This window comes from Mangrovibacter plantisponsor (assembly GCF_003182475.1).
Taxonomy (GTDB): Bacteria; Pseudomonadota; Gammaproteobacteria; order Enterobacterales; family Enterobacteriaceae; genus Mangrovibacter; species Mangrovibacter plantisponsor.
Genome location: NZ_QGTS01000023.1, coordinates 1 through 53,351, shown reverse-complemented (window position 1 = coordinate 53,351; position 53,351 = coordinate 1). Strand labels below are relative to the sequence as shown.

The window sequence follows — 53,351 nt, the reverse complement described above, 5'->3', positions numbered from 1 at the left end:
GCAGCCTGGATATCGGGGCGAATGCGTTCCACTGGCGTGAAGACGGCGCACAGGACAAAGGCTTCCTGTTAAACCTGACGCACCATTTCTGATAACTTCTGAAAACCACAGGTAAACCACGGGAAGTGCCGGCATAACCGCACTTCCCATTTTTTAACCCGTCATGACAAAAAAATGTACCAATAAAAAAGCACTGCCGCAGGACAGTGCTTGAGTCTGCTGACAAACCTCATGTTCGCACAGAACGAGAGGATGTCGCCCAATAACAAACTAGGAAAATCAATTTATTGATTTTCGGCTGCTAACTAAAAAGAAGGAAAAACCACGTTTTTTCCTTCTTTTTCATCAATATTAAGCACTGCCTGAGGCAGTGCTTAATGATTTATGCGCTGACTGGTGCAGTGAGCACCCTGCCACCGGCATCGTGCCGCGTGGCTGTATCAGGCATTATTTTTTGGCAGCGCGTTCGAAAGAGGCAACGATTTCAGCTTTAGCGGCTTCTGCGTTGTCCCAACCGTCAACTTTCACCCATTTGCCAGCTTCCAGATCTTTGTAGTGTTCAAAGAAGTGGGTGATCTGTGCTTTCAGCAGTGCAGGCAGGTCGTTCACATCTTTAATGTGGTCGTATTCTTTGCTCAGTTTGGTGTGCGGTACCGCAACCAGTTTGGCATCTTCGCCAGACTCGTCGGTCATTTTCAGCACGCCAACCGGACGGCAACGAATAACAGCACCCGGCTGCAGCGGGTACGGAGTTGGCACCAGTACGTCAACCGGGTCACCGTCCAGAGACAGGGTATGGTTGATGTAGCCGTAGTTGCACGGGTAGAACATAGCAGTAGACATAAAACGGTCTACAAACAGTGCGCCGCTTTCTTTGTCGACTTCGTATTTGATAGGGTCTGCGTTAGCCGGGATTTCGATAACAACGTAGATGTCTTCCGGCAGATCTTTGCCTGCTGGTACGTTCAGTAAGCTCATGTCTGTTTCCTTTAAATGTGTGGCAAACAAGTGCCGGGTATTATAGCCAACTGTGCCCGAATGTCTTCGCCTGTTTTTCTTAATCCGGAAAAGTTCGGGGCAAGCGGTAGCGTACTTTCCAGCATAAAAATCCATAAAGCCAGCTGCATTATTTATAAATTCTTGTAACCGGTTACAAAAGGGAAATTCCAGCGAATTCATTGATGAAAAAAACAGCACTCACCTTTTGTGGTGGGGAGCCTCACCCAGCCCGATCCTTGACCAAAACTGAATGTTAACAATTATGCTACTTTTTTGAATTGTGATGTAACGCATTCAGTTACATCCCGAATTGTCTATAGTTTCCCCTGCAGATGTACTTCTTACCAATAATAACCCTACGAGAGGACGCGCTTATGTGGAAGCGGTTACTTTTAGTCTCTGCAGTTTCAGTGGCTATGTCATCAACAGCGATGGCAGCCCCCCTGGTGGTTGGATTTTCTCAGGTTGGTTCTGAGTCTGGCTGGCGTGCGGCAGAAACCAATGTTGCCAAAACGGAAGCAAAAGAACGTGGAATTACCCTGAAAATTGCCGATGCACAGCAAAAACAAGAGAACCAGATTAAAGCGGTACGCTCTTTTGTTGCCCAGGGCGTGGACGCAATCTTCATTGCTCCTGTGGTAGCGACCGGCTGGGAGCCGGTGCTGGAAGAAGCCAAAGATGCGAAGATCCCGGTATTCCTGCTGGACCGTTCTATTGATGTGAAAGACAAATCCCTGTACATGACCACGGTAACAGCCAACAACGTACTGGAAGGCCAGTTAATTGGCGACTGGCTGGTAAAAACTGTCGCAGGTAAGCCGTGTAATGTTGTTGAGTTGCAGGGGACTGTGGGTGCCAGCGTGGCGATTGACCGCAAGAAAGGCTTTGCTGAAGCCATTGCCAAAGCGCCCAATATCAAAATCATTCGTTCCCAGTCTGGCGACTTTACCCGTAGTAAAGGTAAAGAAGTCATGGAAAGCTTCATCAAAGCGGAGAACAACGGCAAAAATATTTGCATGGTTTACGCCCATAACGACGATATGGTCATCGGGGCAATCCAGGCTATTAAAGAAGCCGGGTTAAAACCGGGTAAAGATATTCTCACCGGCTCTATTGATGGCGTACCGGATATCTACAAAGCCATGATGGCAGGCGATGCAAATGCCAGCGTTGAACTGACGCCAGATATGGCAGGCCCGGCCTTCGATGCGCTGGAAAAATACAAAAAAGACGGCACTGTTCCACCGAAAACAATTATCACCAAATCAACGCTCTACCTGCCAGATACAGCGAAACAGGAATACGAGCGCAAACTCCATATGGGTTATTAACCAACCAGGCTCAGGCTGCTTTCGTGGCCTGAGCCGTTTCCCTGACCGGAGACTCCGCGATGAACACCCGTGATAATCAGGAAATTTTGCGTACGGAAGGCCTGAGTAAATTTTTCCCCGGCGTAAAAGCGCTGGATCATGTCGATTTTCAACTACGCCGGGGCGAGATAATGGCCTTGCTGGGTGAAAATGGTGCTGGTAAATCAACATTGATCAAATGCCTGACTGGTGTTTATCAGCGTGATACCGGGGCTATTTACCTGGAAGGGCAGTCTGTCTCACCGAAAAATACGGCAGACGCACAGCGCCTGGGGATCGGTACGGTCTACCAGGAAGTTAACCTGCTCCCGAATATGTCCGTGGCCGACAACCTGTTTATTGGCCGCGAACCTCGCCGTTTTGGCTTACTGCAGCGCAAAGAAATGATCCGCCGTGCCAGTAAGTTGATGGCTTCTTACGGTTTTGAACTGGATGTACGTGAACCCCTGAATCGTTATTCGGTGGCCATGCAGCAAATTGTCGCTATCTGCCGGGCTGTGGATCTGTCGGCCAAAGTCCTGATCCTGGACGAACCCACCGCAAGCCTCGACACCAAAGAAGTTGAAATGCTGTTCACTCTGATGCGCCAACTGCGCGATCAGGGCACCAGCCTTATCTTCGTCACCCACTTTCTCGACCAGGTTTATGAAGTGACGGACAGAATTACCGTACTGCGTAATGGAGCGTTTGTTGGCACGGAAAACACAGCCGATCTGCCACAAATTGAACTGGTTAAGATGATGCTGGGGCGTGAGCTTGAACAAAATGCGCTGCAACGTGCCGGGCGAACACTACTGAGCGACAAACCCGTGGTGGAATTTACCGGCTACGGCAAAAAAGGTGTGATCAAACCGTTCGACCTGGCAGTGCGCCCGGGCGAAATTGTTGGTCTGGCTGGCCTGCTGGGTTCCGGGCGTACTGAAACCGCAGAAGTCATTTTTGGCATTCGCCCTTCCGATGCAGGTAGTGTGGCGGTAAAAGGCAAAACGATGGCGCTGCGCACGCCGCATCAGGCTTCCTGCGCCGGGATTGGTTTTTGCCCCGAAGACCGAAAAACCGACGGGATCATCGCCGCCGCTTCTGTACGGGAAAATATCATTCTGGCGCTCCAGGCCCAGCGTGGCTGGCTACGGCCAATTCCGCGTAAAGAACAGCAGCAAATAGCCGAGCGGTTTATCCGCCAGTTGGGGATCCGCACACCGGGCATGGAACAACCCATTGAGTTTTTATCTGGTGGGAATCAACAAAAAGTCTTGTTATCCCGCTGGCTGCTCACCAAACCTCAATTCCTGATCCTTGATGAACCGACCCGCGGTATTGATGTGGGCGCACATGCTGAAATTATCCGCCTGATAGAAACACTTTGCGCAGATGGCCTGGCGCTGTTGGTTATCTCTTCAGAACTGGAAGAACTGGTGGGCTATGCCGACCGGGTGGTGATCATGCGTGATCGCCAGCAAATTGCCGAGATCCCCCTCGAAGATCTCTCTGTCGCCGCCATTATGAATGCCATTGCGGCATAAGGAGGAGATTGTGATGCCGCATTCGTTATCAGGCCCCGGGCAGCGCCGCCGCACCTTCCGCTGGCCGCAGGGCACCCCACAATTTATTGCGCTGTTGCTGGTCTTACTGGTGGACAGCCTGGTTGCCCCCCACTTTTTCCAGGTAATTTTGCAGGATGGCCGCCTGTTTGGCAGCCCCATTGATATCCTCAACCGTGCCGCACCGGTGGCATTACTGGCGATTGGTATGACGCTGGTCATTGCCACTGGCGGTATTGATTTGTCTGTTGGCGCAACCATGGCAATTGCCGGGGCCACTGCCGCGGCACTGACGGTGCAGGGGCATTCGCTGGCAGTGGTGATTCTGGCTTCACTGGGTGTCGGCATGCTGGCCGGGTTATGGAATGGTATTCTGGTCGCGATACTTAAGATCCAGCCGTTCGTTGCCACCCTGATCCTGATGGTTGCCGGGCGCGGTGTGGCGCAGCTTATCACCTCCGGGCAAATCGTCACCTTTAACTCACCTCACCTTTCCTGGCTGGGTAGCGGTTCGCTGTTGTTCTTCCCAACGCCAGTGGTTATTACGCTGATAACCCTGGTCGCTTTTTGGGTTCTGGTGCGCAAAACAGCACTGGGGCTGTTTATTGAAGCGGCAGGGATCAACATTCGTGCGGCAAAAAACGCCGGGGTGAATACCCGTATTGTCGTCATGCTCACCTATGTGCTGAGCGGGTTGTGCGCAGCCATTGCCGGGGTAATTGTTGCTGCGGATATTCGCGGTGCCGATGCCAATAATGCCGGGTTGTGGCTCGAACTGGACGCGATCCTTGCTGTGGTTATCGGCGGCGGTTCGCTGATGGGCGGGCGTTTCAACATGGTGCTGTCAGTGGTGGGCGCACTGATTATTCAGGGCATGAACACCGGGATTCTGCTGTCAGGCTTTCCGCCGGAAATGAACCAGGTGGTGAAAGCCATCGTCGTGCTGTGTGTGCTGGTTGTTCAGTCTCAGCGTTTTATTTCATTGATTAAAAGGTGGCGCCGCCATGATGAAGCGTAATTTGCCGCTGGTGATCACCCTGCTGGTGTTTATTCTCGGCTATCTGTTCTGCCTGGCTCAGTTTCCAGGCTTCGCCTCAACCCGGGTCATTTGTAATATTCTGACAGATAACGCCTTTCTGGGGATCATCGCCGTTGGCATGACCTTTGTGATTATCTCCGGCGGGATTGATCTTTCAGTTGGGTCGGTAATCGCTTTTACCGGGGTATTTCTGGCAAAAGCGCTGGGCGACTGGGGGATGTCTCCGGCTGTGGCATTCCCGTTGGTCATGCTGATGGGATGCGGGTTCGGTGCATTTATGGGGTTGCTGATAGATGGCCTGAAGATCCCCGCTTTTATCATCACTCTGGCCGGAATGTTCTTCTTGCGGGGAGCCAGTTACTTGCTGTCTGAGGAATCTATTCCTATCAATCACCCTGTCTACCAAACCTTGTCCACTCTGGCCTGGCGAATTCCTGGCGGTGGCCGCCTGAGTTTCCTGGGCGTGGTAATGTTAGTGGTGGTGGTGTTTGGCATTCTGGTGGCAAGCCGCACGCAGTTTGGTAACCGGGTGTACGCCATTGGCGGCAGTGCCACCTCTGCCAACCTGATGGGGATTTCAACCCGCAGCACCACTATTGGTATTTATATGCTCTCTACCGGCCTGGCAACCCTGGCGGGGATTGTCTTTTCCATTTATACCTCAGCAGGTTATGCCCTGGCTGGTGTTGGGGTTGAGCTGGATGCTATCGCTTCGGTAGTTATTGGCGGCACGTTACTCAGTGGTGGCGTGGGAACGGTGCTGGGTACCCTGTTTGGTGTGGCAATTCAGGGGTTAATTCAGACTTACATTAACTTCGACGGCACGCTGAGCTCGTGGTGGACCAAAATTGCTATTGGCATTCTGTTATTTATTTTTATTGCGATGCAACGTGGACTGATGGCGTTCTGGGAAGGTCGCCAGAGTGTTCCTGTTAACAGAGTTAACATAGAGCCAACAAAGACGTAACCTTATGAAAAATCATTAAACTTACCCCGGTAGTGGACGATAACCGTACTGTTATATTTTTAATCATTCTTGCCACTACCGGGGCTATTTTATGTTACGACATCTTTCTCTACGTACCGCATTGCTCTCCCTGTTAGCCATAATGACATTCCTCATGCTGATGGTCAGCGCAATCGGTATTTATGCGCTCCAGAACAGCGCCTCTTCGCTACAACGTATTAATGATCTGCACAGCCAGCAACTGGCGGGTATAGACCAGAGCTATATCGCTTTGCTGCGTGCGCGCAATGATGCCGGGCAGGCAGTTCGTTTAATGGAAATCGGCATGCTGGATGATGCCGCTGCTCTGGTGAAAAAGGTGAACAGCAATATTGCCAGTGCACGTAAAACCATCATGGCACAGGTCACCACTGGTATTGATGACACCAAAGGCGCGTCATTATTGCAGGCACTGGGCAAAAGCTTCGTCACTTACGATGCACAGGGCATTGTTCCTATGCAGGACGCTCTGAATAAGCAAAGTGCCGATGACTATTATGACTTGCTGGAAAACAAGCTGATGCCTCTGGCAAACCAGTTTGATGACCGGATGCAGGCATTTCAGTCATGGTCAGATGAATATGGCAGTCAACAGGTACAGTCTGTGCAGGCAAGAAAGAGCCGGGTACTGGGCCTGATTGTTGTTGCGCTACTGGCAACCGCAGGGTTAATGGTCATCGCCTGGCTGATGTTGCGCCACCGTTTTCTGCACCCACTGGATAACGCCATTGTGCTGCTCGAAAAAGTCGCTCAGGGCGACCTGACTCAGGCAAGCAGTTACCATAACCGCAATGAGCTGGGGCGGCTGAGCCAGGCTATTGATGCCATGCGCACAGCTTTGATGGATTCAATGAGCCAGGTGAAAAGCGTGGCACATGGGATTGACCAGGGAAGCCAGATGCTGCTTAACGGTAATGTGGAACTGGCTCAGCGTACCGAAAGCACCGCCAGTTCATTAGAACAAACGGCAGCCAGTATGGAGCAGATTACCGCGACAGCAAAACAGAATGCCGATAATGCCCACCAGGCACATGATATGACACTGCATGTGTCCGACACGGCAGACCAGGGAAGTGAGAAAGTCTGTTATGTAATCGAAAAAATGCAGGATATCGCCACCAGTTCCAACAAAATCGGCAATATTCTTGGTGTTATCGATGGTATTGCCTTTCAGACCAATATTCTGGCGCTTAACGCATCTGTAGAAGCGGCTCGTGCTGGTGAGCAGGGGCGCGGGTTTGCCGTGGTTGCCAGTGAGGTGCGCAATCTGGCCCAGCGTAGCGCGGATGCGGCAAAAGAAATTCGCTCTTTAATCATGGCCTCCCGTGAGCATGTCGGTGAAGGCCAGCAACTGGCTCTGGAAGCAGGTGAAACGATTGATGAGATAGCAACGGAAGTGTTGCGCATGACCAAACTGGTTCGTGAAATAGCCACCGCTTCTGAAGAACAACGCCATGGAATTGAGCAAATCAATATCGCAGTGAATCAAATGGACGATGCAGCACAACAAAACGCCAGCCTGGTACAGGTTTCTGCTTCATCGATGCAGGCGATGGAAAATCAGTCACGGCAGTTAATGGCTGTGGTTGGGGAATTTAAACTGGCTCAGGATGACACCGTAGTTGAAGTTGGCAGGGAAGAGGCTGAACTGCCGCTGGCACTTCCTGCCTGATATGCAATAAATACAGGGCGCTTATGCGCCCTGTATGACCTGATGAAAGGCTGATTACCTGGCTTACAGTGAATCCGGGTATTCGCGCATAAAGCGTTCCAGGTCATCAACCATTTGTTCTGTACCCACAAAGAACGGGCGGCGCTGGTGCAGGCTGTCTGGCTGAATATCCAGAATACGCTGTTTACCATCACTCGCTTTCCCGCCCGCCTGTTCGGCCAGGAACGCCATAGGGTTGCATTCGTATAACAGACGAAGTTTGCCTTCCGGGTAGCTTGCTGTGCTGGGGTACAGGTACAGGCCACCTTTCAGCAGGTTACGGTGGAAGTCAGCAACCAGGGAACCGATATAGCGGGAAGTGTATGGGCGGTTGGTGGCCTTGTCTTCTTCCTGGCAGTACTTAATGTACTTTTTCACACCTTGCGGGAATTTAATGTAGTTCCCTTCGTTAATGGAGTAGGTGTTGCCTTTTGGTGGGAAATTCATGCGCTCCTGAGACAGGCAGAAAACCCCCAGAGACGGATCGTAAGTAAAGGCGTGAACACCGCAACCAGTAGTGTAAACCAGCATGGTGGATGAACCATAAACTACGTAACCTGCTGCCACTTGCTGGCTGCCGGGTTGCAGAAAGTCTTCCAGAGTAACAGGCGTACCAACCGGTGTAACGCGGCGGTAAATAGAGAAGATAGTACCAACAGAAACGTTAACGTCGATATTGGTAGAGCCATCCAGTGGGTCCATCAGCACAACATATTTTGCATGCTCGCACCCTTCGAAAACAACAATTTCGTCTTCTTCTTCAGAAGCGATGCCGGCAACGATATCGCGGGCTTTCAGTGCTGCTTTCAGTTTTTCATTGGCAAACAAATCCAGCTTCTGCTGTTGTTCACCCTGAACATTCTCGGCGCCGCTGGCACCCAGGATATCAACCAGACCTGCTTTGTTGATATCGCGGTGAATGATTTTGGCACCCAGCTTTATCGCCGATAATAACGCAGTCAGTTCCCCGGTGGCGTGAGAAAACTCGTGCTGCTTTTCGACAATAAATTCACCTAACGTTTTCATAACACTTTCCCTGCATTCAGTGGAGTAAAGCGGTTGAGTAGAGCGAATACAACAATACTAACAAAGTTTAAAATAAACGCGCACTGGTGAATCGCGCCAGCAAGGATGGGATTTCGCTGAAAAGTCATTTATTCATCATAGAACATACGGGTAGAATGTGCGCCAGAAAGGAAAAGGACAGAGCTATGCGTATTCATATTCTGGGAATTTGTGGCACGTTTATGGGCGGCCTTGCCATGCTGGCACGGGCTTTGGGGCATGAAGTAACCGGGTCCGATGACAACGTGTACCCGCCAATGAGCACGTTGTTGGAAAAACAGGGTATAGACCTGATTCAGGGCTATGATGCCAGCCAACTGGAACCGCAACCCGATTTAGTCATCATCGGTAACGCAATGACGCGTGGTAATCCCTGCGTGGAAGCGGTGCTGGAAAAAAGTATTCCGTACATGTCCGGGCCACAATGGTTGCATGATTTCGTTCTGCGCGACCGTTGGGTGATTGCTGTTGCGGGTACGCATGGCAAAACGACAACGGCTGGAATGGTTAACTGGATCCTGGAAGACTGTGGCTACCAGCCAGGTTTTGTAATTGGTGGCGTTCCCGGTAATTTTGACGTTTCTGCCCGCCTGGGTGACAGCTCGTTCTTTGTTATTGAAGCCGATGAATATGATTGCGCCTTCTTTGATAAACGTTCTAAGTTTGTGCATTACTGCCCGCGGACGCTGATTCTCAATAACCTTGAGTTCGACCACGCCGATATTTTCGACGACCTGAAAGCCATTCAGAAACAGTTCCACCACCTGGTGCGTATTGTGCCAGGCCTGGGGCGTATTATTCTGCCGGAGCACGACACTAACCTGAAACAGGTTATGGCAATGGGCTGCTGGAGTGAGCAGGAGCTGGTTGGCGAACAAGGTCACTGGCAGGCGAAAAAAGCAAACCAGGATGCTTCTCAGTGGGAAGTGTGGCTGGATGGTGAACAGGTTGCAGCAGTAGACTGGGCGCTGGTTGGCGAGCACAACATGCATAACGGCCTGATGGCAATTGCAGCTGCGCGCCATGTTGGTGTGGCACCCGCAGATGCCGCTAAAGCGCTGGGTTCATTTATTAATGCCCGCCGCCGTCTGGAATTGCGCGGTGAAGCAAATGGGGTCACGGTGTATGACGATTTCGCGCATCACCCAACCGCCATTCTGGCAACACTTGCGGCCTTACGTGGCAAAGTGGGGGGCACCAAACGCATTCTCGCTGTGCTGGAGCCGCGTTCCAACACCATGAAAATGGGGATCAGTAAAGATGACCTCGCCCCCTCTTTGGGCCGGGCAGATGAAGTCTTTTTGTTCCAGCCTCAGCATATTCCCTGGCAGGTTGCCGAAGTGGCTGAAGCCTGTGTGCAGCCAGCACACTGGAGCGCAGACCTCGACACGCTGGTGGATATGATAAGTAAATCGGCGCAACCAGGTGATGTGATCCTGGTGATGAGTAATGGTGGTTTTGGTGGGATTCATCAGAAGTTGCTGGATGCGTTGGAAGTGAAGGCGCAGCGTTCAGTGGAGTAAGCGGGGGCAATTTGTTCTCCACTTTCAGTGGTGTAGTTGTTTCCGTTCACTTCCTGTGGGGTCAGTGCAGCGGGTTCCGTTCACCGGAAGTGATGTGGTTAATGTGGCTTCACAGCCTGTGAACGGGCTAAAGGGGGCTCGCCCCCTTTGCAATCCCCGTTTTCGCGGGCGACCGGTGCTGCGCACTGCGTTCACCTCCGGGCAGTCAGCCTGCGGCCGGCTCGACTCGGCATCCATGCCTCGGTTCGCCTTATTCCGCCATCCGGGCGGAATAACCTTGTCTTCCTTTCTCCGGTTCACCGGTCTTACGCGAACAGGCCTCGCTGCAAGTAGCGGGGTTTTTTGTGTTGTCAGGTGTGGCTGGGGGATTTGTGCATTGTCTGTTTTTTTTGATTTTTGCTGAGATATTACAGGCGGGTGTGGGGTGTGGCCTCTAAATCGTTGAGGCGTGCCTGGCGGGCCGGGGCTGCCTGCAGGACGCAGGCAGAGCGACGGGAGGCAGGAAGCCGACTCGGAGCGGTACCCGAACAGGCCGCCGGGGTAAGCCGAATGTCCGCGAAGCGGCGATTTTGCCAGCCACTAAAGGGGGTGCAGGGGGCCAGTGCCCCCTGCGGGCGCCGGGCGCAGTGGGTGAGTAAAAGCAGAGTGGCTGGCACGGCGCGCAATTTGCTCTGTGCTGGCAGATTATTGTTACAGTGGTGAAAGTTCCGTTCACCTGAAGTGATGTGGTTAATGTGGCTTCACAGCCTGTGAACGGGCTAAGGGGGCTCGCCCCCTTTGCAATCCCCGTTTTCGCGGGCGACCGGTGCTGCGCACTGCGTTCACCTCCGTGCAGTCAGCCTGCGGCCGGCTCGACTCGGCATCCCTGCCTCGGTTCGCCTTATTCCGCCATCCGGGCGGAATAACCTTGTCTTTCTTTCTCCGGTTCACCGGTCTTACGCGACACAACCCTCGCTGCGAGTAGCGGGTTTTTTTGTGTTGTGCCGAGTGGCTGTAAGTCCTGTGCCCGGTATATCTTTCTAATGTTTTTTGCTGTGAGCATGCAGGGGCAGTACCCCCTGCGGGCGCAGTTGGTGAGAGAAAGCAGAGCGATGGACACGGCGCGCAACTGGCTCAGTACTGGCAGATCATTGTGCTGTGACTGGGTATTCTCCTTGCATGACCATACTCAGTGCGGCAGGTAATACTGTCAGAGTGACCAGTGTCGCGACCAGCAAACCGCCAATGATGGCATAGGCCATCGGCCCCCAGAATACTTGTTCAGAAATTGGCAACATACCCAGGATTGCAGCGCAGGCAGTTAGCAGAATAGGCCGGGCCCGGTGTTCTGCTGCCGTAATAATCGCAGTATCAAACTCCATACCTTTTTGCAGGTTACTGTCTGCCTCACTGATCAGAATAACCGCATTGCGGATTATCATCCCTGCCAAAGCGATAACGCCCAGTAGTGCAACAAACCCCATTGGTATACCGGCTGGCAGCATTGCCAGAACAATACCAATAAGGCCGAAAGGTGCCATCAACAGCGCCAGAAGCATCCGGGAAAAACGCTGGAGCTGTATCATCAGCAAAATCAGCATCACAACTAAAGTCACTGGCAACACAGCATAAACGGAACGATTGCCTTTATCCGATTCGGCCACCACTCCGCCTTCTTCAATCTGGTAGCCATCTGGCAATGTGGCCCGCAAATGGTCAACTTGTGCCTTCAGCCGTTGTGACACAGTTTCTGCTCGCATGCCCGGGGCCAGGTCAGTCTGAACGGTGATAAAAGGCAATTGCTGGCGTCGCCAGATAACCGGGTCTTCCACTCCCCATGCCAGTGTCGCAACCTGGCTGAGCGGAATCTTCTCCCCTTGCTCATTTGTCAGCAACAGGCCAGACAATGTCGCAATATCCTGGCGTTCAGCATCACTGGCTCTTAGCACTACGCCTTGCAACCTGTTGCCAGAACGTAAGGTTGTCACTTCACTACCAGACCAAATGGTCTGCAGTGTTTGGGCAATACTCTGCGAGGAAACACCTGCGGCCCGGGCGGCAGTTTGATTAATTTGTACGGTAATGACCCGTTCCGGTTCACCCGCAGTAAGGTTAACTTCACGCGTGTAAGGGCTGTTGCCCAGAACAGAAGCCAGTTGATGGGCAATCACCTCAACTTTGGCGTATTCCGGGCCGGTTATTCGGTATTTCACCGGCCAGCCAACCGGAGGGCCTAATTCCAGTGGGGAAACACGGGTAGTGATATCGCTGAACGACTGGGATAGTAGCGTTTGCAGGTATTTTCGTAACCGGTCCCGGGCCTTGAGATCTTTCGCCACAATAACCAACTGAGCGGTATTTTCGTTATCCAACAAAACATCCATCGGCAGATAAAACCGCACAGCACCAGAACCGACATAACTGGAGAAATGATCCACATTCGGATTATGTATTAACACTTTTTCCAGCCGTTCAGTCTGCCGGGCGGTTTCCGTTTGTGATGCATTTGCCGGTAACGTCAGGCTGACCAGTAACTCTGGCCGGTCGGAAGCTGGAAAGAATTCACCCTGCATAAAAGTGGCACCATAAGCAGCCAGACCCAGCAGCATAAGGGCTGCGCCGATAGTGATTACCCGGTGTCGCAATACACAGCACAATAGTTGGTGGTAGCCACGCCGGAGCCTTCCACCGGAATGGGATGAATGCTGTGAACTGATTTTTGCCGGTAAGATCCTCACGCCAATCAGCGGTGAGAACACAATGGCGACAACCCAGGAGCACAACAAAGCGATTAGCATCACCGCGAATAGCGTAAAGCAGTACTCCCCTGCACTCGATGCAGCAAAACCGACAGGAATAAACCCGGCTATCATCACCAGTGTTCCAGTCAGCATCGGGAATGCGGTGGTTTTAAACGCACAGGAAGCGGCTTCCTTGCGAGTGTCTCCCATCTCCAGGCGAGTGACCATTGTTTCAACGGTTATCATGGCGTCATCAACCAGTAGCCCAAGAGCAATGATGAGCGCACCAAGTGAGATGCGCTGTAAGCCAATACCCGCCAGCATCATCCCGGTAAATGTTAGTGCCAGTACCAGTGGTATTGCGGTGGCAACAACCAGCCCGGCGCGCAGTCCAAGTGATACAAATGAAACTGCAAGTACGATAATAATCGCTTCAACAAGAACTCTGACAAACCCATGAATAGCCTGGGTAACCACTGCAGACTGGTCGGCAACTTTGACCATTTCAATGCCCCGGGGCAATTGTTCGCTGAGCCGGGTCATGCGTGTATTCAGCGCATTGCCGAATGCCAGGAGATTACCGCCTGAAACCATAGAAATTGCCAGCCCAATAGCGGGCTTACCATTGACCCGGAAGGTGGGTTCAGGTGGTTCGGTATTTTCCAGGTGAATAGTGGCAATGTCTGTCAGTGGAATATAACGATCATTTATGTGTAGCGTGATGGCCCGCAGGCTATCTGCTGTAGTTAGCGCCCCACTGACGTGCAGGGCGATGTTTTCGTGGTCTGTGCGCAAAACCCCCGCAGGCTGGACGGCATTCTGTGCACTCAGGGCATCACTGACTTGCTGCAGTCCAATTCCCATTCCCGCCAGTTTTTTGGGGGAAAAGGCAATAACCCACTGTTCGTCTTGTTCGCCAATAAGGTGAATTTTACCGATATCCGGCACGGAGATTAGCCGGCGGCGAATTGCCTCCACCCGGTCACGCAGTTCACGGGGGGTAAAACCCTCAGCAATAAAGCCATAAATGGTGCCCCAGGTATCGTCAAATTCATCATCCACCACTGGGCCCTGAACGCCTTCTGGCAAAGAAGACGCAATATCCTGCATCTTTTTACGTACCTGGTACCATATTCCGGCTACCTGACTCGGCGGCGTATCATCCCGCAGGTTGACAAATATCACTGATTTTCCTGCATGAGTGTCGCTTTCAACGTAATCCAGATGTGGGATCTCCTGTAACTTTTCCTCCAGCGTATTAGTCACCAGATTCACTGTGTCCTCGACATTTGCTCCCGGCCATGTTGCCGAGACGACCGCGGTTTTAATGGTGAACGCCGGGTCTTCATTGCGAGGTAAATGCTCATAGCTCAGGATGCCGCACACCATGACCAGCAGCATGAAAAATGCCACGAGTTGCTGGTTATTCAGTGCCCATGCAGACAAATTGAAGGTTAATTTTTCCGGGGGCCTGCTCATTCAATTCCCTCCCCGGGAGCAACCTTTTCTCCTTGCCGTAGTTTACTGACACCCGCAGTGACAACGGCATCTCCTGGGGTAACACCGCCGGATACCAAAATTGTGTTTGCGGTATATCCTCCCAGTTTTATTGGTCTGAGCACCAACTGGTGGGTTGCCTGGTCCACCACGAATACAGCTGGTTCACCGTTAATTCTTGCCAGCGAAGATGCCGGGAGTGAAATCAGTGCAGGCCCGGAGTCAGGCAGGCGGACCTGTACACTCGCCCCCAGCGCCATTCCCTGCGGCGGGTTTATCAGTTGGATGCGAACCCGCCAGGTCCGGGTTTGTGGATCTGCTTGTGGGCTGATATCTCGCAAAATACCGCGGGCGTGAACTGAAGGATCACTCACCAGTGCAACACTAAAATCACCATGGCGCTGTTCAAACAATTGTGGATTGGCCACATTGATAATGGCATCAAGGGTGTCTCCTGCCGCGAGTGTCAGCACGGTTTGCCCGGCACTAAGTACTTGCCCTGGTTGTGCATCAACCTGAGTGATAATACCGGCTGCAGGTGCTCTGAGTTGTGCCCAGCCAAGGTATTCCTGCGCTGTTTTCAGCTCCGCTTCACTGCTTTTGCGGCGTGAAACGGCCGATAACCACTCTGACTGTGCAGTATCAAACTGAACACGCGCAATGGCGCCAGAGGGCATGAGTTGTTTCATGCGTTGTAAATTCAGTGCAGCCAGGTGCTCCGCAGCAAGCGAACTCTCCAGGCTGGAACGCGCGCTGTTGAGTTGGTTTTGTTGCACGGAGCTTTCCTGTGTTGCCAGCAATTGCCCGGCTTTCACCCGGTCGCCCACATCCACCAGTCGAGCCAAAAGGCGGCCATCCTGGCGAAACCCGAGTGGCAGTTCATCGTGAGGGTGGATTTCCCCGGTCTGCATAAATTCGCCGGGCCAGGATGCAGCAGGAGCCGTGATGGTGCGCACCGGGCGCGGTACCACCACCGGCTTCTCGGGTTTTCCGCCACAGGCTGTGAGCAGTAACGCAAGCGGGAGCAATACCAGAAGACTGTCTCCCAGCAGGGACAACCGGTTTGGTGCAAACAGGTGGTAAAAAACCTGCCGAACATAGTCGGGCAGGTCAGGAATATTATCCGTCATGGCGGGGCTCCTGAATGATATTCCGGCCATTACACCGAAACACTGTCAGGATTTACCCCCGCAATCTGTCAGGAACGTGTCAAGATAACTGAATTATTGGCAGGAAGCGTGATGGTGATAACCAGACCTTTATCGGCACCTTGCGCAGCATGGATAGCGCCGCCATGAGCCAAACAGATAGCGCGTGCAATCGACAGGCCAAGGCCACTACCGCCGGAGTGCCGCGCCCGTGATGACTCGCCGCGTGTAAAACGGTCAAACATCACTGGCAAAAATTCGGCTGCCACACCCGGGCCTTGATCACTAAACGCCATTGCATACCCGTCTGGTGTTTTCCGCACTGACGCAGTCAGTGAACCGCCCTCAGAGGCGTACCGCAGCGCGTTTTCCATTACGATAGTCACAACCTGGCCGAGGCGGATGGCATCAACTTCACAAGGGCAGGGAGTATCAGCGATAACATGCAGCGCCATTCCGGCACTCTGCGCCTGTGGCGCCAGCCATGCCGCTTTTTCATGCAGTAACCCGGCGAGGTCTGTTACCGATTTATGCAGACTGAGCTGGCCCGCATCCGCCAGTGATAACAAGTGTAATTCATCAGTCAGGCGGCTAAGCAACTGGAGTTGCTTCATCACCATTTCCAGTTGTCTGGGCTCAGGAGTAAATACGCCGTCGATCATTCCCTGCAATCGCCCAATAGCGGCAGTAAGCGGTGAACGCAGTTCATGAGCCATTGCAACATGCGAAGCCCTTAGTTCGCGTTCATAGCGTGCCAGTTGCTGCATCATCGCGTTGAAGTTTTGGGTAAATCGGGACATTTCCAACGGAGCCCCGTCAACCTGTGCTGCCCGTGTGCTGAAATTACCTGCAGAGACTGAACCCGCCGCCGCTGCCAGGTGGCTGAACTGCACGGAGAGTGGCCGGGCGGAACGTAGCCCAAAAAACACGATGAAAGGAATGATGACTACGACCAGCAGCCCGACAGTCAGCCAGTCGGCTGAGGCTATCGACGGGTCGGAATAGCTTATTCCCCACCATGCATCAATAATCTCATGGAAACGGGCAGGGTTGGCTTCCGGGTGCGAGCGTAACTGCACAAACTCATTACGCAAATCCGCGGGCATATGGTGCAGTATCCAGATATTTTCAATGGCGAAACGTAACCACATGCATAAGGCAATAACCACAACGGAACCCACAGCCAGTGCCAGTACCCGCACGCAGATCCAGCGCCATAATGTCTGTTGCTGTAAAGTTTTCATGGCTGACGGAACCGGTAACCAATACCACGCACATTGACCAGTACGTCAGAAATGCCGACAGCTTCCAGTTTTTTACGCAGGTTATAAATGTGCGTATCCACCGCCCGTTCCAGAGCATCGCTCTCTGGCAGGCAACGCTCCAGTAAATCCTGGCGTGAAAAAGGGCGAACGGGTGCCCCCATCAATACCGTCAGTAAGCTGAATTCTGTTGGTGTCAAATCGATCAACCCCAGCTTTCCGTCGTTGCCACGCACTCCTGCTGTCATCATCGAGGTGTCAACTTCCAGTGTCTGCCAGCGCAATAGCTGTATTTCCGGCTCCCGGAATACCCGCCGCAAAACTGCCTGCACGCGTGCAACCACTTCTCCTGGGTTATAAGGCTTGACCACGTAGTCATCTGCCCCGTATCGCAATGCACCAATTTTATCTGGCGCATCGCCCATAGCGGTCACCATAATGACGGGCGTGGTACTTTTGCGCCGTATTGCTGCCAGCACTTCTGTGCCATTCAGGCCTGGCAGCATCACATCAAGCAATATAAGGTCAGGGCGCAACTGTTGGCTCATGTCCAGGCCAGACAACCCATCACCCGCAACACTCACTTCGTAGTTTTCTCGCCGTAAATATGCACTTAACACATCTGCCGCATCTGTATCATCTTCAATAATCAGTATTCGTTTTCCGGACATTCAGACCGCCTTGACCGTTTCTTAATAAACCCCTGACAGTTTACTGACACTGCCTCCGTATATTCACTGGCACACCCGGCCACCCTGACAATGGCCCGTTAACAATACAGGTACGGAGAAGCCACAATGATAGCCAGAAAACTGAAGTTGTATATGGCCTGTTTCGCTCTCACTGGCACAGCAACGGCAGTACGTGCCGACGACACCAGCCCTGCACAGCGCAGCCTTTCAATTGGCATCGCCGGGCAAAATACCCCCCGTTACAGTGGCTCAGACAAACGTAACTGGCTGATGGTTCCTGTTGTACAGGCCCGTGATGGCGCATTCTTTCTGGATTCAGAGAAAGGCGTGGGATACGACCTGCAAAGTGACAATGGGCTCTGGCTGGAGCATACACTGGGGTACAACCTGGGGCGTTCAGAACGTAATTCCCTCTGGCGGGATGGTAGTGACAAACTGAAAGGGATGGGGAACATCAACCCGACAGTGAATACAGCCATTGCGGTTGGCTGGTCAGCCACTTCCTGGTTGACTCTGGAAGGCAAGGCTACTCTGCCTCTGAGCGAAAGCCAGGGCGTGAGTTACCAGACTTCTGTCACGCTACTTCCCTGGCAGACAAGCACGGACACGGTTGCATTAAGCTCAGCGGCCTTATTTGGCGATAGCCGTTACATGAATACGAACTATGGGGTCAACATCAGGCAGAGCCGTCGTTCAGGTTACTCATTCTATTCAGCGCCCGGCGGGTTTTACGGTGTGGATACCAGCCTGACATGGGAGCACCAGCTAACTGAGCAGTGGGGCGTTCTGGTCAGTGTCGATTACCAGTGGCTGGGCTCCCATGCTGCAGACAGCCAAATTGTATCCCGCCGCAATGAAGTGGGAACTACATTGGGTGTGCTGTATTCCTTCTGAGAAATGCGCGCGACCAGTTCTTTGAACCAGGGCCGGTTAAATCTGAGTCCCGGCGATACGTAGTTTTTGCTTAAGACCTGTCTTATCAATGCCTGTTCAGTAGCCATATGGCGTGGAACAGGGGGTGAATCTTGCCGGGATAAAGCAAATCAATTGCTTTCATTTTTTTTTGAAAAAGCTAACCATAGGCGAATTGCTTATATCTTATTGCGCTATTTCTATTTGAGGACGTTATGAACTTCAGGCATCAATTGCTGAATATTTTGCACAGTTCACCCGAATCACGCATTTCACTTGCTCAACAGCTTGAAGTGACACGCCCTTATATTACCAAGCTTACCAATGTGCTGCTTAATGAAGGCATTATTGAACAGACCGAACAGCAGAGCTCAGGCGGTGGCCGCCCCAGGACTTTGCTGACGGTAAAAAAGCGCCACTATTACAGCCTCAATATTATGGTCAGGGCTCTGAGTCTTGAAGCCACACTGGATGATTATAATACCGGGGAGAAAAGCGTTTCTGCCACACAATATCTGTTTAGTGAACCTGTTTCCTCAGAAGTATTTGCCAGTAAAGTCAACGAACTGGTGTCATCGGTTTGTTTGTCTGCGGGGATAAACTCTGGGCAACTTAAACATATCAGCATCGCATTGCAGGGAGGCATTGAGCAGGATACCGGCGTCGTCCGGTGGAGCCCTACATTTACACAGGATAATATCTCACTGCGCGACCAGGTAATGGCTGTTACCGGGCTAAGTGTTTCAGTGGTCAATATTGCCTGGTGTTCCAGCTATTTGTTGGGTAAGCAGGAAGGGCTCAAAGGTTCGTGGATTGCCTTAATGCCGGGTTTTGGCAGCCTTGGGTTTGGTTACTGGATTGATGGGAAGCCCGTATTTGGTGACAACGGTTTTTATCCTGAAATAGTACACCTGCCTTATCCGGGGGGACTCGAAACTGCCTTTGCAGAGGCTCCTGATGACCAACAAATTACCGCCAGCATTGATGCCTTACTGTTTGCCATTTACTGTACGGCCACAGTTCACAATATTAAACATGTGATTTTGACTGGTGAGTTTTTTGACGATGTTCCTGCAAATTTTATTTCCCAAATTGAACAACAGTTAGCCAGCCACCCTGATCCTCATATCAAGAATATCCAGTTGCGCTACATTAAAACTCAGCGCTATTACAGTATGAAAGGGTTAATTCGGCTGAGTTCCGATGCCATTACCACACTGATAACATAAGTGTTTATGTGATCCCAATACCATTTCAGAAGCATTTTTTTTTACTTTGTTTCCTGTGTTAACTAAGTTGAATCATCATCAACAGAGGTAACAAGGATAAAAATGAAACGCCAGTATATAGCCGCAGCGCTAACGCTTGCTGCAACCTTCGCCTTCCCCTTCGATGCTATTTCTGCGGAATCTGTTCACTCAATGGCTGCCAAAGTCACCCCCTGGCAGGATAAACCGCGTGTATTTGTGTTATCCGATATCGGTAATGAACCTGACGACCAGATGTCTCTGACTCGCTTTTTGCTATACAGCAATGAAATGAATATTGAAGGGCTGGTGGCCACTACATCCACCTGGCAGCGTAGTAAAGTGAGCCCGGAAAAAATGGAACTGGTTCTCAGCCACTACGCTGAAGTGCAACCTAATTTACTTAAACATAAACCGGATTATCCCAGTGCTGCGCAACTTAAATCACTTATCGCGTCAGGCCAGAGCGGTTATGGAATGGCTGATGTAGGGCCAGGGAAATCCTCAGCAGGTTCTGAATTGCTGGCGAAAGCCATTGAACGCTCAACGGATAGCAAGAAACCGTTGTATATCACGTTGTGGGGTGGCGCCAACACGCTGGCACAGGCACTGACGGATCTGTCTGCCCGGCATCCGGCAGGTAACGTTGTTACGCTAACGAAAAACCTTATTGTTTACTCGATTTCCGACCAGGATGACGCCGGGCATTGGGTGCGGGTACATTACCCGAATATCACCTGGATTGTGGATCCTTCAAACCAACAAGGGGAGGATTACTCACGTGCAACCTGGACCGGCATCAGTGGAGACCGTTACTACCGGAATGGGGCGGGAGCCGACTTTACAACGGTTTCGCAGTCATGGCTGGATAAGAATATCCGCAGCAAAGGACCAATGGGAAAAGGTTATCTCCAGTATGCCTTCATAATGGAAGGAGATACACCTTCATTCCTTGGGTTAATTCGCAATGGACTTGGTAGTGAAATGAATCCCGGTTGGGGGGGGTGGGGTGGGCGGTACATTGTGCGCACTCCTCAAAATGAACCGCATCCTGTCTGGACCAGCGGCGGAGATTTTTTCCCGGGTAACCCCAATGGCGCGGATACAGTAAAGGGTACGGATGGGCACCAATATACCTCTAATCAGGCAACTATCTGGCGCTGGCGTGAAGCCTTTCAGCATGACTTTGCTGCCCGTATGGACTGGACCATTAAGGATTTCAAGCACGCTAACCATAATCCAGTGGTGGTAGTGAACGGTGTATCGGGGCAGCAGCCATTATTTATTACCGGGAAAGTTGGCTCCACAGTACAACTTACGGCTGAAGGCACTCACGACCCAGATGGCGATTCACTAAGCTATAAGTGGTTTACCTATCCGGAAGCGACTTCCGCTGTTTCAAAACAGATAGACAGTAAACTGGTTCAGGGCGTGCGTGGAGAGGACTACCTCAGTGCACCTGCAGTGCTACAGATAACTCAGCAAAGTGGCCGTGAAGCGAGTGTGAAAATTCATCGCCCTGGAACAGAACACATTATTTTGGCTGTGACAGACACGGGGACGCCTTCGCTCACGTCATACCGCCGAATCATTGTGAGTGGGGAATAATTGCGTAAGACATGCAGCTTTCGGGGGGCCTGTTATTGCACCGGGTGCCCGGGTTTTGAATCCGGGAATGACCACATTGTTGCTTTGCCCGGCGACACTTGCCTGTAATCATAGCTAAATAATCTGACTCAGTCGGAGAGCCCGCATCCCTGCGGGCAAGGCAGTCTTACTCCTTAGCCATCGGTGTGCTGACTTCCTCTACTTTCTGGTCACCCTGAATCGTGGCGATATCCTGTTTAATCTGGTTTACGTCGTTTGCGGAGTGCAGCAGTTGGTAGGTTAAATCAAAGTGTGCGCTCTGGCCTGGTGCCAGTTGTTTCACACGTTTCTGTTCACGTTCAATGGTTACCGGGTAGGCATAGCTGGTACCAGGCTCAATGCCGGTCACATAACCTTGTTTCAGCGTATCGGTATTTTTCCACAGTGTCAGAACCGGAAGTTGTGTGGTGTTAAAGTGAATGGCGGCACCTTTGTTGCCCGCTTTATTCACCACTGCAGCCAGTGTCTGGTGGTTGGCTCCAGACAGAGGGGCAATATTAAACACCATCTCGTCAAAGCCTTTGGTTGGGCCGGCATAGGTTTGCCAGGTGCTCAGGCCTTTTTTCGCATAGTCATTAAACGGGCTGATTTGCGCGATGGGTGCGAGGAACTGTGCGCCTTCTTCCAGAATCGGCTGACCAAAGTTACTGTGATAGATTATCTGGTAATCATGGTCGTAATCACCTTTATTGGTCAGCACGTCATGAATGCTGAACTGGCTGCTGCCCGGGACATATTGCAATTCTGTTTGGGTCTGCAAATCGGCTTTTTTAAAGGTGCTCTCTTTCAGTAAGCCGCGTACAGTAATGGTATAAGGTGCGCTGTCGCTTACGCTCACTTCCACTTTAGACGCCGGTGTATTCCCCGCTTTGCCGTGCAGGGTGTACAACTGGCCATCAGCTGTGCCGGGATGCCCGGTCCATTCATAACCGCAACGCACCATCATTTCATTAAACCCTTCCAGCCAGCCCAGCCCGTTACGGCTTTCCAGATTCATGTACGCCGGGTTGACCACCTCTTTAACCGGGGAATCCCAGCCCATCCGCACGCCAAACCCTTCCACATGCAGAATATCCATGCCCCGGGTGGGGATCAGGGTAATAGTCAGGCCATTTTGGCTTTTGATAACCAGCAGTTTACTGCCTTCCTGCTTGCCGCCATGCAGCACGGTTTGCTCAATGCTGAACGGCGAGGATTTTATGTTCAGCTGATGGCTGGAAATATGCCAGTTCCCTTGTTCTGTATTGCTTTCAGTGTCTGTCAGCACCCAGGTTTTGGCTGCCACTTGTCCTGAAATCAGTAACGCGAGGGTAGAGAGGATCAGAGCTTTTTTCATCGGAATATCCTTTTTGCTGAATCGATTATGTTTGTTTCAGCAAAGACTAATTTCTCGGGTAACAAGAAAATGTGATCCTCTTCAATTCACAGTATTAAGTGTTATTTTATGTAAATAAATGGGATGTGGATCTGAATTTACGATGTAACAACTGATCTGTTGCTTTAATTTTGCGTTGTTTAATCTGTTTTGTTGTAACGATTCAGCTTTTGGAGTCGGAAATATAATTCAGCACCTGAAGGCGGGTCAGAAAAACATGCTGGTACAGGGGAGTACCCGGGGCATAAGTGGCAGGGCTGCAATATGAGTAGAGTGAGAAATACTGGCAGCTGGCATAGCAAAAAGCAGCAACAAACAGACCGCCATTGGGATAGTGAATAAAACTGGCTGCCATTCAGAATGGCAGCCGGTAGATTAATCCTGGTTTTCGGCCAGATCGCGCAAGTATTGAAAGATCAGGCGGCTGGATTTGGGCGGTTTATTGCCAGCAACTTCTTTCTTCGCATTACGCGCCAGGGAACGTAATTGCTGACGGTCAGCATCCGGATACAGGCGCAGTACTTCCTCAATAGCTTCGTCGCCACCAGTAATCAACTGGTCGCGCAGGCTTTCCAGCTTGTGAAACACAACAACCTGTTGGTTGTGGCGGTTTTTCAGCTTATCAAGCGCCTGGCGAATCGGGTCCACATCACGCTGGCGCAGCATTTTCCCAATCAACTGGATTTGGCGGCGACGGCCTTCTTTCTTGATCCGTTGTGCCAGTTCCACTGCAGCACGCAGGTCCTGGTCCAGTGGGATTTTATCCAGCGCGTTTTTGCCAAGTTCAGTTAACTCAACGCCGAGACGTTTCAGCTCTTCTGCGTCGCGCTTAATTTCACTCTTGCTGACCCAGATAATTTCATCATCTTCGTCCTCTTCGTTTTGGCTATCGGGGACGTCATCGAGCCAGTCTTCAGGCTGTTTTGTCATATCAGGCTCCTTAAAAAGAGGCTAATACTACCAGTTAAGGTGCGCACTGCGAAATGGTTCTCTGTTAGACTGTCAATTAACTTACCTTACATTATGGCATTGGCGATGAAAGTAATCACTCAAGTTGCACAACAACGTAAAGCACTGGAAGAAGCGGTAGCCCATGCGCTGGAACTGGCCTCCGGTAAGGCGGATGGCGCAGAAGTCGCAGTCAGTAAAACGACGGGTATCAGCGTAAGCACCCGTTACGGCGAAGTCGAAAACGTAGAGTTTAACAGCGATGGCGCGCTGGGAATCACGGTGTATTCGCAAAACCGTAAAGGTAGCGCTTCCTCTACGGATTTGAGCAAAGAGGCGATTGCCCGCACAGTGCAGGCGGCGGTGGATATCGCACGGTATACCTCGCCAGACCCGTGCGCTGGTGTGGCGGAAAAAGAGTTGCTGGCATTTGAAGCCCCGGATCTGGACTTATTCCACCCGGCGGAAATTTCTCCGGAGCAGGCTATCAGCCTGGCTGCCCGCGCAGAACAGTCTGCGCTACAGGCCGACAAACGTATAACCAACACCGAAGGCGGCAGCTTTAACAGCCACTACGGCATCAAAGTATTTGGTAACAGCCACGGCATGCTGCAGAGCTATTGCTCCAGCCGCCACTCTTTATCCAGCTGCGTAATTGGCGAGGCCAACGGCAGTATGGAGCGGGATTATGCCTATTCTATTGGCCGCGAAATGAGCGACCTGGAATCACCCGAGTGGGTGGGTGAAGAGTGTGCAAAACGCACTTTATCACGCTTATCTCCGCGAAAATTATCTACCATGAAAGCGCCTGTTATTTTTGCCGCAGAAGCGGCAACTGGCCTGTTTGGTCACCTGGTAGGGGCAATCAGTGGCGGTGCGGTGTACCGGAAATCCACTTTCTTGCTGGACTCTCTGGGCCAGCAAATCCTGCCAGAATGGCTGACTATTGAAGAGCACCCGCACCTGTTAAAAGGGCTGGCGTCTTCCCCTTATGATGGTGAAGGGGTGCGTACCACCCGGCGCGATATTGTAAAAGATGGCGTGTTGCAACAGTGGCTTCTGACCAGCTACGCAGCCCGGAAACTGGGCCTGCACAGCACAGGCCATGCGGGCGGGATTCATAACTGGCGCATTGCCGGTCGTGGCCTGAGCTTTGAGCAGTTACTCAAAGAGATGGGCACCGGCCTGGTGGTAACGGAACTGATGGGCCAGGGTGTCAGCGGTATTACCGGTGATTATTCCCGTGGCGCTTCCGGTTTCTGGGTAGAAAATGGTGAAATTCAGTACCCGGTGAGTGAAATCACTATTGCCGGTAATTTAAAAGATATGTGGCGCAATATGGTCACCATCGGTGACGATATTGAGACCCGAAGTAATATTCAATGCGGTTCGGTATTACTGCCGGAAATGAAAATCGCCGGTCAGTAATGTTTTCGGGTGCGACCTGCCGCACCCTTTATAAAAAAGGTGAGCCAATGCGTAAAACACTGTTAGCCCTGTTAGCGGCCTGTTCATTCTCTTTGGTAAGTACTTCGGTACTGGCGGAAGACCTTGGCGTAGATATGGACACGCTGGCCCAAAACTATAAAACCGTGATGAGCACCAAAGATGCCGGTGAACTTAAAACGGCACTGACCAATATGCGCCAGGCAGCAGAAGACGCGAAAAAGTCCACACCGGAAAAACTGGATGGTAAAGCCAGCGACAGCCCGGAAATGAAAGATTACCGCCATGGGCTGGATATGCTGGTTGGTCAGATTGACGGCGCGCTGAAACTGGCGGATGAAGGCAAAGTAAAAGAAGCGCAGGCTGCCGCGGAAAACTTCAAACAAACCCGCAATACTTACCATAAGAAATACCGCTAATCCTTTGTTGGTTAGCCAGCCTCAATGAGCTGAAAGATAAGCCCGTCTTATTATAGTGCCCCGGTTTACCGGGGCATTTTGTTTGCCTCTTCTCTGTTTTTCCTGCTTTCCCCCATGTTTCATGCCTGCCAGAGGCTGGCTGCCAGTGTTTTTGTTTATCGTTATGGCGTAATGCGAAACAGATCACTCCCTGCCGCTGTTTTTCCACTTTGAAGTGGAAAACAACTTGCTACAAACCCCCGCGCGCGCGCGATAGCTTAATAGCATCTCAACGAATCAAGGTAAGTCGCGTGGATAACAAAATGGCCCTGAATACGGGGGCTTCTCAGGAAGAACATGCTGCGGCGCTGGCCGGGCAGGTACTACGCCAGGTAGAGCAGTTGCTGGCAGAAAAAGGAATTTTTCCGACGCCAGTGCAGCAACAAATGCTGGTGTCGCATCTTCGGGCCATGGCGTGGCGCTCAGTAAGTGGCGAACCGTTGCCCGAAGTGGACGCCAGTTTGTTTGATGAGATCCCGCAACCGGCAATGCAACTGGCTAAAACAGTGGTCGATATCTTCGGCAACTTACCCCAGGAAGAAGTCTGGTTGTTATCTGTCCATTTCGCCGTAGCAAAAGAAAACGGTGTCAGTTAAGGAGCGCACAGTGGAACAAATTACAGTGGTTATTGGCGACCGCCTGGGAAAAGGGCAGAAGGTTGCAGTTGGTGTGGAAAAAGCGGGTGGGCGCGCGGTTGTGGTACCGGGTGTCGCAGCCGATATGAAACTGGGTGATGTCATGAAAGCTGAACAGGCAACCTTTGGCATCTCGTTTTGTGGCAGTGGCGGTGCCGGGGCAATTACAGCCCAGAATAAACATGGTTACAAAGCCAAATACGGCATGCGCTCAGTGGATGAAGGCGTTACTGCAATTAAAGAAGGCTGCAATGTCCTCGGGTTTGGTTTTATGGACATCGAAGAACTGGGTATTCGCCTGGTTGAAGCCTGGCAGAAAAAATACGGCAACGGCTGATGAAACAATTATCAACAACCACCGTTAGCGTGCAGGGAAAGGGCATCTCGAAAGCGGCTGCTTTTTCCGATGCGTTTTCCCATATCCAGCGTGAGGTGTTGAAAGGCTCTTCACAGGTATTACTGCGCATTGAACCACAGGATGTGAAAGTCATTGCCGCCCGCCAGTTTGTGCGGAAAGAGGCGTTTCTGTTTTTCTTTCTGCGCCGTGAACGACGGACATTCAGCGTTGAGCTGGAAGTCACCGTCAATGTGACGGCGATAGATCCAGAACAGGTGGATTTTATCGCTCAGTAAATAACGTGATACCCGAGGGTATTCGGGGTGCAGGCAGCGGGTTACGCAGTACCCGCGCGGACAATTGCCAGTACTCAGGCGAGTATGGGTTGCCCATACGCCAGCAATCTGGAGCTCAAACGGTACCTATGCACGGCATCCTTCAGGTGTTTTTCTTGTTGGCTGCACCTGCGCAGCGGTATTTCTGTGCCGTTACGCATCCTGAAAGGTCTTGTGTATAAAAACAAAAAGGGCAGGACGTATGTTTTTCATCATATTAATAAAATCGCTCATTATTGGCGGGCTGGTCGGTGTGGGCGTTGGGGCCGGCGCCGCACGTATGTTCCATGCACCGGTGACACAAGGTATGGGTGCATTCCGTACGCTGGGTGAACTGAATGCCTGCGAAGGCGACCCGGCATCACACTTTTCCTTTGGGCTGGGGTTTTTCTTTAACGCATGGGCTTCTTCGGTTGCCGCCGGGTCATTCACCCAGGATGTTGACCACCGCATTATCCCCAACTGGGGTGTTGCTGCTCTCATGATAAAAAACCGGGATATCACCCAAACCCTGCATAACCCTAAAAAAATGGCGATTGCCTGTGGCCTGGTTGGCATGGTGGTGGTGGCCTTCCTGAACTCTACGGCATCTGCCGTACCCGCTGCTTTGCAGGTAACGGCAGTCAAAGTGTTGGTGCCTGCGGCTAACCTGCTGGTCAATACCGTTATGCCCGTTATTTTCTGGCTGGCTGCGATTGATGCCGGAAAACGCTCGGGCTTATGGGCCACCATTTTTGGCGGCCTGGCACAAATGATTATGGGGAATGCGGTTCCAGGCCTGGTGTTGGGCATCCTTGTCGGGAAAGGTGTGGAAGAAAGCGGATGGAACAAAGTCACCAAAATCATGATGACAGCGATTATCACACTGTTTGTATTAAGTGCCTTCTTCCGCGGATTTGATCTGAAATTCCTTGAGTCGTTCCGCCTTGGCGCACCGAACTGGCTTGAACTGCTGCATAACTCGCTGAGCGGTAAATAAGGGGAAAACAAATGGAAGATAACAAAGGTTTTTGGTACGCAGACTGGTCATTCCCTATTTTTGTTGGCCTGTTATCTGCAGGGGTATTCGCCGGAACGCACATGTATTACCTGTATGGTATTGGCGCATTCAATGAAGTGGCGTTTGTATCGATGTTGCGCTCAGGTATGGATACCGGGGTTTACGGAGCGGTAGCCGCATTTGGTGCCAGTTTTCTGTTTGCCCGTATTATTGAAGGCTCGCTGGTGGGGATTCTGGATATCGGCGGAGCAATTCAAACCGGCGTTGGCTTAGGTGTCCCGGCTTTATTGCTTGGTGCAGGTATTGTGTTTCCGGTAGCAAACTTTGCCGCATCACTGGCTACAGGGTTAGTACTTGGCCTGGCGATTGGCTACATCATTATCCTGGCGCGTAAATTCACCATTAACCAGAGCGATTCCACCTACGGGGCCGATGTCATGATGGGGGCCGGGAATGCCTCTGGCCGTTTTCTTGGCCCGCTCATCATTCTGAGTGCCATTAGCGCCTCTATTCCTATTGGCCTGGGTGCTCTGGCAGGCGCACTGGTGTTCTACCTGTGGCAGAAGCCGATTACCGGTGGCGCTATTTTGGGTGCCATGGTGCTTGGCGCCATTTTCCCTATCGCAATCAGCTAAATACCACGCCAGTGGGCGCATTGCCTGCTGGCGTAAGGAGTAGTTATGTTCGATATGATCCTGCGCAGGGCTCGCCTGGTCGACGGTAGCATTACTGATATCGCCATTCACCAGGGGGTGATTGCACAAGTCGGTAATATTAATACCTCGGCCCGGCAAGAAGTAACCCTGGGCGGGCGCTTTTTCCTCAGTGCCGGGTGGATAGACAGCCATGTGCACTGTTACCCCAAATCCCCCATTTACCACGATGAACCCGACAGCGTGGGAGTTGCCACGGGCGTAACAACGGTGGTGGATGCCGGCAGTACCGGAGCCGATGACATCGATGACTTTTGGCAACTGACCCGTGAGGCAGTCACCGAGGTTTATGCTCTGCTTAATATCGCGCGCCAGGGGCTGGTTACCCAGAATGAACTGGCGGATATGGCAAAAATTGATGCCAGTGCGGTCAGCCTGGCGGTAGCACGCCACCCGGATTTTATCGTCGGGCTGAAAGCCCGCATGAGCAGCAGTGTGGTGGGGGAAAATGGCATTGCACCTTTGCAGCGGGCAAAAGTGATTCAGCAGGAAAATGGCAACCTGCCTCTGATGGTGCATGTAGGCAATACGCCGCCAGACCTGGATGAAATCGCCGCGCTGTTGTCTGCGGGCGATATCCTGACCCACTGTTTTAACGGCAAGCCAAATCGCATTTTTTCCCCTTCCGGCGAACTGCGCGGCGCAGTACGGCAGGCGTTACAACGGGGTGTCCGCTTTGATGTCGGGCACGGCACTGCGAGCTTCAGTTTTGCCGTGGCTGAAAAAGCAATCAGCATGGGGTTGTTGCCGCACACCATCAGTTCCGACATCTATTGCCGTAACCGTATCGACGGGCCAGTCAAAAGCCTGGCGTTGGTGATGGCGAAGTTCCTTGCGCTTGGCATGACGCTGGAACAAGTGGTGGCCTGCGTCACGCAGCATGCAGCCGAAGGGCTGCGCCTGGTGCGCAAAGGCCGTATAGCACCAGGGCTGGATGCCGATTTCACTCTGTTCGATGTGCGCCCATACCAGGGGGGACTTACCGACAGTGAGCAAAGTGTGCTGGCGGCATCAGAATGCATCGTTCCGCTGGCTGCAATGCGGGCTGGAACATGGTTTTTGACAGAACAAGGGAAGGCCGAACATGTCTTCAGTGTATGAGAAATATCAGGTTAAACCGGTCATTAATGCATCTGGCCGCATGACTATTTTGGGCGTGTCCACACCATCCAGAGCGGTTGTGGATGCAGTTACGCAGGGGATGCAGCACTATTTTGAAATGCATGACCTGGTTGAAAAGACCGGGCAGTACATTGCCCGGCTGCTTGATACCGAAGCGGCAACCATTGTGTCCTGTGCCTCGGCAGGGATTGCACAAAGTGTGGCGGCAGTACTGGTCAAAGATGACGACTGGTTGTTAACTCACCTGCATGAAACGCCACTGACCCATAACGAAATCGTGCTACCAAAAGGCCACAACGTGAACTTTGGCGCACCGGTTGGCGCGATGGTTGCCCTGGGGGGCGGCAGGCTGGTAGAAGCAGGCTACGCCAACGAATGCAGCGCCCGGCAACTTGCTGCTGCCATCACACCGCAAACCGCCGCGGTGCTGTACATCAAGTCGCACCACTGTGTGCAGAAAAGCATGCTGACGGTTAGCGAAGCCGCGCAGGTAGCCCGGGAGCATCAGTTGCCACTGATAGTGGACGCCGCAGCAGAGGAAGATCTGCGCTGCTACTACCAGGCCGGAGCAGATCTGGTGATTTACAGTGGGGCTAAAGCCCTGGAAGGGCCAACCAGTGGCCTGGTGGTTGGCCGGCAACCCTGGGTGGGCTGGGTACAGCGCCAGTCTGCGGGGATTGGCCGGGCAATGAAAGTGGGCAAAGAAGGTATTTTGGGGCTCGCCTGCGCTATTGAACAATATCTGCATGCACAGCACGAAACCGGGCAGCAAATGGTGGCGAAGATGTCCCCTTTCATTGAGGCGCTTAACCAACTGGATGGCGTGCAGGCGCGAGTGGTGTGGGATGCGGCTGGCCGGGATATCGCCCGGGCGGAAATGACCTTCAATGAAGCGGTAACCGGCCTGCCCACAGGCCAGTTGCTGGAGCAACTCAAACAAGGCGAACACGCTATTTATTTCCGGGGTTATAAAGCCAACAGCGGCATTGTCGAAGCCGATGTCCGCAGTGTTGATGCCCAACAATTAATGACGATTTTCCACAGCATTCGCGCTGTACTGAACAAGGAGACAACAGCATGAGCCTCAGCCCTCGTTTTTACCAGGACCGCGTGTGCCTGAATGTTCTGGCGGGTTCCCACCAGAATGCGGTGGATATCTATGAAGCCGCAGAAGGTTATGTGCTGGTTGGCATGTTATCCAAAAATTACCCGGATACAGAACACGCAGTGGCAGACATGCGCGAATATGCATCACTCATCAACAACGCGGTTTCGGTGGGGCTGGGTGCAGGCTCACCTGGGCAGTCGGCCATGGTGAGCGAAATCTCTCGCCAGATACAGCCACAGCACGTTAACCAGGTGTTCACCGGGGTTGCCGTCAGCAGAGCATTATTAGGGCAAAACGACACTGTAGTGAATGGCCTGATTTCCCCCACAGGCACACCCGGGTTAGTAAAAATCTCAACCGGGCCACTCAGCAGCCAGGCACCGGATGGCATTGTGCCCATTGATACCGCTATTGCATTGTTGAAAGATATGGGCGGCAGTTCAGTGAAATATTTCCCTATGGGCGGGTTAGCCTGCCGTGATGAATATATTGCGGTTGCAGAGGCCTGCGCACGCCAGGATTTCTGGCTGGAGCCCACCGGGGGGATTGACCTGGACAATTTTGAGGCCATCCTCGGCATAGCACTGCAAGCGGGTGTTAAACGCATTATTCCGCACGTGTACAGTTCCATTATTGAGAAAAACACCGGGCAAACCCGGCCAGGGGATGTGCGTACCCTGCTCAACAGTGTTAAAAAATATCTGGGGTAACCCTTATTCAGACTCACGGGCGCACTGGGGCGCCCGTGCCACCAGAGGACACAGACGTGCGATTTCCCAACCAACGGCTGGCGCAGTTGTTTTGTTTACTGGAAAACGAAGCACTGCCTCAGGATGAACTGGCTCGCCGCCTGGCTGTCTCCACCCGCACAGTCAGGGCAGATATTACGGCACTGAATACATTGCTGGCCTGCCATGGCGCGCAATTTATTTTGAGCCGGGGAACCGGCTACCAGTTGCGGGTTAACGACCCGGGCCGTTTTGGTGAGTTACAAAGCCAACACCAGGCACCATTACGCGTTCCCCGCACCAGTGCCGACCGGGTTAACTACTTACTGGTGCGGTTTTTAACTTCGGCGTTTTCCCTCAAACTTGAAGACCTTGCCGATGAATGGTTTATCAGCCGGGCAACGTTGCAGGGCGATATGGCGGAAGTGCGCGATGTGCTGGCTCGCTATAATTTGTCGATTGAAGCAAGGCCCCGGCATGGCATGAAACTGTTCGGCGATGAAACCGCTGTGCGGGCATGCCTGACGGACTTACTGTGGCAAATCAGCCAGCAGGACAGTGACAGCCCATTAATACAAGAAGAAGCGCTGAATTCCGGTGTGCTGGCGGCACTGGAACCCACTTTGCAAAACTGCCTTGAGCAGTTTGCCATCCGCATGACAGACGAGAGCGTTGATTTTCTCAGGTTTTATTGCGCAGTGGCCGTGCGGCGTATTAGTGAAGGTTACCCCATTGCCAGTTTCCACGCCGACAACGTAGATGAACCTGTGCGCCAGGCCGCCAGTACCATGAGCCACCTGTTACAGCACCTGAGCGGCAAAGCGCTGTCAGATGCAGAAGAAAACTGGTTACAGGTGCATTTTGCCGCACGCCGTATTCTGGATGCCGACCCTTGTGCTATTAGCGCCGATGACGACGAAGCGCTGGTCAGCTACATTCTGCGTTATATCAACAGCCACTATAATTACGATTTGACCCGCGACCAGCAACTGCACGCCGATTTGCTGACCCACATTAAAACCATGATTACGCGGGTTCGCTACCAAATCCATATTCCCAACCCATTGCTGCAAAATATTAAACAGCATTACCCGCTGGCGTGGGATATGACACTTGCGGCAGTTGCCAGTTGGGGAAAACATACGCCATACACCATTAGTGAAAATGAAGTGGGTTTTCTGGTGTTGCATATCGGTGTCGGGCTGGAACGCCACTACGACATAGGTTGGCAACGTAACCCACAGGTGCTGCTGGTGTGCGATACCGGTAATTCCACCGTGCGCATGATTCAGGCCCAACTGGTGCGTAAATACCCGCAAATTGAAGTCACACGTATTATCTCCCTGCGGGATTACGAACAACTGAACACCGTTGCCGAAGACTTTGTTATCAGCACTGCGCGGCTGGCGGAAAAAGACAAACCGGTTGCCACCATGTCGCCGTTTCCTTCCGATTACCAGGTAGAGCAAATAGGCAAGCTGGTGCTGGTGGACCGCACCCGCCCCTGGATGCTGGAGCGGTTTTTTGATGCGCGCTATTTTCGCATTATCGATAAGCCCGTCAGCCAACAGGCCCTGTTCACCAGCCTGTGCCAGCAACTGGAGAGCGAAGGCGTTGTCGGGCCAGATTTCCTGCCTTCAGTGACTGAGCGTGAAGCTATTGTCAGTACCATGCTGGGCGACGGCATTGCGTTACCACACTCGCTGGGTTTGCTGGCACATAAAACCGTGGTGTACACCGTACTGGCCCCACAAGGTATTCCCTGGGGAGACGAAACAGCAAAAGTGATTTTCCTGCTGGCTATCAGTAAAGAAGAATATGAAGAAGCGATGGCGATTTACGACCTGTTTGTGACGTTTTTGCGCGAGCAGCGTATGCCATTACTGAAAGACTGCCGGGATTTTGCTGAATTTAAAGCCGTGGCGGTATCCTGCCTGAATACTGCTCAGAGCTAGCCTGTTCAGCACAACAACAAGACGGGCACTGGGAAAAATTTTGCTGTAAGGCACACCGAAAGCCCACCGAAAATACAGGCGGAGACCATCACAAAAAAATACAGCACCGCGCCATATCATATATGGTAGGTGCTGTATTTTTTATTACTTCAACTGGCTTTCACCGGCTTTAACGCAGGTGGTGGATAACCTGGTTGCTGCTACCGCGCCAGATCAACGCCGGGTCGCGTAAATCCTGCATGTACTTGCCATCAACCAGCGCATTAATCAGCGCAACAACTTCTTGCTGTGCATCATTCAGCTCGCTCAGCAGGTAACCGGTCCAGACCCAGATGTCTTTGCCCGGGCACTCGCGGCATATGCGCTGCACCAGCCGTAACACAGCAGGCACATTGGCCGGGTGAAGAGGGTCGCCACCAGACAGCGACAGCCCCTGGCGTTTCACCCGGGTGTCTTGCAGGTCGGCGATTATCCTGTCTTCCATTTCCTGGGTGAACGGCACCCCGGAGTTCACCCGCCAGGTGCTTTTGTTGTAGCAACCGGGGCATTCATGAACGCAACCGGCGACAAACAACGTGCACCGGGTGCCGGGGCCATTCACCACATCCACCGGGTAATACTGGTGGTAATTCATAATTAACCCAACTGGCCGTTATTGAGGTGTTTCACCCGGCGCTTCACTTCTTCCTGCTTACCGGCATTGAACGGGCGTGCATCCGGGCTGCCCAGGTAACCACAAACACGGCGGATAACAGACACCCGTGAAGAATCATGGTTGCCGCATTTCGGGCAGGTGAAGCCTTTGCTGGTGCACTCAAACTCACCAGTAAAACCACACTCATAGCATTCATCAATAGGCGTGTTAGTGCCGTAATACGGAACATGCTGGTAGCTGTAATCCCACACATCTTCCAGTGCGCGCAGGTTGTGTTGCAGATTCGGGTATTCTCCGTAGCAAATAAAGCCCCCATTGCTCAACGGCGGGTACGGTGCTTCAAAATCGATTTTGTCGTAAGGGTTAACCTTTTTCTCCACATCCAGGTGGAAGCTGTTGGTGTAATAGCCTTTGTCTGTTACGCCAGGCACTACGCCAAATTCGGCGGTATCCAGGCGGCAGAAACGGTCGCACAGGTTTTCACTCGGGGTACTGTACAGGCTGAAACCGTAGCCGGTTTCTTCTTTCCATTCGTCCACTGCTTTACGCAGGCGGGCGACAATGGCAACGCCAATTGCGCGCAGTTTTTCATCGTCATAAATATGGCGGTTACCGGACAACGCGTTAATGGTTTCATGAATGCCGATATACCCAAGCGAAATTGACGCACGGCCGTCTTTAAAAATTTGCGCGACATCATCATCGGCTTTCAGGCGCACACCACATGCCCCTTCCATATACAGAATCGGTGCAACACGGGCTTTTACACCTTCCAGGCGGGCGATACGTGTCATCAGGGCTTTCTTCGACAGCTCAAGGCGGCTGTCCAGCAGTTTCCAGAATTCGGTTTCATCGCCTTTGGCTTCCAGCGCAATACGCGGCAGGTTCAGGCTGATAACCCCAAGGTTATTACGCCCGTCGTGAATCTGTTCGCCGTTTTCTTCATAAACACCCAGGAAGCTGCGGCAGCCCATTGGTGTTTTAAAGGAACCGGTCACCTTCACGACCTGATCGTAATTCAGGATATCCGGGTACATACGCTTACTGGCACATTCCAGAGCCAGTTGCTTGATATCGTAGTTCGGGTCACCGTCACGGTGGTTCAGGCCATCACGGATCGCGAAGACCAGTTTGGGGAACACCGCAGTTTTGCGGTTTTTGCCCAGCCCGGCAATGCGGTTACGCAGAATAGATGTCTGAATCAGGCGGGATTCCCAGCCGGTACCCAGCCCAAAACCGAAGGTGACGAAAGGTGTCTGGCCATTCGCGGTATGCAGCGTGTTAACTTCATATTCCAGAGACTGGAAGGCATCGTAACACTCTTTTTCAGTGCGTGAGCGGGCATAACCTTCGGCATCAGGGATCTGCCATTCATCTGCGGTTTTACGGTGTTTTTGGAAACTGGCAGTAACGAATGGCGCCAGAATTTCATCAATACGGTTAATAGTGGTGCCACCGTAAATATGGCTGGCAACCTGCGCGATAATTTGTGCAGTAACCGCCGTGGCAGTAGAAATGGATTTCGGCGGTTCAATTTCCGCGTTACCCATTTTAAAGCCCTGAGTCAGCATGCCTTTTAAATCAATCAGCATGCAGTTAAACATGGGGAAGAAGGGCGAGTAATCCAGATCGTGATAGTGGATTTCACCACGTTCATGAGCCAGTACGACATCACGGGGCAGCAGATACTGTTTGGCGTAATGTTTAGCCACAATCCCGGCCAGCAAATCACGCTGAGTGGGGATGACTTTGCTGTCTTTGTTGGCATTTTCATTGAGGATAGCCGTGTTGGTTTGCTCTACCAGACCACGTATTTCCTGGTTGAGCTTGCCGCGTTTTTCGCGGGCGACATCACGGTCATGGCGATATTCAATGTAAGCGCGCGCCAGTTGCTTATGGTTTCCGGCCATTAACTGGTTTTCAACAGCGGTCTGGATTTCATGGATATCGACCTGGCTACGGCCTTCCATTTGTGCACGGACGACTTCTGCGACGGTGGCGCAATAGTCTGCGTCATCGACACCTGCAGCTTTAGCGGCACGAAGAATGGCTTCTTTAATGCGCTCTGAATTGAAAGGTACTTTGCACCCATCTCTTTTCAACACGTGCGGTGTCATGATCTCTCCATTTTTAAAAACAGGTTTTCCACAGAAACAAAGGTTCAGAAATAAGGCGCTATGTATCAGGAATACGCCAGAAAGCCCTTCTCTTTGCCTCGATTTATCCACAAATACTTCCCTTGCGGAAATGTGGCCTTAGTAAGGTATAACAGATGATTACTACAATATGTAGTTGAGGAATGCATTTTAGTGTCTACATGTAGTGATTTGCATCAAACATGTTTGCGTTTTTTTTGATGCAGGACAAAGTAATCTGGCGGAGAAGCTATGGCGCGGCTTGCTGGCTGAACGTGAAATAGGCAGTCAAACTTTTTTCTTAATCGCGTTCAAAAAACAACCAAAATATGCTGATTATGCAAACATTTCAGGCCAGCTTTTTCAGCCTGGCCTGAGTCCCTGGGAATAACCAGGATTAATCGGAGGATGCCTGCCACCAGACAGCTTCAAAGGGCCGCAATGTGATGCCTTCTGGTTGTAATGGTGGATGAGGGTAGTTGGCCGCCAGAACTTGTGCTGTACCTGGCAAAGCACAACCGGCCCAGGTTTGTGGCTGCGGGCTGAGGTTGATGGCGACCACCAGTTGCCGGCCCTGCCAGGTGCGGCGGTAGCACCACAATGTTGGTGCATCGGGCTGCAGGTCTTCATAGTCGCCCCAGGTTATTACCGGGTGTGTTTTACGCAGGCGAATCAGGTGCTGGTAGGTGTAAAACACTGAATCCGGGTTATCCAGTGCGGCACGGGCATTAATTTCCGGGTAATTCTCACACACGCCTATCCAGGGTGTTCCCTTAGTAAAGCCAGAATGTGGGCTGCTATCCCACTGCATTGGTGTGCGGCTGTTATCGCGGGATTTACTGGCCAGCACTGCCAGCAGTGTTGCCTCATTTTCACCACGCTGCTGCCCTGCGGCAAACATGTTCAGGCTCTCTACGTCGCGGTATTCCTCAATGGTGCGGAAATGCGGGTTGGTCATGCCCAACTCTTCACCCTGGTAGATATACGGCGTGCCCTGTAACCCATGCAGCGCCAGCGCCAGAGCTTTTGCCGCCACTTCCCGCAACGGGCCTTCACTCCCAAAACGGGACACAATGCGCGGCTGGTCGTGGTTACACCAAAACAGCGCATTCCACGCCTGGTTGTGCATGCCCTGCTGCCACCAGGTAAAAATCTTTTTCAGTTCGATAAAGTCCGGTTCGGCCAGGGCCCATTTTTGCCCGTTCGGGTAATCCACTTTCAGGTGATGGAAGTTGAATGTCATAGATAATTCGCGGCCATCGAGCGCGGCATACTGGCGGCAGTGCTCCAGCGATGTCGACGACATTTCACCGACAGTCATTAACTGGCGCGGAGCAAACACTTCACGGCTGAATTCCTGCAAAAAATCATGAATGCGCGGGCCATCGGTATAAAAACGGCGGCCATCACCACCGGGGATATCTTCCGGCCAGCCGGGGTGTTTGGACACCAGGTTCACGACATCCAGCCGCAGGCCATCAACGCCTCTGTCTGCCCAAAAATGGCATATCTGCTGGAGCGCCTGGCGCACTGCCGGGTTTTCCCAGTTTAAGTCTGCCTGTTCAGGCGCGAACAAATGGAGGTAATGCTGCCCGCTTGCGGCATGCCATTGCCAGGCACTGCCGCCGAATTTCGCCTGCCAGCCGTTAGGCGGTGTATTGGGTGTGCCATCGCGCCAGATATAGAAATCACGGTGTGGGTCTTGCGGGTTTTCTGCTGCACGGAACCACGCATGTTCAGTGGATGTGTGGTTAAACACCATGTCCAGAACGATGCGAATACCGCGCTGGTGGGCTGCTGCAACCAGGTTATCAAAATCGCCCATGGTGCCGTACGCCGGGTCAATGGCCTGGTAATCGGCAACGTCGTACCCGTTATCAACCTGAGGAGAAACATAAAACGGCGTCAGCCAGATGGCGTCCACACCCAACGTTTGCAGGTAGTCCAACCGCTGGATAACACCGGCCAGGTCACCCGTGCCACTGCCGGTAGTATCCTGAAAACTTTTCGGGTAAATCTGGTAAATCACACCGTTTTGCCACCAGGGCAGAGTTGCTGTCATTGTGCTTTCCTGCATCATCAAAAAGGAACAGGCGGGTAAGCCGCCTGTGAAGTAAAGACTTAAATCACCTGCAATGTGCCCTGATGGTTTTTTCGTTTGTACAGCACCGTGGTCAGAATAATGGGCACAACAATGGCGACAGCCATGGCAAGTGAAAAGGTGCCCCAAAAACGTGGCTGAATGGAGAGAATACCCGGGATACCACCCACGCCAATGCCGTTTGCCAGTACACCACTTAACCCGCACAGCAACGCGGCCAGCCCTGAGCCTGTCATGGCGCACAGCATGGGGAAACGGTACTTCATGTTAATGCCGTACATAGCAGGTTCAGTGACGCCCAAAAAAGCGGAAATGGCGGCAGGGACAGAGATTTCACGTTCATTTTGTTTACGGCTGACCAGGATAACGCCCACAACGGCAGCACCCTGAGCAATATTGGACAACGCAATCAGAGGCCAGACAGGTGTACCGCCCATGCTTTGAATCATCTGCATGTCGATGGCCAGCGTGGTTTGGTGAACACCGGTAATCACCAGTGGGGCATAGAGAAAGCCGAACAACGCGGCGCCAATTGGGGCAAAACTACCGGTCATCAGGTGGCGTACTGCAAAGGCAACACCGTCACCAATCATGCGGCCTGCGGGGCCAATCAGCGCGTGGGCAAGGAAAACTGCCAGTAACAGCGAACAGACCGGTACCACCACCAGGTAGAGGTAATCAGGAACCAGGCGTTTGAGCCGGGTCTCAATCATGCCCAGCGCCAGACCGGCGAGCAGTGCCGGAATAACTTGCGCCTGGTAACCCACTTTTTGAATGGTAAACCAGCCGAAGTTCCACACTTCAGGCACCTGGCTACCCAGCAGGTAGGCGTTCATCAGTTGGGGTGATACCAGCGTGATGCCCAGCACAATCCCCAGAATGGGCGTCCCACCCATTTTCTTCACTGCCGACCAGCAAATCCCCACAGGCAAATAGAAGAAAATAGCTTCACCAATCAGCCATAAGAAGTCGTACAGGGTTTTTAATGCCGGGTACACCTGCGCCAGGGTTTCGCCGTTGCGAAAGGGCACATCGCCAATGACATTACGAAAACCGAGGATCAACCCGCCGCTGATAAGTGCCGGCAGGAGCGGGAAGAAGATCTCGGCAAAATGGGAGATCCAGCGTTCATGCCATTTCATATTCTGGCGTGCGGCCTGCTTCACCTGGTCTTTATTGGCGGAGCTTTGCCCGGTGTGTGCCAGCAGCGCCTGGTACCAGTCACCAACGTTAGTACCAATCACCACCTGGAATTGCCCGGCATTGGTAAAACAGCCTTTCACCATTGGCAAGGTTTCAATGGTTTTTGGCTGAGCCAGCGCCGGATCATTCAGTACAAAACGCAGCCGGGTAATGCAGTGGGTTACGGTGGCGATATTTTCCTTGCCACCCACCAGTGCAATCAGCGTATCAATATCCTGCGGGTTAATTTTTTTCATGGTAAATCCCTGTGGAGGTAGGTAAAGGCATCAGCGTGTTTTGCCTGCCCGCAGGGTAGCTATTTTCGTATTGGGTTAAAATGGGAACGTTCCCTAACCAGGGCGATGATCACAATAAATCGCCTTTTGCCTGATGAAGCGCGGGGGATCAGCCTGTGGTTATTGGTGGAGCCAGCCGCGCGGTGATCACTATCTGGCGGGGCGACTGCTGGTGGTTGATCTGATCAATTAATTGCCGGGCAGCCTGCTCGCCCGCTTCATTGTAGCCCGGATCCACGGTGATAATTTCCGGGTGCAGAAAACGCACTAACGGTGTGTTGCCCACACTGGCTAATTGCAGGTGAGTGATATGCTGCTCCTGCAGATATTTACTGGCACCAATTGCCAGCATATCTGTTGCGCAGACCAGTGCCGTAGTGGCTGGGGTTAACACACTGGCGATATGGTCATAGCCCTGCTGCATGCCAAGCCCGGGCAGGGCAGCGCAGGGCGGGATTTGGTAGTGCTCGCAACTGCTCAGGTAAGCCTGGTGGCGGCGCAGACCCGTGGTGGTATCACTGTGGGGTGCACCAAGAAAACTGATATGGCGGTGGCCTTGTTGGTAAAGCTGCTGCATCAAAAGCGCGATAGCGCCGTTATCGTCATAACAGACTGAAGCAAGCCCCGGGGCATCCCGGGCCAGTAAAACCAGTGAATCACGCCAGCCTGCCAGAACGCTTTCATTAATGCCGGTAAAGCCAAACAACACAATGCCATCGATATGGCGTAACCGCATCACACGCAGATGCTCTTCAACACGCTCTGGCGAAAACTGGCTTTCCAGCATAATTGGGTCGTAGCCTTGTTCATAAAACAACGGCAGCATGGTTTGAACGGCCAGGTTTTCTGACAGGGAATCCAGGCGGGTAACGATAATCGCCACCACTTTGTCGCTTTGCCCGCGCATGGCTCTGGCGGAACGTGAAGGGCTGAACCCTTGCTGGAGCATTACCGCTTCCACCCGCTCACGGGTTTTCTCACTGACGCCGCTTTCATTATTCAGCACCCGGGAAACGGTGGATTTGCCAACGCCACTGAGCCGGGCGATATCTTTGATTGTCAGGCGTTCTGGCATATCAGGGTCATCCTTCAGGTTGGTAGTGGCGTCGCCGGTATAATAATGCCTGACGCGCCAGATTTCCCCTGTTTGCCTGCAAGAAAAGTGTTTGCCAGCAAGAAAAGCGGAACTCACCCTGGTTGAGCTGCCGTTTACACAACAGGGAGTACTATACGCGCGCTAAACGTGGGCCTGGTGGCGTGGTTATTCCACCAGAAATGCACCAGACCTGTTTTTTTCACCTTACCGGAGGACTCATGGACCCTGATCCAGCACCTCATTTAACCGAGAACTACCTCACCCGGTAAGACACGCCTTTTTCCGCCGTTGCCTTACTGGAACATGTAATGCAGCGGCGTCTTCGTATGACGTCCCTGTTGTTTTTGTTTTCGCCACGCAACCCTGTGGGTACCTGCGTGGTGCTGTTCTGTGTGCCTGCCACTGGCTGTGAAGGCGCACGGAGGGATAGTTATGCATGTAAAAAAAATGACTCGTCGTCTCTTTTCTCAATTGATTCGCCGTTTACCCCACCGCCTGGTGGCACGCGATCCATTACTGGACAGCCGTTCAGCACACCAGGCCGGCACCATGCCAGCAGGCCTTGCTGAACAGTGCCTTAAAGTGGCGCAAATGCCAGAAAACGAACTCTGGCAGGCATTTAACAGCCACCCGGAAGGGCTGGCTGCCGATGCAGTAGCGCGGGCACGGGCACAGCATGGCTTCAACCGTATTCCGGAAGATGCGCCCACACCCTGGTGGGTTCACTTGTGGCAGTGTTATCGCAACCCCTTTAACCTGCTCCTGACTGTGCTGGCAATCATCTCTTATTCAACCGAAGACTTGTTTGCCACGGGCGTTATTCTGTTGATGGTGGCGATTTCTACATTACTGAACTTTGTGCAGGAAGCGCGCTCCACCAAAGCGGCAGATGCGCTGAAAGCCATGGTCAGCAACAAAGCAACCGTGTTGCGCATGGTGGATGAACTGGGTACCACTCGCTGGTGCGAGATCCCTTGTGATCAACTGGTTCCCGGCGATATCGTCAAGTTATCTGCCGGTGACATGATCCCCGCAGATCTGCGGGTGGTTCAGGCGCGGGATCTGTTTATCGCCCAGGCTTCCCTTACCGGGGAATCGTTGCCGGTAGAAAAAGCAGCCCACAGCCGCCAGGCTGAACAACGTAACCCGCTGGAAAGCGACACATTATGTTTTATGGGCACTACCGTGGTGAGCGGTACCGCACAGGCAATGGTCATTGCCACCGGGGGAAATACCTGGTTTGGGCAACTGGCTGGCCGGGTTACACAGCAGGAAAATGAACCTAACGCGTTCCAGAAAGGTATCAGCCGCGTCAGTATGTTGTTGATTCGTTTTATGCTGGTGATGGCACCCGTTGTACTGCTGATTAACGGCTACACCAAAGGCGACTGGTGGGAAGCGGCACTGTTTGCGTTGTCTGTGGCTGTTGGCCTGACACCAGAAATGTTGCCCATGATTGTCACCTCCACACTGGCGCGCGGTGCCGTAAAACTGTCACGCCAGAAAGTGATTGTGAAACACCTGGATGCCATTCAGAACTTCGGTGCCATGGACATTCTGTGCACGGATAAAACCGGCACACTGACCCAGGACCGCATTATTCTGGAAACCCACACAGATACCGCCGGGGAAGTCAGCAACCGGGTTCTGCACCTTGCCTGGCTGAACAGCCATTACCAGACCGGCCTGAAAAACCTGCTGGATACAGCGGTGCTGGAACGGGTGGACGAATTCCAGGCCAGGGCGAATGTTGAGCACTGGCATAAAGTGGATGAGATTCCGTTCGATTTTGAGCGCCGCCGTATGTCGGTGGTGGTGAGTGAAACGCCGGATGCACACCTGCTGATTTGCAAAGGGGCATTACAAGAAATGCTGGATGTGTGCACCCATGTGCGCCAGGGCGAAGAAATAGTACCGCTCAGTGATGCGCTGCTGGTGAGAATCCGCCAGGTAACGGATGACCTGAACCGCCAGGGGTTACGTGTGGTGGCCGTTGCCAGTAAATTCCTGGTCGCCCGGGAAGGGGATTACAGCCGGGCAGATGAATCAGACCTGATTTTGGATGGCTATATCGCATTCCTGGACCCGCCAAAAGAGAGCACCGCACCGGCACTGAAAGCCCTGCATGCCAGCGGTATCACAGTCAAAATTCTGACTGGCGACAGCGAACTGGTGGCAGCGAAAGTGTGCCGTGAAGTGGGCCTGGATGCGGGGGATGTCATCACCGGAGACAGTATTGAAACCCTGGATGACATGGCACTGGCAGAGCTGGCGCGCCATACCGTTGTTTTTGCCCGCCTGACGCCACTGCACAAAGAGCGTATTGTGCGCCTGCTGCGCCAGGGCGGCCATGTTGTGGGCTTTATGGGTGATGGTATTAACGATGCCCCGGCATTACGTGCGGCAGATATCGGTATTTCTGTCGATGGTGCCGTGGATATTGCCCGTGAAGCCGCTGATATTATTCTGCTGGAAAAAAGCCTGATGGTGCTGGAAGCCGGTGTCATTGAAGGGCGGCGCACGTTTGCCAACATGCTCAAATACATCAAAATGACGGCCAGCTCTAACTTCGGTAATGTGTTCAGCGTACTGGTTGCCAGTGCTTTCCTGCCCTTTTTGCCGATGTTGCCACTGCACTTACTGATTCAGAACCTGCTGTACGATGTATCCCAGGTTGCCATTCCGTTTGATAACGTGGATGACGAGCAAATTCAGAAACCTCAGCGCTGGAACCCGGCAGATTTGGGGCGGTTTATGGTGTTTTTTGGCCCAATCAGCTCCATTTTTGATATTTTGACCTTCTGCCTGATGTGGTTTGTGTTCCACGCCAATGTGCCGGAAGCACAAACTTTGTTCCAGTCTGGCTGGTTTGTGGTTGGTCTGCTGTCACAAACACTGATTGTGCATATGATTCGTACCCGCCGGGTGCCGTTCCTGCAGAGCCGCGCTGCATGGCCGCTGATGGCGATGACGCTGGTGGTAATGAGTATTGGGTTGTGGCTGCCATTCTCTCCGCTGGCTTCATACCTGCAATTGCAGGCGTTGCCGCTCAGCTACTTCCCGTGGCTGGTGGGGATCCTCGCCGGATATATGGCGCTGACACAACTGGTGAAAGGGGTTTACACCCGCCGTTACGGCTGGCAGTAATACCGCTGTTTTTGCCAGATAAACAAACGGCCTGCTGATAGAGCAGGCCGTTTACTGTTGCAGTTCCGCGGTTCCGTTACCCGTTACACCAGGGAAAGGTGAGTACGCGGAATGGCAATTGCTTCAATTTCAATTTTAACGTCTTTCGGCAGGCGAGCCACTTCAACACAAGAGCGCGCCGGGAAAGCCGCATGGTGCTCATTAAAGAACGCTTCGTATTCCGCATTCACTGTGGCGAAATCGTTGAGGTCTTTGACAAACACAGTGGTTTTAACAATATCGCCAACTGCCAGCCCGGCGGCTTCCACAATGGCTTTCACATTATTCAGAGACTGGCGAGCCTGGGCGGTGATATCTTCCGGAACGGTACCGGTTTGCGGGTCTACCGGAATCTGGCCAGACGTCATAATCATGTTGCCCAAATTCACACCCTGAACATAAGGGCCAATAGCGGCAGGGGCTTTATCGGTACTGATTTCGCGTGACATATTTACTCCTGTTAATTAACCAGCCGTAGAAAAGATGCCCACCATTATAGGGAGCATCCGGGCCATTGCCAGCATTGCCAGCCTGTACTCAGTCATTCACAACTTAATCACTCAGAACTTAATCGTTCAGAACAACATGCCGGGCAAACTCTTTCTCGCAGTACTTACATTTCAGGGTGACGGCTTCATCACGCACTTTCACACTAAAACTGGAAGCGACAGGTTCATTGTGGCTGATGCAGTTTGAGTTCGGGCACACCAGCACGTTATCCACACGCTCTGGCAGGCTGGGGCGGCTCTTACCCACCACGCTGTAATCGTCAATCCGGTTGACGGTGGCGTGGGGCGCATACAGTGCCAGTTGGTTTACCTGCTCTTCGGTTAAAAACGTATTCTCGATTTTGATAAGGTCTTTGCGGCCCATTTCACCGGAAGGTAAATTCAGGCCGATAGTGATGCGCTGGTCGGTTTTGGTCAACTGGAACAAAGAGAGCAGTTTAAACCCGACCTGAGCCGGAATATGGTCGATAACTGTGCCGCATTTAATGGCTTCAACCTGCAATTTTTTATCGTCAGTCATTATCTTGTCTCCCTTACAGTGCCAAATCTTCATTCAGAACCAGTGCCAGCAGTGCCTGGCGGGCAAAAATGCCATTCCCCGCCTGCTGGAAATACCAGGCATGAGGGGTTTTATCAACATCGGTCGCGATTTCGTCAACACGCGGCAATGGGTGCAGCACTTTCATATTGCTACGGGCACCTTCCAGGTCACTGGCGCGCAGCACAAACTGGGCTTTCACATTGGCATATTCAGAAGGGTCGAGGCGCTCTTTCTGTACCCGGGTCATATACAGGATGTCCACTTCTGCCATAACGGCATCAATGCTGCCATGCAGGCTCCACTGGATACCTTTTTCTTCCAGCATATCGAGAATATATTGCGGCATTGCCAGCGCAGACGGGGCGATAAAGTAAAAACGGTTCCCGTTGAATTTTGCCAGTGCCTGAGTCAGTGAGTGAACGGTACGGCCATATTTCAGGTCACCTACCATGGCGATATTCAGGTTTTCCAGCCGGCCTTGTGTTTCCTGAATGGTGAACAGATCCAGTAAGGTTTGGGTGGGATGCTGGTTGGAGCCGTCGCCGGCGTTCAGTACCGGAACATGGCCGGAGAATTCGGTTGCCAGGCGTGATGCCCCTTCCTGGGGGTGACGCATGACAATGGCATCCACATAGGTACTGATTACCGAAATGGTGTCTGCCAGTGTTTCGCCTTTTTTGCCAAGCGAGGTATTGCTGCTGTCAGAGAAGCCAACCACAGCCGCGCCCAACCGGTGCATGGATGTTTCAAAGGAGAGGCGGGTACGGGTTGAGGCCTCGAAGAAACAACTGGCGATAACCTTGTGCTTTAACAACTCCGGTTGTGGGTGCGCTTTTAACTGTGCGGCTGTTGCCAGCACCAGTTCAAGCTCCTCCCGGTTAAGATCATTAATCGAAATGATGTGTTTTTTATAAAGCGGATTGGCCATGTTTCTCTCCTGTTAACGAAACGCGGGCAAAAAAAAGCCCCTCAACGAGGGGCTCTGGATCGGTGCAACGGGAAGACAGCACCTGTATTCAGGTGAGTACTCAAAACGGCTTGTGGAATTGGCGTAACCATGCATCCCCCCGGCAAATTGTCCGGCATTATACGCATCCTGAGTTCCTCATCAAGGCGTAAATGCACATTTTTTTATCGTACCGCAATCGGTTGCGGTAAAACGGCGGTCAGGCCAAAAGTTTGCACAATTTTGTGGTGCAAATGGGGGGTTTTAGTGACATCCCGGGGAGCGACCCAGACAACACTGCTGCCTGCCACTACGCCCAAAACATCAGGTAGTGCACGGTAATCAAGTATTTTTCCGACCGCACGCCCGTAGCCTGCCACAGTATGGAGAATAACAAACTCGGCGTTGTGCTCCACACTGATGACCATCTCGCCAATGGCCCGCCCGGCACTGGGTTCTGGCTGTTCCTGCGGGCTGAGGCTGTAGATTTTCTCCCCCCGGGCATTACGAATTTTAATGACCCCAAGAATACGCAATAAACGTGAAATCGTGGACTGGCTAATGGCCTGAAAACCGTGGCGTTGCATGTCACGCCGTAACGCATCCTGGCACCCGTAGCTGTGGTTGATGATTAACCGCTGGCATAATGCCAACTGTTGCATCTCCTTTTCAGACGATGTAATCGGGGTTTTCATACTGCATCCTGTTCTTCAAAATAAAACTAAATATTGTGCTAACTGTTTAACATAACTGGATTATTTAAACCGCCGGGCCAGTCTTCCTTTGGCAAGCTCAGGTCAACTGGCCGGAAAAAAATCAGGCTATGCTCAGTGAACCCTGCAAAACCAGCAGCAGTGTCCAGGCTGCAGCCAGCACAATGGCAATCACCAGCCACCACTCGGCGTTGTTGAACATAAGGCGGTTCTGGATGCGGCGCTGCCAGATATACACCAGTATGCCGGGGGCAAAGAGCAGGGCGCTCAACAGCATGGAGTCCCCGGCGGCATAACACAGCCAGAAACCATAAACCGTGGCGATAATACCCAGGGCAATCGCTCCGCCACGGCGTTCATTTTCCTGGTAACGCTCACCTGTCAGCGCCAGTTTTAATCCATAAGCTGCACTGAACAGATAAGGCGGTAGAATCGCGGCGGTGGCAATGGAGAACAACGCCTGGTAACCTGCCTGGTAGAAGAGAGTCAGTAGCAGAAACACCTGAATCAGGCCATTGGTTATCCAAAGCGAGAAAGAAGGAGAATGGCGGCTGTTTTCCCGGGCAAATACCGCGGGGAAGATGCCATCCTGCGCGGCTACTCGCGGGAGTTCCGCGGCAAACAAGGTCCAGGCGAGCAGTGCTCCGGCAACAGATAAAATCACTCCGCCAGCCACGAAACGGGCACCCCACGGGCCGACAACATGTTCCAGCACCCCGGCCATCGACGGGTTCTTCAACCCGGCCAGCGTGGCCTGGTCCAGGATCCCCATAGAAAGCACACTGACCAGCACATAAATAGCCAGTGCGCCCAGTAAGCCGGTGACTGTCGCTTTACCAATATCAGAACGCCGGGCGGCACGGGCAGAAACTACGGTTGCGCCTTCAATACCAATAAATACCCAGGTCGTTACCAGCATGGTGTTTTTGGTTTGGTCGAACAGGCTGCTGTGCGTGTTACTGGTTTGCATCACGCGGCCCCAGAAATCAGCTGTAAAAATACCCATTCTGAATGCCAACAGGGCGGCGATAATAAAGACAATTAACACCAGGACTTTGATAATGGTAAGCAGTGAGTTGATCCATGCGGCTTCCCGCACACCACGCAACACCAGCGCGTGTACCAGCCACAGAACAATTGATGCGCCAACCACAGAGATAAGGTTGTTGCCTTCCCCAAAGACAGGAATAAAAAAGCTCAGCGCGCTGAACAGCAGTACGGCATAGGATACATTGCCGAGCCACGCGGAAAACCAGTAGCCCCAGGCTGCCTGGAAGCCAATAAAGTCGCCAAACCCGGCGCGGGCGTAACTGTAAATCCCGCCATCCAGCTCCGGGCAGCGTGCGCTCAGGTTCTGGTAGATAAAAGCCAGGCACAGCATACCAATGCCGGTGATAACCCAGCCTGCCAGCAGTGCGCCGGGTGACGCCACCGCCGCAAAGTTTTGCGGCAGGCTGAACACCCCACCGCCAATCATTGAACCGATAACCAGGGCGACCAGTGCGCCCAGCCCTAATTTTTTCTCACCGAGTTCCGCTGTATGGGAATCGGTGTCGCTATGTGTGACATCTGCCATCGTCGTTCTCCCGCTGCCCGGGGGCAGCCTGTGGATAATGCGGCAGGCTCTGCTGCCGCATTACTGTGTTATTCACCCAGGGTTGCCACCATGACGGCTTTAATGGTGTGCATGCGGTTTTCTGCTTCATCGAAAACGATGGAACGGGGGGATTCAAAAACACTTTCGGTTACTTCCAGCCCTTTCAGGCCCCAGGTTTTTTCAATCTCTTTGCCAACCGTGGTTTCATCGTTATGGAATGCTGGCAGGCAGTGCATAAATTTCACCTGTGGGTTACCAGTGGCTTCCACCACGGCATCGTTGATTTGGTAGGGCTTCATCAGTGCCACACGTTCTGCCCAGGCTTCTTTGGCTTCACCCATCGACACCCAAACATCGGTATAGAGGAAATCCACACCCGCCACGCCTTCCTGTACGTTGTCAGTCAGCATGATGCGTGCGCCAGTTTGTTTGGCGATGTCCTGGCACTGTGCGACCAGTTCAGGCTCTGGCCAGAATGCTTTGGGCGCCACCAGGCGGATATCCATGCCCATTTTCGCCGCGCCCACCATCAGGGAGTTGCCCATGTTGTTGCGGGCATCGCCCAGGTAAGCAAAGGCGATGTCTTTCAGCGCACGACCTGGTGTATGTTCCTGCATGGTCATCAGGTCGGCCAGAATTTGTGTGGGGTGGAATTCGTTGGTCAGACCGTTCCATACCGGGACGCCTGCGTATTGCCCCAGCTCTTCAACAATGGCCTGGCCGTAACCACGGTATTCAATACCGTCGTACATCCGCCCCAGAACACGGGCGGTATCTTTCATGGATTCTTTATGGCCAATTTGTGACCCGGTCGGCCCAAGATAAGTCACCTGCGCACCCTGGTCGAACGCGCCAACTTCAAAAGCACAGCGGGTACGGGTGGAGGTTTTTTCGAAGATCAGCGCAATATTTTTGCCTGTCAGCGTTTTCTTTTCTGTTCCGGCTTTTTTGTCAGCCTTCAAAGAAGCAGCCAGCTCCAGCAGGTAGTTAATTTCAGCAGGCGTAAAATCGAGAAGTTTTAAAAAATTTTTATTTTTCAGTGAAATGGTCATTTTTATATCCTTTTTTGGGATAACACTTTTCTGCCCCGGCCAGGTGGTGGCAGGGAACGCGTGTGTTAATAAAAAGTGAGAATCAGTTGTTTGAGATACGGGTGCCTTTGTCGCCCGCCAGAATCGCCAGGCCGTCTTCCAGGGCTCCAATACCGGCAATTCCGTGGCATTGCTCAACAAACTGGCAGCAGGCGGCCACTTTCGGGCCCATGGAGCCTGCATCGAAGGTCATGGTCTTGAGTTCCGCCGGGGTTACCTGTGCCAGTGGGCGCTGGTCTGGCTGCCCCCAGTTGAGATACACCCCGTTGGCGTCGGTCAGGATCAACAGTGCATCTGCTTCAATCTGGCGGGCCAGCAGTGCTGCGGAGAGGTCTTTATCAATCACCGCTTCAATGCCGTGATAACCATCGCCTTTTTCAACTACCGGAACACCGCCGCCGCCGTTGCAAATGACCAGGTGGCCGCGCTGGATCAGGGCGCTGATGGCATCACTTTCCAGAATACGTTTCGGTTGGGGTGACGGGACCACCCGGCGTGTCCACTCGCCATCCTGGCGGAAAACCCAGCCTTTTTCGGCGGCCAGTGTTTCAGCCTGAGCCCGGTCATACACCGGCCCGATATACTTGGTCGGGTTGCTGAATGCCGGGTCACTGGCACTGACTTCTACTTGGGTTAGCAGCACACTGATTTCCTGGTCGGGCAGGGCGTTTTTCAGGGTTTGCTGCAACATATAACCAATCATGCCCTGGCTTTCTGCTCCCAAAATATCCAGCGGATACGGGGCAACTTTGTCGAAGGCGCTATTTTGCAGAGCCAGCAGGCCAACCTGCGGGCCATTTCCGTGCACCAGTACCACCTGCCACTGGCGGGTGAGTTGAGCTATTGTCCGTGCTGCCAGTGCAATATTTTCGCGCTGAACAGACGCCTCAAGAGGCTGGCCGCGTTTGAGCAGTGCATTGCCGCCAAGGGCGACGACCAGTGTGGGTTTACGTTCCGTCATGTTCGTTGTTCTCCGTTCTCAAATGCCATCACGTTCCAGCGGGCAGCTCATGCAGCGTGCACCACCACGGCCACGCCCCAGTTCATTGCCCGGAATGGGCAGTACGGTGATTCCGGCTTTATCGTATTTTTCGTTGGTCCAGGTGTTGCGTTCATAGCCGACAACCACACCCGGGCGCAGTGTCAGTACGTTGTTGGCGTCATTCCATTGTTCGCGCTCTGCTTCAAAGGCATCGCCGCCAGTGGTTATCAGTTTCACCTGGTCGATATGCAGGGCCTGTTCCAGTGCATGGAGTAAATTGGGTGCCTGCTGGCGTTTCAGCCCACCCCGGCCATCGGGCGTCAGCACCCAGCACTGTGCGTTCTGCCGCACCACTTCCGGGTAAACAGAGAAGGTGTCGATATCAATGTGGGTCATCACGGTATCCAGGTGCATACAGGAGCGGTGTTTGGGGAGCTCCAGCGCAATGACTTGTTTTGCCTGGTGATGCTGGAATAGTGATGTGGCGAGAAATTCCACCCCTTGTGGTGTGGTGCGTTCAGACATGCCAATTAAGACCGCATCGCGGCCAATCACCAGCACATCTCCACCTTCCAGTGTGGCGTGGTCATAATTAATATTTTCATCGCCGTAATATTTAACAAAATCACCAGCAGAAAATAATGGGTGCCAGCGGTAAATAGCACGCAGATTATTTGTTTCGCGCTGGCGGGCTGTTTTTGCCATTGGGTTAATTGAAACGCCGTTATAAATCCAGCAGGATGTATCACGGGTGAATAAATGGTTAGGTAATGGCTTCATAATAAAATCGGTGGCGCTATGGGTATCTGTCACCATATTTTTAATATGCCCGGGTATTTCACCATAAGTGACCCCTCCAGTGAGGCGGCGCGCCAGTTCGCGATGCGGTAAATCAGCCAGCCATGCACGAACATCAGAGGCAAATGCCGGCCCCAGGCGGTAGTCGGATATTTGGGTGCTGAGCAACCAGTCGCGGGCTTCTGTGTTATCCAGCGTTTCGCTCAGTAAATCAGTGAGTAACAGCACCTCCACACCCTGCTCACGCAGTGTGTTAGCGAAGATATCATGCTCTTCACCCGCCTTTTCTACTGACAGTACATCATCAAATAATAAGTCCTGGCAGTTCGATGGCGTCAGGCGTTGCAAGCTAAGGTTCGGGCGGTGCAGTAATACACTGCGTAATTGCCCTATTTCTGAACCGACATAATGTTTTTGCATATTTAATCCTCATTATATTTTATTCCGCAAGCCAGTTTTAAATAGCAGTTATCCGTATCCTGTTATTGAGTAAACAGAAAGGTAATTGCCTGCTGTTCCGGCCTGGTAGTATTGGCTGTAAATTATTTTGTTGAGGTTATTAAAAGCAGTTTGTAGCGGTGTTGCAATCCGAAAAACAAAACTGTTTTGTTTGTTTGATATGGCTCTTAAATAGTGAAAATCGCACCAAGTTAAATCTGAATAAATAATCTGTAGTTGAGTTTTAATATTTATGTTTGTTATGTGTTTGTGAAAATATGCAAAGAAACAAATATTTTAACTTATTGATTTTAAATGGTTATTTTGATAAATATGCATAATTATGCAAAAAGTACTCGTTTTGATTTTATTAGCGCCACTGTGAGAGAAATAGTTAACCGTAAAACTGCATAGAAAAGAGAAAAACAAAACTGTGAGTGTGAAGACTTTTTTTTAGCATGGTCATAAAAATCAACAGGATGGTGACTGTTTTATGCACTTATTTGCATAAGTTGCGCATAAATACAGCATGGCAGGTGCATAAAAAATGCCTGGGCAATAACAAGTGATTTACATCAGTGGAGATAAACATGCGGTGGATATCAAAGACAATAATTTACGCTGGTATGGCAGTACGATTCATCGTATAAATCAGAGAGTGAAACACGGTTTTAATAAGGAACTCCCATGATCATTGGTAACATCCATAATTTGCAGCCCTGGTTGCCAGACGCGTTACGCCAGGCCATTGAGTATGTAAAAGCGCATGTCACTGACGAAACCCCCGCAGGTAAATATGAAATTGACGGCAACCGTCTGTTTTATATGGTTTCTAATGATGTCACAGAACCCTTTGCCGACCGCAAAGCGGAATATCATGCCCGTTGCCTGGACATTCAAATTGTTCTGAATGGCAAAGAAGGAATGACATTCAGCACACATTCGGCAGGCAAACCAGACACTGACTGGCTGGCAGATAAAGATATTGCGTTCCTGGCCGCTGGCGTGGACGAGAAAACGGTTGTGCTGAATGAAGGTGACTTCGTCGTATTCTGGCCGGGCACCGTGCATAAACCGCTGTGTGCTGCTGGTGAACCCGGCAAAGTACGTAAGGTTGTCGTGAAATTGCGTGTGAATGATTGAGTAGAGCAGGGGGCCTGGCCCCCTATGCCCGTTCACTGGTTGTGAAGCTACATTGAGTGCATCACTGCAAGTGAACGGAACTCTCACCACACTGTAGGTGAGCGAAACAGTCACCGCAGTAACAGTAATCTGCCAGTACTGAGCCAGTTGCGCGCCGTGTCAGATGCACTGCTTTTTCTCACCCACTGCGCCCGGCGCCCGCAGGGGGCACTGGCCCCCTACACCCCCTTTTGTGGCCGGCAAAATCGCCGCTACGCGGACATTCGGCTTACCCCGGCGGCTTGTTCGGGTACCGCTCCGAGTCGGCATCCTGCCTCCCGTCGCTCTGCCTGCGTCCTGCAGGCAGCCCCGGCCCGCCAGGCACGCCTCAACGATTTAGAGGCCACACCCCACACCCGCCTGT

43 protein-coding genes are annotated in these 53,351 nt (G+C 52.4%); 22 read left to right on the top strand and 21 right to left on the bottom strand.

What is annotated here, in order from left to right; genetic code table 11:
* Positions 1-447 precede the first annotated feature (447 nt).
* Positions 448-978: an inorganic diphosphatase gene (gene ppa / locus DES37_RS24030; protein ID WP_110028128.1), complete on the bottom strand. Its 531-nt coding sequence runs from the start codon at positions 976-978 to the stop codon at positions 448-450.
* Positions 979-1,373: 395 nt separating this feature from the next.
* Between ppa and ytfQ the strand changes: the two genes are divergently transcribed.
* The 5 genes from ytfQ to DES37_RS24005 all read left to right on the top strand — a co-directional run bounded on the left by ytfQ (position 1,374) and on the right by DES37_RS24005 (position 7,627).
* Positions 1,374-2,330 (top strand): galactofuranose ABC transporter, galactofuranose-binding protein YtfQ, encoded by a 957-nt coding sequence (gene ytfQ / locus DES37_RS24025; RefSeq protein WP_036111430.1) that lies wholly within the window; start codon positions 1,374-1,376, stop codon positions 2,328-2,330.
* Positions 2,331-2,389: 59 nt separating this feature from the next.
* A complete protein-coding gene (gene ytfR / locus DES37_RS24020) occupies positions 2,390-3,892 on the top strand; it encodes a galactofuranose ABC transporter, ATP-binding protein YtfR (RefSeq protein ID WP_110028127.1) in 1,503 nt (500 codons plus the stop codon).
* 13 nt (positions 3,893-3,905) lie between these two features.
* Entirely contained in the window at positions 3,906-4,928 is a 1,023-nt protein-coding gene (ytfT, locus tag DES37_RS24015; protein ID WP_110028126.1) for a galactofuranose ABC transporter, ATP-binding protein YtfT, read from the top strand.
* Positions 4,915-5,916, top strand: a complete 1,002-nt coding sequence (yjfF, locus tag DES37_RS24010; protein ID WP_110028125.1) for a galactofuranose ABC transporter, permease protein YjfF — start codon at positions 4,915-4,917, stop codon at positions 5,914-5,916. Before ytfT ends, yjfF begins: the two co-directional genes overlap by 14 nt.
* Before the next feature lie 91 nt (positions 5,917-6,007).
* Positions 6,008-7,627 carry a methyl-accepting chemotaxis protein gene (locus DES37_RS24005; RefSeq protein ID WP_110028124.1) on the top strand — a complete coding sequence of 540 codons (1,620 nt, stop codon included), beginning with the start codon at positions 6,008-6,010 and terminating at the stop codon, positions 7,625-7,627.
* Between the two features lie 63 nt (positions 7,628-7,690).
* Here the strand turns inward: DES37_RS24005 and fbp are convergent, their stop codons facing one another.
* Entirely contained in the window at positions 7,691-8,692 is a 1,002-nt protein-coding gene (gene fbp, locus DES37_RS24000) for a class 1 fructose-bisphosphatase (RefSeq protein WP_036111419.1), read from the bottom strand.
* A 185-nt stretch (positions 8,693-8,877) separates the two neighbouring features.
* On the opposite strand from fbp, the gene mpl reads away from it, so the two are divergent.
* Positions 8,878-10,254, top strand: a complete 1,377-nt coding sequence (gene mpl / locus DES37_RS23995) for a UDP-N-acetylmuramate:L-alanyl-gamma-D-glutamyl-meso-diaminopimelate ligase (protein ID WP_110028123.1) — start codon at positions 8,878-8,880, stop codon at positions 10,252-10,254.
* A 1,127-nt stretch (positions 10,255-11,381) separates the two neighbouring features.
* Here mpl and DES37_RS23985 read toward each other — a convergent pair.
* The 4 genes from DES37_RS23985 to DES37_RS23970 all read right to left on the bottom strand — a co-directional run bounded on the left by DES37_RS23985 (position 11,382) and on the right by DES37_RS23970 (position 17,552).
* Complete coding sequence (locus DES37_RS23985) at positions 11,382-14,453, bottom strand: efflux RND transporter permease subunit (protein ID WP_110028121.1); 3,072 nt, start codon at positions 14,451-14,453, stop codon at positions 11,382-11,384.
* A complete protein-coding gene (locus DES37_RS23980) occupies positions 14,450-15,601 on the bottom strand; it encodes an efflux RND transporter periplasmic adaptor subunit (protein WP_110028120.1) in 1,152 nt (383 codons plus the stop codon). The genes DES37_RS23985 and DES37_RS23980 overlap by 4 nt, the downstream gene beginning before the upstream one ends.
* 68 nt (positions 15,602-15,669) lie before the next feature.
* Positions 15,670-16,863 carry a sensor histidine kinase gene (locus DES37_RS23975; RefSeq protein WP_110028119.1) on the bottom strand — a complete coding sequence of 398 codons (1,194 nt, stop codon included), beginning with the start codon at positions 16,861-16,863 and terminating at the stop codon, positions 15,670-15,672.
* Positions 16,860-17,552, bottom strand: a complete 693-nt coding sequence (locus tag DES37_RS23970; RefSeq protein WP_110028118.1) for a response regulator — start codon at positions 17,550-17,552, stop codon at positions 16,860-16,862. Before DES37_RS23970 ends, DES37_RS23975 begins: the two co-directional genes overlap by 4 nt.
* Before the next feature lie 126 nt (positions 17,553-17,678).
* On the opposite strand from DES37_RS23970, the gene DES37_RS23965 reads away from it, so the two are divergent.
* The 3 genes from DES37_RS23965 (at position 17,679) to DES37_RS23955 (ending at position 21,340) form a co-directional block, all read left to right on the top strand.
* Entirely contained in the window at positions 17,679-18,467 is a 789-nt protein-coding gene (locus DES37_RS23965; RefSeq protein ID WP_110028117.1) for a MipA/OmpV family protein, read from the top strand.
* 233 nt (positions 18,468-18,700) lie between these two features.
* Positions 18,701-19,714, top strand: coding sequence for an ROK family protein (locus tag DES37_RS23960; protein ID WP_110028116.1), 1,014 nt, complete (start codon positions 18,701-18,703; stop codon positions 19,712-19,714).
* Positions 19,715-19,816: 102 nt separating this feature from the next.
* Positions 19,817-21,340, top strand: coding sequence for a nucleoside hydrolase-like domain-containing protein (locus DES37_RS23955; RefSeq protein WP_110028115.1), 1,524 nt, complete (start codon positions 19,817-19,819; stop codon positions 21,338-21,340).
* Positions 21,341-21,506: 166 nt separating this feature from the next.
* Here the strand turns inward: DES37_RS23955 and DES37_RS23950 are convergent, their stop codons facing one another.
* Both DES37_RS23950 and yjgA read right to left on the bottom strand, forming a co-directional pair.
* A complete protein-coding gene (locus tag DES37_RS23950; protein WP_036114131.1) occupies positions 21,507-22,715 on the bottom strand; it encodes an aldose 1-epimerase family protein in 1,209 nt (402 codons plus the stop codon).
* A 414-nt stretch (positions 22,716-23,129) separates the two neighbouring features.
* Complete coding sequence (yjgA, locus tag DES37_RS23940; protein ID WP_036114137.1) at positions 23,130-23,684, bottom strand: ribosome biogenesis factor YjgA; 555 nt, start codon at positions 23,682-23,684, stop codon at positions 23,130-23,132.
* A gap of 93 nt (positions 23,685-23,777) precedes the next feature.
* On the opposite strand from yjgA, the gene pmbA reads away from it, so the two are divergent.
* The 11 genes from pmbA (at position 23,778) to DES37_RS23885 (ending at position 33,539) form a co-directional block, all read left to right on the top strand.
* Positions 23,778-25,130, top strand: a complete 1,353-nt coding sequence (pmbA, locus tag DES37_RS23935; RefSeq protein ID WP_036114140.1) for a metalloprotease PmbA — start codon at positions 23,778-23,780, stop codon at positions 25,128-25,130.
* Between the two features lie 47 nt (positions 25,131-25,177).
* Positions 25,178-25,567, top strand: a complete 390-nt coding sequence (gene cybC / locus DES37_RS23930) for a cytochrome b562 (RefSeq protein WP_036114201.1) — start codon at positions 25,178-25,180, stop codon at positions 25,565-25,567.
* Positions 25,568-25,869: 302 nt separating this feature from the next.
* Entirely contained in the window at positions 25,870-26,202 is a 333-nt protein-coding gene (locus DES37_RS23925; RefSeq protein ID WP_051691490.1) for a glycine dehydrogenase, read from the top strand.
* Positions 26,203-26,212: 10 nt separating this feature from the next.
* Positions 26,213-26,578, top strand: coding sequence for an SFCGS family glycine-rich protein (locus tag DES37_RS23920; protein WP_110028113.1), 366 nt, complete (start codon positions 26,213-26,215; stop codon positions 26,576-26,578).
* Entirely contained in the window at positions 26,578-26,874 is a 297-nt protein-coding gene (locus tag DES37_RS23915; RefSeq protein ID WP_110028112.1) for a DUF4312 family protein, read from the top strand. Before DES37_RS23920 ends, DES37_RS23915 begins: the two co-directional genes overlap by 1 nt.
* A 241-nt stretch (positions 26,875-27,115) precedes the next feature.
* Positions 27,116-27,892: a DUF4311 domain-containing protein gene (locus DES37_RS23910; protein WP_036114147.1), complete on the top strand. Its 777-nt coding sequence runs from the start codon at positions 27,116-27,118 to the stop codon at positions 27,890-27,892.
* Positions 27,893-27,903: 11 nt separating this feature from the next.
* Positions 27,904-28,548: a DUF4310 family protein gene (locus tag DES37_RS23905; RefSeq protein WP_036114150.1), complete on the top strand. Its 645-nt coding sequence runs from the start codon at positions 27,904-27,906 to the stop codon at positions 28,546-28,548.
* 45 nt (positions 28,549-28,593) lie between these two features.
* Entirely contained in the window at positions 28,594-29,727 is a 1,134-nt protein-coding gene (locus tag DES37_RS23900; protein WP_110028111.1) for an amidohydrolase/deacetylase family metallohydrolase, read from the top strand.
* On the top strand, positions 29,711-30,829 hold the full coding sequence (locus tag DES37_RS23895) for a DgaE family pyridoxal phosphate-dependent ammonia lyase (protein WP_110028110.1): 1,119 nt from the start codon (positions 29,711-29,713) through the stop codon (positions 30,827-30,829). The genes DES37_RS23900 and DES37_RS23895 overlap by 17 nt, the downstream gene beginning before the upstream one ends.
* On the top strand, positions 30,826-31,566 hold the full coding sequence (dagF, locus tag DES37_RS23890) for a 2-dehydro-3-deoxy-phosphogluconate aldolase (protein WP_110028109.1): 741 nt from the start codon (positions 30,826-30,828) through the stop codon (positions 31,564-31,566). Before DES37_RS23895 ends, dagF begins: the two co-directional genes overlap by 4 nt.
* 56 nt (positions 31,567-31,622) lie before the next feature.
* Positions 31,623-33,539 (top strand): BglG family transcription antiterminator, encoded by a 1,917-nt coding sequence (locus tag DES37_RS23885; protein ID WP_036114206.1) that lies wholly within the window; start codon positions 31,623-31,625, stop codon positions 33,537-33,539.
* 169 nt (positions 33,540-33,708) lie between these two features.
* Here the strand turns inward: DES37_RS23885 and nrdG are convergent, their stop codons facing one another.
* The 5 genes from nrdG to treR all read right to left on the bottom strand — a co-directional run bounded on the left by nrdG (position 33,709) and on the right by treR (position 40,983).
* Positions 33,709-34,173 carry an anaerobic ribonucleoside-triphosphate reductase-activating protein gene (gene nrdG, locus DES37_RS23880; RefSeq protein ID WP_110028108.1) on the bottom strand — a complete coding sequence of 155 codons (465 nt, stop codon included), beginning with the start codon at positions 34,171-34,173 and terminating at the stop codon, positions 33,709-33,711.
* Positions 34,174-34,175: 2 nt separating this feature from the next.
* Positions 34,176-36,311 (bottom strand): anaerobic ribonucleoside-triphosphate reductase, encoded by a 2,136-nt coding sequence (gene nrdD, locus DES37_RS23875; RefSeq protein WP_036114163.1) that lies wholly within the window; start codon positions 36,309-36,311, stop codon positions 34,176-34,178.
* Positions 36,312-36,726: 415 nt separating this feature from the next.
* Complete coding sequence (gene treC, locus DES37_RS23865; protein ID WP_110028106.1) at positions 36,727-38,391, bottom strand: alpha,alpha-phosphotrehalase; 1,665 nt, start codon at positions 38,389-38,391, stop codon at positions 36,727-36,729.
* Positions 38,392-38,450: 59 nt separating this feature from the next.
* Positions 38,451-39,869: a PTS trehalose transporter subunit IIBC gene (gene treB / locus DES37_RS23860; protein ID WP_036114173.1), complete on the bottom strand. Its 1,419-nt coding sequence runs from the start codon at positions 39,867-39,869 to the stop codon at positions 38,451-38,453.
* 148 nt (positions 39,870-40,017) lie between these two features.
* Entirely contained in the window at positions 40,018-40,983 is a 966-nt protein-coding gene (treR, locus tag DES37_RS23855) for a trehalose operon repressor TreR (RefSeq protein WP_110028105.1), read from the bottom strand.
* Between the two features lie 453 nt (positions 40,984-41,436).
* Between treR and mgtA the strand changes: the two genes are divergently transcribed.
* A complete protein-coding gene (mgtA, locus tag DES37_RS23850) occupies positions 41,437-44,151 on the top strand; it encodes a magnesium-translocating P-type ATPase (protein ID WP_425451737.1) in 2,715 nt (904 codons plus the stop codon).
* 83 nt (positions 44,152-44,234) lie between these two features.
* Here the strand turns inward: mgtA and ridA are convergent, their stop codons facing one another.
* From ridA to arcA, 8 genes are all read right to left on the bottom strand, one after another.
* Complete coding sequence (gene ridA / locus DES37_RS23845) at positions 44,235-44,639, bottom strand: 2-iminobutanoate/2-iminopropanoate deaminase (RefSeq protein ID WP_036114178.1); 405 nt, start codon at positions 44,637-44,639, stop codon at positions 44,235-44,237.
* Between the two features lie 118 nt (positions 44,640-44,757).
* A complete protein-coding gene (pyrI, locus tag DES37_RS23840; RefSeq protein WP_036114182.1) occupies positions 44,758-45,219 on the bottom strand; it encodes an aspartate carbamoyltransferase regulatory subunit in 462 nt (153 codons plus the stop codon).
* Between the two features lie 13 nt (positions 45,220-45,232).
* Positions 45,233-46,168 carry an aspartate carbamoyltransferase gene (gene pyrB / locus DES37_RS23835; RefSeq protein ID WP_036114185.1) on the bottom strand — a complete coding sequence of 312 codons (936 nt, stop codon included), beginning with the start codon at positions 46,166-46,168 and terminating at the stop codon, positions 45,233-45,235.
* A 203-nt stretch (positions 46,169-46,371) separates the two neighbouring features.
* Positions 46,372-46,881, bottom strand: coding sequence for an arginine repressor (locus tag DES37_RS23830; RefSeq protein ID WP_110028104.1), 510 nt, complete (start codon positions 46,879-46,881; stop codon positions 46,372-46,374).
* Between the two features lie 121 nt (positions 46,882-47,002).
* Positions 47,003-48,475 carry an arginine-ornithine antiporter gene (arcD, locus tag DES37_RS23825; RefSeq protein ID WP_036114188.1) on the bottom strand — a complete coding sequence of 491 codons (1,473 nt, stop codon included), beginning with the start codon at positions 48,473-48,475 and terminating at the stop codon, positions 47,003-47,005.
* 68 nt (positions 48,476-48,543) lie between these two features.
* Positions 48,544-49,548, bottom strand: coding sequence for an ornithine carbamoyltransferase (argF, locus tag DES37_RS23820; protein ID WP_110028103.1), 1,005 nt, complete (start codon positions 49,546-49,548; stop codon positions 48,544-48,546).
* An 82-nt stretch (positions 49,549-49,630) separates the two neighbouring features.
* Entirely contained in the window at positions 49,631-50,548 is a 918-nt protein-coding gene (arcC, locus tag DES37_RS23815; protein WP_036114193.1) for a carbamate kinase, read from the bottom strand.
* Between the two features lie 18 nt (positions 50,549-50,566).
* Entirely contained in the window at positions 50,567-51,787 is a 1,221-nt protein-coding gene (gene arcA / locus DES37_RS23810) for an arginine deiminase (RefSeq protein WP_110028102.1), read from the bottom strand.
* Between the two features lie 705 nt (positions 51,788-52,492).
* On the opposite strand from arcA, the gene DES37_RS23805 reads away from it, so the two are divergent.
* The gene (locus DES37_RS23805) at positions 52,493-52,948 is read left to right on the top strand and encodes a YhcH/YjgK/YiaL family protein (protein WP_110028101.1); all 456 of its coding nucleotides are present in this window, start codon (positions 52,493-52,495) and stop codon (positions 52,946-52,948) included.
* The last annotated feature ends 403 nt before the right edge of the window (positions 52,949-53,351 follow it).

Excerpts from the sequence above, each read along its gene's own strand:
- ppa (WP_110028128.1), bottom strand. The coding sequence starts at position 978 with ATGAGCTTACTGAACGTACCAGCAGGCAAAGATCTGCCGGAAGACATC.
- DES37_RS23915 (WP_110028112.1), top strand. The coding sequence starts at position 26,578 with ATGAAACAATTATCAACAACCACCGTTAGCGTGCAGGGAAAGGGCATC.
- DES37_RS23975 (WP_110028119.1), bottom strand. The coding sequence starts at position 16,863 with ATGAAAACTTTACAGCAACAGACATTATGGCGCTGGATCTGCGTGCGG.
- DES37_RS23900 (WP_110028111.1), top strand. The coding sequence starts at position 28,594 with ATGTTCGATATGATCCTGCGCAGGGCTCGCCTGGTCGACGGTAGCATT.
- treC (WP_110028106.1), bottom strand. The coding sequence starts at position 38,391 with ATGACAGCAACTCTGCCCTGGTGGCAAAACGGTGTGATTTACCAGATT.
- yjfF (WP_110028125.1), top strand. The coding sequence starts at position 4,915 with ATGATGAAGCGTAATTTGCCGCTGGTGATCACCCTGCTGGTGTTTATT.
- DES37_RS23985 (WP_110028121.1), bottom strand. The coding sequence starts at position 14,453 with ATGAGCAGGCCCCCGGAAAAATTAACCTTCAATTTGTCTGCATGGGCA.
- cybC (WP_036114201.1), top strand. The coding sequence starts at position 25,178 with ATGCGTAAAACACTGTTAGCCCTGTTAGCGGCCTGTTCATTCTCTTTG.
- pyrB (WP_036114185.1), bottom strand. The coding sequence starts at position 46,168 with ATGGCCAATCCGCTTTATAAAAAACACATCATTTCGATTAATGATCTT.
- treR (WP_110028105.1), bottom strand. The coding sequence starts at position 40,983 with ATGCCAGAACGCCTGACAATCAAAGATATCGCCCGGCTCAGTGGCGTT.
- DES37_RS24005 (WP_110028124.1), top strand. The coding sequence starts at position 6,008 with ATGTTACGACATCTTTCTCTACGTACCGCATTGCTCTCCCTGTTAGCC.
- ytfQ (WP_036111430.1), top strand. The coding sequence starts at position 1,374 with ATGTGGAAGCGGTTACTTTTAGTCTCTGCAGTTTCAGTGGCTATGTCA.
- ytfR (WP_110028127.1), top strand. The coding sequence starts at position 2,390 with ATGAACACCCGTGATAATCAGGAAATTTTGCGTACGGAAGGCCTGAGT.
- nrdG (WP_110028108.1), bottom strand. The coding sequence starts at position 34,173 with ATGAATTACCACCAGTATTACCCGGTGGATGTGGTGAATGGCCCCGGC.
- treB (WP_036114173.1), bottom strand. The coding sequence starts at position 39,869 with ATGAAAAAAATTAACCCGCAGGATATTGATACGCTGATTGCACTGGTG.
- dagF (WP_110028109.1), top strand. The coding sequence starts at position 30,826 with ATGAGCCTCAGCCCTCGTTTTTACCAGGACCGCGTGTGCCTGAATGTT.
- argF (WP_110028103.1), bottom strand. The coding sequence starts at position 49,548 with ATGACCATTTCACTGAAAAATAAAAATTTTTTAAAACTTCTCGATTTT.
- DES37_RS23955 (WP_110028115.1), top strand. The coding sequence starts at position 19,817 with ATGAAACGCCAGTATATAGCCGCAGCGCTAACGCTTGCTGCAACCTTC.
- pmbA (WP_036114140.1), top strand. The coding sequence starts at position 23,778 with ATGGCATTGGCGATGAAAGTAATCACTCAAGTTGCACAACAACGTAAA.
- arcA (WP_110028102.1), bottom strand. The coding sequence starts at position 51,787 with ATGCAAAAACATTATGTCGGTTCAGAAATAGGGCAATTACGCAGTGTA.
- DES37_RS23895 (WP_110028110.1), top strand. The coding sequence starts at position 29,711 with ATGTCTTCAGTGTATGAGAAATATCAGGTTAAACCGGTCATTAATGCA.
- ytfT (WP_110028126.1), top strand. The coding sequence starts at position 3,906 with ATGCCGCATTCGTTATCAGGCCCCGGGCAGCGCCGCCGCACCTTCCGC.
- mpl (WP_110028123.1), top strand. The coding sequence starts at position 8,878 with ATGCGTATTCATATTCTGGGAATTTGTGGCACGTTTATGGGCGGCCTT.
- DES37_RS23905 (WP_036114150.1), top strand. The coding sequence starts at position 27,904 with ATGGAAGATAACAAAGGTTTTTGGTACGCAGACTGGTCATTCCCTATT.
- DES37_RS23925 (WP_051691490.1), top strand. The coding sequence starts at position 25,870 with ATGGCCCTGAATACGGGGGCTTCTCAGGAAGAACATGCTGCGGCGCTG.
- DES37_RS23805 (WP_110028101.1), top strand. The coding sequence starts at position 52,493 with ATGATCATTGGTAACATCCATAATTTGCAGCCCTGGTTGCCAGACGCG.
- yjgA (WP_036114137.1), bottom strand. The coding sequence starts at position 23,684 with ATGACAAAACAGCCTGAAGACTGGCTCGATGACGTCCCCGATAGCCAA.
- nrdD (WP_036114163.1), bottom strand. The coding sequence starts at position 36,311 with ATGACACCGCACGTGTTGAAAAGAGATGGGTGCAAAGTACCTTTCAAT.
- DES37_RS23960 (WP_110028116.1), top strand. The coding sequence starts at position 18,701 with ATGAACTTCAGGCATCAATTGCTGAATATTTTGCACAGTTCACCCGAA.
- DES37_RS23980 (WP_110028120.1), bottom strand. The coding sequence starts at position 15,601 with ATGACGGATAATATTCCTGACCTGCCCGACTATGTTCGGCAGGTTTTT.
- mgtA (WP_425451737.1), top strand. The coding sequence starts at position 41,437 with ATGCATGTAAAAAAAATGACTCGTCGTCTCTTTTCTCAATTGATTCGC.
- DES37_RS23965 (WP_110028117.1), top strand. The coding sequence starts at position 17,679 with ATGATAGCCAGAAAACTGAAGTTGTATATGGCCTGTTTCGCTCTCACT.
- DES37_RS23950 (WP_036114131.1), bottom strand. The coding sequence starts at position 22,715 with ATGAAAAAAGCTCTGATCCTCTCTACCCTCGCGTTACTGATTTCAGGA.
- arcC (WP_036114193.1), bottom strand. The coding sequence starts at position 50,548 with ATGACGGAACGTAAACCCACACTGGTCGTCGCCCTTGGCGGCAATGCA.
- ridA (WP_036114178.1), bottom strand. The coding sequence starts at position 44,639 with ATGTCACGCGAAATCAGTACCGATAAAGCCCCTGCCGCTATTGGCCCT.
- DES37_RS23910 (WP_036114147.1), top strand. The coding sequence starts at position 27,116 with ATGTTTTTCATCATATTAATAAAATCGCTCATTATTGGCGGGCTGGTC.
- pyrI (WP_036114182.1), bottom strand. The coding sequence starts at position 45,219 with ATGACTGACGATAAAAAATTGCAGGTTGAAGCCATTAAATGCGGCACA.
- fbp (WP_036111419.1), bottom strand. The coding sequence starts at position 8,692 with ATGAAAACGTTAGGTGAATTTATTGTCGAAAAGCAGCACGAGTTTTCT.
- arcD (WP_036114188.1), bottom strand. The coding sequence starts at position 48,475 with ATGGCAGATGTCACACATAGCGACACCGATTCCCATACAGCGGAACTC.
- DES37_RS23970 (WP_110028118.1), bottom strand. The coding sequence starts at position 17,552 with ATGTCCGGAAAACGAATACTGATTATTGAAGATGATACAGATGCGGCA.
- DES37_RS23830 (WP_110028104.1), bottom strand. The coding sequence starts at position 46,881 with ATGAAAACCCCGATTACATCGTCTGAAAAGGAGATGCAACAGTTGGCA.